This is a genomic window from Nitrospirota bacterium (assembly GCA_040755395.1).
Taxonomy (GTDB): Bacteria; Nitrospirota; Nitrospiria; order Nitrospirales; family Nitrospiraceae; genus DATLZU01.
Window position 1 is genome coordinate 698,826 of the sequence record JBFMAX010000001.1, and the last position, 57,534, is coordinate 756,359.

A 57,534-nucleotide genomic window follows, 5' to 3' on the forward strand; every position below is an offset into this window, starting at 1 on the left:
GAAGAAGAAACGGCGCCCACCGGACTCCGGGGGCCGCCTTTTCTGCTTTGGTTTCCTTGACAGTCCAGGTCTGGCTATATTAGCATGCCGCCCTTGGACGATAGGCGCGTAGCTCAGGGGGAGAGCGCTACCTTGACACGGTAGAGGTCGACGGTTCAAGACCGTCCGCGCCTACCATCCGACGGATGGCATCCGGCCACAAGGTGCGGTCGGGGTGCCTTTCTTGTTTCTGGGGACAGGCAATGGCTTCGCGTTCGATTTGCGTCACTCTGCGGGACGGCACCAAAAAAGAAGTCCCGGCCGGCTGTACCATAGGGGAAGCCCTGGTTCGCGCCGGTGTGCCCCTGGGACCGGATATTCTGGCGGCGAAAGTCAACGGCCAACCGGTCGATTTGGATCGAATTCTCGCCGAGGACGCGACGATCGAGCCTCTTACCTTTGACTCTCCCGAAGGGAGAGAGGTCTATCGTCACAGCAGCACCCATATCATGGCCCAGGCGGTAAAAGAAGTCTTTCCGAGCGCGCAATTGACGATCGGTCCGGCCATCGAAGACGGCTTCTATTATGACTTCGCCTTCGAACGCCCGTTCACGCCGGAGGACTTGGAAAAGATTGAAGCCCGGGCGCTGGAGATCATCAAGGCCGATAAGCCCTTCAAGCGGATGGAAATGCCGAAGCAGCAGGCCATTCGGTTTTTCCGCGAGCGGGGCGAGCAGTACAAAGCCGAAATGATCGAGGGATTCGAGGACCAAGCCGTCTCGTTGTACAGCCAGGGAGAGTTCATCGATCTGTGTCGAGGACCGCACCTGCCGTCAACCGGCCGAGTCGGGGCGCTGAAGGTGCTCTCCAGCGCCGGAGCCTACTGGCGCGGGGACGAACGGAATCCGATGCTGCAGCGCATCTACGGCACGTCCTTTCCCACTCAGGCAGAGCTGGACGCGTATTTGGCTCGACTCGAAGAGATCAAGCGCCGGGACCATCGCAAGCTCGGCAGAGAGCTCGGCCTGATCACCATCCAGGATGAAATTGGGCCGGGCCTCGTGCTCTGGCACCCCAAGGGCGCGCTGATTCGCCTGCTGATCGAGAATTTCTGGCGGGAACAGCACCTGCGGAACGGGTACGAGTTGGTCTACTCGCCGCATGTCGCGCGGTTGGATCTTTGGCGGACGAGCGGACACGTCGACTACTACCGCGACAACATGTTCGCACCGATGAAGGTCGAGGGCAGCGAGTATCAGCTCAAACCGATGAACTGCCCGTTCCATATCATGATCTACAAGTCTCACCTGCGCAGCTACAGGGACCTGCCGATCCGCTACGGAGAATTGGGCACGGTCTATCGGTACGAGCGGACCGGCGTGCTGCATGGACTGCTGCGCGTGCGGGGATTCACGCAGGACGACGCGCACCTGTTCTGCCGCCCGGACCAGATCGAGGTGGAGGTCGGTCGGGTGTTGGACTTCACATTTTTCATGTTGCGGACCTTCGGGTTTTCGGCGTTCGAGGTCTATCTTTCGACCAGACCGGAGAAGGCCGTGGGATCCGAGGAAAAGTGGGCGCAGGCCACCGCCGCGCTGGAAGCGGCGCTCAAAGGGCGGGGAGTGGCTTACCGGATCGATCCGGGGGAAGGAGTGTTTTACGGGCCTAAGATCGATATCAAGATCAAGGACGCTCTCGGCCGATCTTGGCAATGCTCCACGATCCAAGTGGACTTCAACAACCCCGAGCGATTCCAGTTGGTCTATACGGGCGAAGACGGCAAGCCTCACCAGCCGATCATGATTCATCGAGCACTGATGGGCTCCATCGAACGCTTTTTCGGCATTCTGATCGAACATTACGCCGGGGCGTTTCCGGTCTGGCTGGCTCCCGTGCAGGCGATCGTTCTGTCGATTACCGACAAGCACCGCGAGTACGCCGTCGGCGTGCTGAACCAGTTGAGGGCCGCCGGCTATCGGGCGGAGGCGGACTTGCGGAACGAGAAGGTGGGATTCAAGATCCGCGAAGCGGAGAAGGCGAAGATTCCGTACATGCTCGTCGTGGGTGACCGGGAAATGCAGAGCGGCACGGTGTCGGTCCGCGGCCGAACCGGGTCGAACCTCGGAAGCATGAGCGTCGCCGCCGTGCTCGATCTGCTTCGAGGCGAGGCGGCTCAACCCGGGCAGATGATCACAACCTGATTAAGAGAGGTGGCCTATCGTACCTAAGCTTCGCGTCAATAGGGAGATCAGGGTCCGAGAAGTTCGGGTGATCGGGCCGGACGGTGAACAATTGGGCATCATGCCCACGCCGGACGCCTTCAGGCAGGCTCAAGAGATGGGATACGATCTGGTGGAGGTGGCGCCGACTTCACAGCCGCCGGTCTGCCGGATCATGGATTACGGGAAGTACAAGTATGAATTGAGCAAGAAGGAACACCAGAGCCGCCGCCATCAGAAATCCACCCAGGTCAAAGAGATCAAGCTCAGACCGCGAACCGACAAGCACGATTTGGAGATCAAGATTCGTCAGATCAAGGGCTTCCTGGCCGAAGGCAATAAGACCAAAGTCACCCTGACGTTCCGGGGCCGCGAAATGGCGAATCAAGAGATGGGACGGGCCGTGATCAACACGGTGATCGAACGGTTGGCGGATTCGGGAACCATCGAGTACGCGCCGCGCATGGAAGGCCGCAGTCTCATCATGATCGTTGCGCCGAAGAGTTGAGACGGACGCTCGAAAGGGATAAACACCATGGCCACGCAGAAACTGAAGACTCATTCGGGAGCCAGCAAGCGTTTCAGTCGCAGCGGCACCGGCAAAGTGATGAGGAGAAAATCAGGGCGGCGCCATTTGCTGACCGGCAAGGCTCGCGACCGCAAACGACGCTTGAAGAGCGTGACGACGATCGAGAATGCTGCGGCACGCACGGCGAGCCGGCTTCTCCCCTATACCTGACGGAGGGCTTCACGGGATTCACCTGAAATCGACTGAAAGGAGCGTAGGCGATGCCCCGCGCAAAAGGCGGACCAAAGACCAGGCAGCGACGAAAGAAGAGACTGAAGTTAGCGAAAGGCCAATACGGCGCCAAGAGCCGCTTGTTCCGCACGGCGACGGAATCGGTGGACAAGGGGCAGGTGTACGCCTATGTCGGCCGAAGAAAACGAAAGCGGGACTTCCGCAAGCTCTGGATCGCGCGCATTAGCGCCGCAACGCGCCTCCAAGGGTTGACGTACAGCCGCTTCATGAACGCGCTTCGCAAAGCCAATATCTTCCTGGATCGCAAGGTGCTTTCCGACATGGCGATCAAGGATCCGGCGGGCTTTGAGAAGTTGGTCGGGGTGGCCAAACAGCAAGCTGCGGTGGTGGGCGCCTGAACGAGCGGTCCTTCCTCGCTGTCGGTTGTTCGACGGCTCGGAAAGTCCCGCCCGGGATCGCCGACGGCGAGCGAACGTTACTCCTCTCTTCCTGCCAATCGATTCACTTCCAGCTCGAACGCCACCGCGGGGACGCTCACTTGCCAGCGCTCCAGCACTTCGGGATGGAGCTCCCCGACCAGCCCCAGCGCCTGTCCCCCCGATACGATCCGACCGGCCCGGCCCTCCAGGAACGACGGATGGCTCAAAGGTTCCAAGGCGTAGGGCCGGTCGAGATAGAACAGCAGCAAATCCAGGCAGGAGTGGATTTCTGAGAAGTTCGCTCCGGCATGGGCGATGAGGGCCCCAAGCGCCACCAGCGTGCGCGAGCCCGTCTCCTGCTTCTGGTCGGGCACCACGCTTTCACCGACTTCGAACAGCCGATGCGGGTAGAAGGCGCGGCTGGAAGCGGCCTCGACGCGGAGCAGCGAAGGTGTGATCCACTGCCGCAGGCAGGCAAAACTCTGCGACATCACGTTCTCCACCTCGACGACCTTGTCCCATTCGGTGCCGCTCAGGCGCATGTTCGCGCACAGTTCCTGACGGGAGGCCATGATATTCGAGATGATTTCCTGAAATCCCATTCCGATCATGAGGTCCCGCACCCTGTCGGATGCCTGTTCCAGACGGGACAGACCTCCCACGGTAAACCGAGAGGGCATCACCGGCGCAAACACGTCATAGCCCCTGCTGATCGCCACATCTTCGACCACATCCACGGCGTGCATCAGGTCATGGCGATAGGGGGGAAGCCGCACCACGACCCTGTCCCGCGCCCTCGAGATCCTGTAGCCGTAGGCCTCCAGGACCTGGCCGATTTCCTGCGCGCCCAGCGGCTGCCCGAGCGCCGCTTCGATCGCCCTCACTTGAATTGTTCGGGCTTTACCGAAATCTCTGGGTGTCGTGATGGTCTTGCCTAGAGGTGTCTTGTACGGATACGTCACTTCGACCGGCTTGATCACGGCGCCGCGATCGGCCAGATTGACGGCGAGAATGTTCAGCGTCAGCACCACCATCAACAGGTCGGTTCCCGTCACCTCAACGAACAGCTCGCGGTCCCCGACCTGGACTTCGCCGATCTCCCTGCTGTTGATGATGGGTGGGAAGGACAGAACTTGCCCCGTGGCGTCCCGAAGCAGCGGGACCCGATCGTGGCCGGCCAGGATCGCTCCGTATTCCAATCCCTTGGGATGGACGAGCAGGATTTCCCCGAGGGTCATCTTGGATTCCAGCCCCAACGGGGTAAAGCTCACATCCTCCGGCTTCACAAGATCATACATGACGGGAAAGACGATGCGAGGAAGTCGATAGAGGCCGATCGAGACCGTCCGTCGTTTGCGTCCGAAAATATCCGCGAGTTTTTCCTGGGTTTGGATCAACTGGGCCAAGCCTTCGTCGGTGACCTCATAGCCGCTGGCCGTACAGGCCGCGACAAAGGGACGGACTGACTCCAGGCCGGACGAGACGATAAGGCGATGCGTGGGTTGCCGGGTCGGGGAGAAGCATGAATAGGTCGGCGCGCGGCCGAGGAGCTTGATTCTGATCTGGCGGGCAATTCCTTCGCAACACCACAGGTCAGGCCTGTTGCTGTCCTGCAACTCGATCCGTAGCTCGCCCGTCTCGGCGTTCTGGCCCTTCAACTCGCCCTTCACCAAGGGCAGCCAGGCCTCCAGTTGTTCCGTCGTGATGGGTCGGCGGGTTTTGCCCGGCCCGGCGATCAACTGTTCAAGGTCCTGACGGTCGATGGAGATCGTCGGCATATTCTTGTGCGATAGGTCATTTGGCTTTTCTGGTTCGTTTGGTTGGGAACCAGATGAACCAGACCAACCAGACGAACCGTTTCAAAACTTTCCCCGTGTCGTCCTGATGAGCTCCAAATCGGCGGTGAATAGATCGCGGATGTCGTGGATACCCAGCGCGACCATGGCCATGCGGTCGAGGCCCAAGCCCCAGGCGATCACCGGCACCGTGACGCCCAATGGCAGGGTGACTTCCGGCCGAAGCAGGCCGGCGCCGCCCAATTCCATCCACCCCAAACGTGGGTGCCGGACATGCAGCTCGACCGACGGTTCGGTGAAGGGGAAGTACGCCGGCAGGAATTTGCTCTCTTTCGCCTGCGCGACTTCCCGGGCAAAGAGGTCGAGCAGGCCGAGCAAGGTACGGAAATTGATATCCTCACCCAACACGATTCCTTCTACTTGGAAAAAGTCGGTGGCGTGCGTCGCGTCGACCGCATCGTACCGAAAACAGCGGGCGATCGAAAAATATTTGCCCGGGACGGAGGGGTTGGAAGCCAGCGTTCTGGCGGATACGGCGGTTCCTTGGCTCCGGAGAACCAGCCGCAGCGTGCGCTCCATGTCGAATCGATATCCCCACCCGGTCGACCCGGTTTTGCCCCCGGACTCATGGGTCGCCGCCACCCGAGCCCGAAGCCTTCGGTCCTGCGGATCGTCCGAACGGGCATGGGTCGGTTCCTTGACAAAATAGACATCATGGATGTCCCGAGCCGGATGGAACTGCGGCATGAACAGGGCGTCCATGTTCCAAAATTCAGTCTCGACCAGCGGGCCGCGCATCTCCTGGAAACCCATGCTGACGAGTTTGTTCTTGACCAAATCGAGAAACTCCCGGTACGGATGCCGCTTGCCGGCGGCGACCCGGGGGGGCCGCAGACTGATGGTATATTTTCTGAACCGCTTGGTGCGCCAAGCCCCGTCTTTCAGCAACTCGGGCGTCAATTGCGAGACCTCCTCCACCGCGCCCTGCCGCGCGATCAGTCCGGCGGCCTGCTCGCCCGCCGGGGTCAGGCGGTACGATCTGGCCACGCGCTCGTCGATCCGGAACGGCTCGCGGGCGTTGCCGCGCTTCACGGCATGCTGTTGGATGACCCGGCGCAAGGCGTCCGGAAACGCGTCGAGCTCGCGGGAGGCCCCCCGTAATTGCTGCAGTATTGTCCGCAGCGCTTCCGCGGTCGGACTGGGCCGGCCGGTGGCCTCGATGCAGCCGCCCTGGACGATCAACACGGCTCCTTCTTTTTTCAGGCAGCCGATCGCACCGCTGATCTCGCTCGGCTCCAACCCTTCCCGTGATTGAATATCCTGAATCGTCAGCCGCCTGCCGCTCTCGGCGGCGTCGCGGGCAGCCGAAAGGATGTGCTCGATGGGAGCGGAGTGCTCGAAGTAGTGCTCGCCGATTTTCGTGAGCGAGACCACCGGCGTGACCGTTTCCGACTCGACGACGATCAGGTTCTTGGTCAGCAGCCATTCGATGGCCATACTTAATTGCGACGCGTCAAGCCCGGTCGCCTGCGCGATCTGTTCGATCCGCAGGACCGACCCGCTCGGCTGCTGCCCGAACGCCGTGAGGACCCTGATTTCGAGCGGATGCAGGCTGTCGATCAGAGAGGAGATATCCACCAGGCCTCGCTTACCGGTGCACCGACACAGTCTGTGGGTTTCGCGGGAGAGACGCGGAGTGCCCGGCGGCGCGCAACGCGGCGATGACGGCCCCATAGTCGTTGGCGGTGAAGATGGCCGACCCGGACACGAGAATGTCCGCGCCGGCCTGAATGATCTGACCTGCATTGTCCGGTTTCACCCCGCCGTCGACTTCCAGCGCCGCCGGGCTCTTCACGCGATCGATGAGCTGCCGGGCTTGCGCGATCTTCTGCAGCGAGGAAGGGATGAATTGCTGCCCGCCGAAACCGGGGTTCACCGACATGATCAGGATCAGATCGGCGTCGCGAGCGATCTCTTCCAATAGACCGATCGGGGTCGCCGGATTCACGGAGACGCCGGCCTTCACACCGCGTTCCTTGATCGACTGGACGGTGCGATGAAGATGCGGACAGGTCTCGACATGGACGGTCAGGTAATCGGCCCCTGCTTCGGCGAATTCCGCAACGAATGCGTCCGGATTGGTCATCATGAGATGGACGTCGAGCGGGAGTTTCGTCACTTTCCGCAGCGCCTCCACAATAGGGGGGCCGACCGTCAGGTTGGGGACGAAGTGTCCGTCCATCACGTCGATGTGGAGCAGATCGGCGCCGCCTCGCTCGACGCGCGCGATTTCATCGCCCAGCCGGGCGAAGTCTGCCGAAAGAATAGACGGTGCGATACGGATCGGATGACGACTCATGAGGCGACTCTCCGCAGACGGGCGGCAAAGAAGACGTCCATGGAATGCTCGTTGAACATCGTGGAGAAATCTCCCCGGCTGGTCAACAGCGGGAGGCCGGTTGGGGGCACCCATGGCCCCACGCCTTCACGTCGAAACTCGGCGCGGGCTTCGCAGAACTGCTCGACGACCTGTTCGTTTTCTTCCGGTTCGGTCGAACACGTACTATAGACCAACACCCCGCCGGGCCGCAAGAGAGCGCTGACCGCTTCCAGGATTTCGCGTTGCAACCTTTGGTGCCGTTGAAGCGCCGCGGTCTGCTTCCGCCATCTCCCCTCCGGATGGCGCCGCAAGACACCGAGCCCGCTGCACGGGACATCCAGCATGATACGGTCGAATGGCGCGTTGAACGGCAGCCTCCGAGCGTCTCCTCCATGTCCCCGCTTCCCGGCCGTCAAGGTGAGTTCTCTGGCATCGGCCACGAGCGGCCGGACGATCGACACGCCCAGGCGTCGACAATTGTCTTCCATTCTGCGGACCCGCTGCGGACTCCGGTCCACGGCCACGATTTCGCCTTGATCCCGCATCAGGGCGGCCAGATGGGTGGTTTTTCCGCCGGGCGCGGCGCAGGCGTCAAGCACGCGTTCGCCCGGTTGCGGGTCGAGCAACAACGGAATCAATTGGCCGGCCTCGTCCTCGACATAAAACGCTCCGTCGCAGAATCCTGGCAACTCCGTGACTGAGCCACACTTCTCGAGCACGATCCCGACGGGGCTGACGGCGGTCGCGCGGGCGTCGACCCCGGCTTGAGCGAGCCGCTCGATCAGCGCTTCCCGACTCGCGCGCAGGGTATTGGCGCGGATGGTGAGCGGGGGGATATCGCTCACGGCGCGGCACAGCCGTTCGGCTTGGATCGGGCCGAACCGCTCCAGCCAGCGCTGGATCAACCACTCCGGGCAGGAATACTGGACGGCCAGCGCGGCGACCGGCGCGGCCGCCGGGTCGGGCCAGGCGGGCTCCGGAGTACGGAGCAGGGTTCGCAAGACGGCGTTGACGAATCCGCTCCAATCGCGACCGAGCTTCGCGCGGAACGGCTTCACGATCTGCACGGATTCGTGGACCGCCGCGGAATCGGGGATTTTATCCAGATAGAGCAGTTGATAGGCGCCGAGGCGCAGCGCCGTCTTCACGACGACGGGGAGCCGTTCGATCGGACGATCCATGACCTGCGCCAATCGCCAATCGATCGTACCTCGCCGGCGGAGCACGCCGTAGATGAGCTCGGTGGCCAAAGCCCGTTCGCGAGAGCCCGGGCGGACTTGCCGAAGCGCATCGCTCAGGGCTTCATCCGCCGGGGTCTCCCTCCGCTCCGTCTCGATAAGCGCGTGGAGCGCGATCGATCTGGCGCTCGGCTGGGAACGAGAGTGAGGAAGTCGCGACGATCCATAGCCGAGATCGGATTTCGCCTTCATGCGTTCCGTATCGACGGTCCTCTCAGCGTTCAGCTTTCGGACCTGCCCCTAGCACCTGCCCCGGCGAGAGTTGATGGCCGGCGAGGAATTGGGCTGCGGTCATGCGCCGGCTGCTGGCCGGCTGGATTTCCGTGATGGAGAGCAGTCCATCTCCCGTCGCGACCAGGATGGCCTCCTTCGTGAGCCCGATGATCGTACCGGGAAGGGCCTTGTCGGTCTGTCCGTCCTTGGCGGTGGCTTTCCAGATCTTCCATAGATCTTCGCCAGCGAACGTGTAGGCTCCTGGCCAGGGAGCCAGGCCGCGGATACGATTGGCAATTTCGACGGCAGGGCGGGTCCAGTCGATCAACCCATCTTCTTTCTTCAGCAACGGAGCCAGCGTCGCTTGGGCGTGATCCTGCGGACGAGGCGCCAGCGTTCCGGCTTTCAATCGACGCAACGTCTCCACCAAAAGCCTGCCGCCGACTTGGGCCAGCTTGGCGGAGAGCGTGCCGGCCGTATCGTCAGGCTCGATAGGCACCGTCTCCTGCAAGAGGATCGCGCCGGTATCCATGCCTTCATCCATCAACATCGTCGTGATACCGGTCTCTCGCTCGCCGTTGATGATGGCCCACTGGATCGGCCCGGCGCCGCGATACTTCGGGAGCAGCGAGGCATGAACGTTGATGCAGCCCTTCGAGGGGAGGTTCAGAATCGCCGGCGGGAGGATCCTGCCGAAGGCGGCCACGGCGATCAGATCCGGCTGCCAGTTTTTCAACGCATCGAGAAATGCCGGGTCCTTCATCTTGACGGGTTGGAGCACCGGCAGGCCTTCGCGTTGGCACACCAGTTTGACGGGCGACGGCGTGAGCGCGCGGCCCCGGCCCTTGGGTCGATCGGGCTGAGTAACGACGCCGACCACCGTGTCTTCGGATTTCAGCAGCGCCTCCAGCGATGGAACGGCAAACTCCGGCGTGCCCATGAACACGATACGCATGGCGAGCCTTTAACACGGCATCGGAGGGAAATCAACCCGACTTGGCCGCGCAGGCCTTGCCTTGACTTCACCGGGACCGCTTGTTAGTATCCGCCCGCGGGGTGGAGCAGTCTGGTAGCTCGTTGGGCTCATAACCCAAAGGTCGAAGGTTCAAATCCTTCCCCCGCAACCAGCTTTCCCTCCGAATTGTCTCGCCCTGCCGGGACCGCCGGTCGGGCCTTTTTGTCAGTCCTCTCATTTTCTCACCACGCGCTCAGTTCACACCGCAAAAACAGAAAACCAGGAAAACTAGCCCGCATTATTCATGACGGTTCGTCGCGTTCCACCCGTTGCGATGAAAGAGCAACGGGTACCCGGGAGTCGCGTCGCGAGACGGGCAAGCGCAGCCGCGAAGGAGGGAAGCATACTTGAAACGGTATGTTGACCGACTGAAAGGCGAGCACGCCCGCCAACAGGCTTGTCGCAGCAGCGAATCTGCGTTTGCAGCAGAAGCGTTCGTGAATAATGCGGGCTAGACATCGAAGACATGAGACGCCTGCTCTGAGGATCACACGATCCACAAGTTCTCTTGGCAGACGGCGACAGGCGAGTCCGTTGAGTACAGGAGAGAACGAGAAGAGGAGAAAGTTCTGCGGACCGTCTTCGAAACTCGAAAAAATAAAGAAACCCACAAAGGGCTGTTGACTTCGGAGGCCCAGACACGATATCTAGTGCACAGTTGCCAACCGGACACGTCGGATGTGGCACACGTCCGAAACCACTCATTGGCCCCGTTCCCATCATCGCAGAAAGGAGGTGACGACGCTTGTGGTTACAGGGCAGGGTATGTCCGCATCCGGTGCGAGACCGGACAGACCGTTCGGATTTTAAGCGGTCGTCGTGTTCAGGTCAAAGGCGCAGCGGATTCAATCGTGGTTCATTAACTTTTCTTTGGAGAGGTGACAATGGAAGACCTGGTGATCGAGGAAGAAGGCACGTCATCCGCACTCAAAATTACACTGGGCGACTTTCTGATTTTCATCAACTGGATGAACCAGACTGAGAAGGCCTTGGAGCGCGGAGAGGCGCTTCCGCCGATGCCGGAGCTGGATTCGGGAAAAGTGAAAGGCTGGATTCAACTGGTGCAGCGTCTCGAGGACCGGTTCCGGCGGAGCGAAGAGAAAAAACTGGCGCTGGAGGCCAATGTCATCGCGCAAGAAGCGCAGCTCGGGCAGTTGCTCGCGCATCTGCACGCCAACATCGCCTCGTTGTACGAGAACCTCGGGCAAGCGGAAAAAGCCCAAGAAGTCCGGAGGAGAGCGGAGGCGCTGCACTGCAGCTAAGCCCGGGGCCGGCCAGTCCGTGCGTCTCCCGGCAGCGAGATCTGCCCGGTGTGCCTCTATTGCCCGGTCAGGTTTCAGCCGGGAGCGCGCACGCGTTCTTGATGTATTGAGAGCTCCGGGTGGATCGCCGGAGTGGGGCGTTTCTCTCTGTCATCTGATCTTGCAGGTGTAGAGAGAGGGTCGAGAACCTCCTTGCTTTCTTCTCTCCGTCTCCGCGTCACCTCCAAAGCGGGTGCGCTTTCCAGTCGGACATCTCGATCACCCGTTCGCGCAGTCGCGCGGCGGAATCAATTTGCCAATTTGCTTGGTGGCAGAGGAGCTCGCAGTATACTGATTACCGTATCAATGAATTCTGACCGGTAGCCACCGCAGTGGAGGCTTCGGCGACCGTCGCGGGAGACAGAGCATCCGTGAGCGCGCCGGTGCCTCCGAGAGGGCCAGCTATGGTCAGGGTGCTGCTGATCGAAGACAACCCGGTCGACGCCCAGCTTACACAGGATATTCTTGCGGAATGGGCTGCCGATCGATTTGACCTGACGCGTGTCGGGACCCTCGGTGAAGGGCTGGCACGCCTGGCGCGCGACCGATTCGACGCCGTCCTGCTCGATCTCTCCCTTCCGGATGCGCAGGGACTCAACACCGTGACCCAGGTTCTGGCGACCAGCCCCGGCATTCCGATCGTCGTGCTCACCGGCTATGACGATCAGGAACTCGCGCTTCAAGCCGTTCAACAAGGCGCCCAGGATTACCTTGTCAAGGGTCAGGCGCAGGCCGATTTGCTGTCGCGGGCGATCCGTTATGCGATTGAGCGGAAACGAACAGAGGAGCGGCTGACCTACCTCGCGCAATACGATCAGTTGACCGGCCTGGTCAATCGCACGCTCTTCAGGGACCGGCTTCTCCTGGCTCTGGCGCGGAGCAAGCGTAAACAGCAACCGTTGGGGTTGATGTTGTTGGATCTGGATCGGTTCAAAGCCGTGAATGACACGTGTGGCCATGATGCGGGCGACCAGTTGCTCAAAGCCGTCGCAGATCGGTTCAGGGGTTGCGTGCGCGAGGTAGACACGGTCGCCCGGATGGGCGGAGACGAATTCGCCATGATTCTGGAGGGAGTCTCCGGCGAGCAGGATATCGTGACGGTCGCCCAGCGCATTGTGCAGGCCATCAGCGAGCCGTTTTTGATCGACGGGCAGCCTCAGTCCGTCGGTGTCAGCATCGGGATCACCGTCTATCCCCAGGATGACCGGAGCGTTGACGAACTGCTGAAGCACGCGGACGCCGCCATGTACCGCGCGAAGCAGCGGGGCGGCAACACCTTCCAGTTTCACCCGATCGACGAGAGCCGCCCCTTCACCGTCTCCTCTTCCCAAGGCCGGCGACCGCAAGCCTGATTACGCGGGCGCCGAAACCGACCTACCGACCGATCTCGGCCAGGGGTTTATCGGTTACGAAGAGTGCGCCACGCGGGTTGGGTTCCAGCACATTGGAAGCGAGCAGGTGGTCACCCGTCGGGGTCGGCCGACACTCCGGCGTCATCACCAACCCCCAATGCTGATTGTCTCGACAGGTGTTGTTGAGGACGAGGGCCTCGGCATGATGAAACAGGAGAATGCCGCTCAGCATGTTCTCCCGGCAGAGGTTGCGGACGAAGTCGGGACGGGTGCCGGGATCCCGAACCGCCAGGCCGAAATGGTGATTGTCGAAGCACCGGTTGTGCGCCACGCGAGGGCAGGCTCCGGCGAACACAAACACCCCGGATTCGCGGTTCCGGCACACTTCGTTGTCGAGGAAGACCGGCCGGCAGTTGGGACCGTAGATGACCACGCCCGAGAGAATGCCCTCGGTCGCGCGGCATTGGGTGATCGTGCAGGACGAGTCGAGAATGTTCATCGCCGCATTCTGATCGCTGCCGACATAACGGAACGTGATCCCACTGATCCGGCCTGAGGGGACGCGCTGCAGATACAGCGGGCCCCCGCGACGACTGAAAATGTGCACAAGGTCGCGCCCCGCCCCGATCAGCCATATAGGACGGTCGGCGATGAAGAGCTTGTCTTCATAGGTGCCCGGACGGACGAAGACTTGATCCTGTGGTCCGGCCTCCTTGAGGGCCTCGCTGGGCCTCTTATAGGCGCGGGGGCCCTGGGCGTCCACGATGAGGGTTCTTCCGCCGGCGGGATTCGGAGGAGGATCGTGCAGGACAAACCCTTCTGCGCCCGATGAAGGCTGCCCGTGCTCCTGGTGGCTCGGCTGCGTCGGTTCCAAGGCCTGAACCGTGGAGAGAAGCCTCTCGCACGCGCGATTTCGCGTCAACGGAACGAGCGGGCATTATTTCGGCCACCTCTGACGAAGTCAAGCGCGGGCGCATGCCGGCGTGAGTCCCCGACGGCTTCAGGAGACACAGGCGTACAATTCTGTCGAGCGGTGTCGGGAAAGGTCGGATCCTTTTTCCCGTGTCCTTCTTACCCATGGGCCGACGCCTCCTTTCCGCCCCGTTTCCGACCTGTTTTGCGCCGATGACGACAGAGTCCGGTCAAGCCAGATGGGCATGCGGCTTGCGTCCGTGAGGCGGTGCCCGAGCGGTCGGTCAGCCGACGGGCGGGGTGGAAGCCATGATGACATCGGTCCGATGGATGATGCTGACGGTGCTCTTGTTAGCGGGGACGTCGATCGATCACCCGCTGCAGGCCGCCCCGGCACAAACGCAGGATGCATCGCGTCGCCTCTATGATCGCGTGATGGAAGAATTCCGTCGCAAAGACTACGAAGCGGCGCTGGCGGGTTTCCGGCTGTTCTTGGAACTGCATGGGCAATCGGCTCTGGCGGCCAATGCGCATTTTTGGATCGGGGAATGTCAATTCCGGTTGGGTCGATATAAAGACGCGCTCGCGTCTTTTTACAACGTGGTGTCGTACTATCCGCTGAGTGCGAAGCTGGCTTCGGCCACCTGGCGAATCGGCCTGGCCCACGCCAAGCTCGGCGATCACGAGAAGGCGAGGCTGATGTACGAACGCGTGGTGAACGACTTCCCCGACAGCGCCGAAGCGGAGTGGGCGCGCAAGGCGCTCGAGACCGTTGCGGCCAAGGACGACGCCTTGCAGGAATGATCCCGCAAGCGGTGGGTCGCCATCTTCTTCCGCTATTCGGGCGGATCCAATCCCAGCAGATTCGACAAGACGGGCACGGCATATGCTTTCTGTGTTTTGAGCCGGATCAACGCGATGCCGGCGGCCTGCAGCACCTGCTCCACCAACCGATCCCGTTCCCGTCGTTGCGGTGACGACAACGGCTCATCGAGCTCCACGACTTTCACCACGGTCCTTGTCCCCGGGTGGACCAACACGAAATCCAGCCGCTTGAGCACAAGCTTGCCCAACACGGCGGAGCGGGCTTTTCGATCCTCGCCCTTGATCTCGACCAGAGACCACAGGGGCACCTGAGCGAAGACCAAAAACCGATCCTGGACCGCCAGGCGGATCAGGTTGTACAGGAACGCTTCCGCCTCGGTCAGCAGCGGCTGCGCCACAAACGAGACCCCCGACGGAATGGTAAACGCAGCGGTCTGGACACGGCCGGTCCGGCGGACGACCCAGGCGCGCCAGATGAGGCCGAACACAACCACTGCGCCGACACCGATAAGGAGAGCCTCCGCGTGGGCCTTCACGTTGTTATCGCTTTCTGCGTTCTCGGCGGACGCCCGTCATCCAGTCTGGAGCCCCGGGAACGATCGCGCCGAGCAGCACCGGATGGGTCGCGCCGGTGACGGCCGGGAGGTTGGCACACTCACCGGCCATCGTCTGATAGGCCAATAGGGCGAACGCGACCGCTTCGAACGCCTTGCTGTCCCAGCCCAGATCGTGAAACGTCTTCACCGGAATCGGATCGAACGCCGACGCAAGATAGGTCATCAACGTTCGATTGCGCACGCCGCCGCCGCCGGCGACGACTTCGTCCACCGCGCCGCGCAGCCACCGCCGCGCGCCGCCGACGGCTTGCGCGGTCCACATGGCGCAGGTGGCGAGCAAGTCCGCAGGCGAGAGTTGCCGCGCCCGCCGGACGGTCAGGAGCCTGGCCACGACCGGTTCGCCGAACTCTTCCCGACCGGTGGACTTGGGCGGTCGTCGCTGAAGAAACGGGTGGGCCATGAGTTCGTTCAACAGTCGGGGGTCCACGCGGCCCTTGGCCGCAAGCCTCCCGCCATAGTCCATCGTCGATCGTCCCTTCGTCAGCCGCTGAATGAGACCGTCCAGCACCATATTGCCCGGGCCGGTGTCGAACGCGCGGACCGAGTTCAGAGGCCCTCCGCGCGGGAGGTAGGTGACGTTGCTAATGCCGCCGAGATTGACGATCAGGCGGGACCGGCGGGGATGCCGAAGCAGCAGATAGTGGGCGTAGGGCGTCAGCGGGGCGCCTTCGCCGCCGGCGGCGAGATCGCGCGACCGGAAGTCGGCGATGGTCGTGACGCCGGTCCGTTCCGCGATGACGGCCGGGGCCGCGATTTGCAGCGTGGACCGCACCAGGCCGATTCCCGGTTCCCGGACCCCTCTCGGCAGATGGTGAACGGTCTGGCCGTGGGATCCGATCAAGTGAATGTCGCCCGGCCTGAGGCCGGCTTGCAGGATGACGCCCAAGGCGGCCTCCGCGAACAGCTCGCCCAGCAAGGCGTTCAGGTGACAGATCTCCGCGACGGTGCCGGACGTCGAGGCCTCCATGATTCGACGCTGCAGCGACGGCGGATAGGGATGCGGCCGAAAGGCGAGCGGCTTCACGCGAAGGGCGGTCCCCCGGCCCTGGATTCGGACCAGCGCGGCATCCACTCCGTCGCCGGATGTGCCGGACATCAAGCCGATGACGTTCATTGTCGAGCCTCGGCGTCACCCGTCATCGGTCATTCGTCACTCGTAGAGAGAACAAGGGAGGCGCGATCTTCCTGGATCTTGACTTCGGAAGACGGTCGGTGAATGACGAGTGACGGTTCAGCGAGCACCGGGCGGTACGCTAATCGAAGTCGTCGCGCCGGTCAAGCGAAAGGTCGCTCGATCCCCCGTGATCGCGTTGACTTTCATGGACCCCGGTGCTACGGTCCGGCCCATGTTTTTCCGGCCTGTGACGCTCGCGGTGTGGGTGATCGCGACGTTCGTCGCCCGCCTCTCCGGCGCGTCAGCGCTCCCGGTTGCGTCCGCCGAGGAGCCGGTCAATGTGGTCGTCACGATTCCGGTTCTCAAGGATCTGACCGAACACGTCGGCGGCCTCCATGTGCGCGTGGTGTCGTTGTTGTCGGGGTACGAAAGCGAGCACACGTACTCTCCCAAGCCCAGCGATCTCATGGCGGTGCGCAAAGCCCGGCTCCTGTTCGAGGTAGGACTCGGGCTGGAGGTCTGGGTCTCGTCGCTCGTGAAGAACGCCGGCAATCCGAACCTGTTGGTGGTGACGACGTCGCGCGGAATCGGATTGATCCGCGATCATCAGCCGCACGACGGGGCGGCGAGGACCGGACAGGAGGACTCTCCGGCCGGCAATCCCCACGTGTGGCTGGACCCGGAAAACGCCTCGATCATGATGCGCCATGTGACCGAAGCCTTGATCAAGGTCGATCCGGAGCACGCAGCCGAGTATCGACAGAATCAAGCCGCCTACTTGCGCCGGCTCGACGAGGTGCGGGCCGAACTGTCGGAACGCCTCCGGCGCGTTCCCGACCGCCGGGTCATCGTCCACCATCCGGCGTGGCCTTACTTTGCCAGACGGTTCGGCATCCAGGTCGAAGGCACGATCCTGAATCAGCCGGGGACCGAGCCCTCGGCCCATCATCTCCAGATTCTCATCGCACGCATCAAGAAAGAGCGCATCAAGGTCATCGTCTCGGAAGCGCAGTTGAATCAAAAAATTCCCGAGGTTCTGGCCAAGGAAACGGGGGCGCGCGTCGTCGTCCTGACGACCCTCCCCGGCGCCATAGCGGGCACGGAGACCTACCTCGACATGCTTCGTTATAATGTGCTCCAATTGGCCAGTGCGCTGGAGAGGCCGTAGCGTGAACGCCGGAACGTCCCCGCGTCGAACGAGACCGCAATGGGCCCGGGGCGTCAGGATGTTCTGACGCACGGATCGTGTGACGTCGTGGGTATCGACCGCCCCATCATCCGCTTCGACCACGCCACGTTCGGATTCCCCGGGGTGATCGCCCTCAAAGAGATTTCACTGGACATCGCAGAGGGCGAATTCGTCGGGGTGATCGGCCCGAACGGATCAGGAAAGACCACGCTCTGTCGGGCCGTCCTGGGTCTCCTGCGTCCCCTGGAAGGCCATCTGCAAATTTTCGATTGCGCCTGCGAGGAGCTGCGCTGTCACCATCGGGCCCGTATCGGCTATCTCCCGCAGAAGGGGATGATCGACCGGAACTTTCCGGTCACGGTGCTGGAAGCGGTGATGATGGGACGATACGGCGCGTTGGGGCTCTTCAAGCGGCCTTCCCGGCGGGACCGGGACATCGCCCTGGAAGCCCTTGCGCACGTGGGGATGGAACATCATCGCGACACGGCCCTGGGACACCTGTCGGGCGGGCAGCAGCAACGGGTCTTCATCGCGCGGGCCCTGGCCCAGCAACCGCAGGTTCTCTTGCTCGACGAGCCGACCACCGGGCTGGACATCACGACCCAGCACAACGTCGTGGAATTGGTGCAGCAGCTCCATCGGGAACTCGGGTTGACGGTCCTGCTCATCACGCACGATATCAACATGATCCGCTCGCGGGTGGATCGGCTCGTGCTGCTCAAGACCCGTCTGTTCGCCGCCGGCCCGCCTCAGGACGTGCTCAAACCCGAAATCCTCCGCCAGGTGTACGGCAAGGACGTGGTCATCACCGATCGCGATATGGTGATCGTCGAAGACTACCATCATCATTAGCGATCAGCTTTCAGTAGTCAGCGGTCAGTCTTCAAAGAAAGCCGATAGCTGACGGCTGATAGCTGATAGCTGACAGCTCACGGTAACATGATCGAGATGCTCACATATGACTTCATGCAACGCTCGCTGCTGGCGGCGGCATTGGTCGGGGCGTTGTGCTCGGTCATCGGCATGTTTGTCGTGTTGCGCGGGTTGGCCTTCGCCGGGGCGGGAACGGCGCACGCCGCATTCGCCGGCGTGGCGCTGGCCTACCTGATGGGTTGGCCGCCGCTGGCGCTGGCGATCCTTTTCGGGCTGGCGACGGTCTGGATCACCGGCGTCATCGAGGAACAGGGCCGGATGAAGCTGGATGTCTCGATCGGGATTCTGTACACGGCCACGATGGCCCTGGCCATTCTCTTCATCGGCCTGATGAAAGGCTATAACGCGGAGGTGTACGGCTATCTCTTCGGCAGCGTGCTCTCCGTGACGCCGGATGAGCTCCGGATGATTCTGGCGCTGAGCTTGTTGGTGCTGGGGGTGATCGTCCTGTTTTCGAAGGAACTGTACTTTATCGCGTTCGACCAGGAAATGGCGGAGGCTTCGGGGGTGCCGGCCAGGCGGATGTTCTTTTTGTTGTTGACGCTGGTCGCGCTGACGGTGGTCGTGTCGCTCAAGACAGTCGGCGCCGTCCTGGTGTTCGCGATGGTCCTCATTCCGGCATCGACCGCCTATCAGCTCACGCACAGCCTGACGCACATGACGGTGTATTCGGTGGTGATCGGCGTCCTGTGTGCGGTCGGCGGCGTCTTGCTGTCGTCCCTGTGGGATGTGCCGTCCGGACCGGCGATCGTGCTGCTGGCGACGGCGGTCTTCTTTCTGGCTGTGCTCTTTTCCCCGAAGCGGCTCCGGCGCGTCCACGCCGCGCCGTCGTAGCGGATTGTGCCCGCGCCGGCCGGGGAAGAGCATCCGACTTGATCCTCCCCGACCTCTCCGCTACAGTGTCTTCCCGATTTTCACCCGAACGAGGAGACCGTGTATGTGCGCACGACGGGCGGTTCAACGGTGGTGCGGACTATTCTATCTATGCGTCCTTATCGGCGGGATCTCACCTCCCGCGACTGAAGCGCAGGACTCGTGGAAATGGACGGACGGCGGGACGGAACCTGGAAAGGTGATAGTCGGGTTTCGCGCGGGGTTTTCCGTGCTCACTCAAGAGTTGAGGGCCAACACGGACACGGATGTGGGATCGGTCGTCAACGTGCAGGGCCTGTATAGCCTGAATAAGTGGCTGGCGGCCGGCCTGACTCTCGAATGGGAGCGGCGCGCGGTTGATTTGGAGCGGCCCTCGGTCGCGTTCGGGCATCTGGATACCGTGTCGGTCTTGCCGACGGTCGAACTTCGGCCGACGAAATATGGTCCGATCGCTCCCTATCTCTCGATGGGATTCGGCATCAACGTCAACTCGTTTGGGGAGAGCACCAGCAACCGCGTGTCGCCGAGCAACACGTTCGCGTGGCGGCTTGCGTGGGGAGGGGATTACTTCGTGACGTCCAAGGTCGCGCTCAATACCGAAATGGCCTATAAGCGGAACGACGGCCACGTCACCATCGACGGCAGGCGGTCGGACGATTGGAACGCCTCGTCCTTCAACTTCCTGTTCGGGGTCCGCGCATTCTTCTGAACGTCGTGGCCGGGCGGCTCCACAGGGGCTCTTATTCCAGCATCGCCTCCTTGGCCCTGGCCCATACCATCCCGGTCTGCTCCTTGGAGCTGAAGCCCAGTTTTTCGTAAAACGTCTGTTTGTCCCGGGTGCACAGCCAGAAGAGCTCGACCCGCTTGAGGTCGGGATGATTCAGGATCCGTTGCATGATCTCGGTCCCGATATCCTGTCCCTGGTACTCTTTGTCCACAATGACGTCCCAGATCGAGGCGCGGTACACGTAATCGGTCAGCACGCGTCCGAAGCCGACCAGCCGAGGACCGTCCCAGGCCGACACGGCCACGTCGGTATGCGCCAGCATGGCGCGGGCGTCGTCAGCCGTCCGCTCGTTCGCCCAGGGCGCTTGCCGGTAGAGGTTGACGAGCTGGTCTGGGTCGATATCCTTCCGGTCGGAAAAGGTGATCATAGGCTTGAGCGCCGGGGACGGCTTGTATTACATTGTTGCCCGTTTCGCAAGAGCGATCTCAGCACCGGGTGTACGAAGGGGTGATGAGGTATGGGTACGCAGGTTTGTTCTTGTCCCAAGTGCTTTCGGCTCATGTGGATCAAAGAAGAGCAGTTTGAATACCTCGATGAGAGCACCATTCGGGTGAAATGCCCCCACTGCCAGCAGATGGTCCGCTTCACAGTGGTCACGCAAGGGGCGACGGCCACAGGACCGAAGATGGGCCATTGACCGCCGCCACAACTTAGAATTCTGAATGCTAAATTCGGAATTCTGAATTAACGGTACTCCGGAATTCATAATTCCACATTCATAATTCATAATTTTCCGGTTACAGTCCCCGTCCCGCTCCCTCCAGCTCCGGTTTGCTGCCCGGCAGGATCTTGTTCAACGCCGTCCGGTATTCGCCCATCCGCTTCTCGTCGACGGGACTGGCTTGAATCTCCTTGTCCCGCTGCATTTGCTCGAGATGATCCAGCACGGCCAGCAGAGGCTGGATCGAGCCGAGCAGCTTCCCACCCTCAAATGCCTCCAGTGATTCGATAAACAGATCGTTCAGCCGCTTATAGATCGATGCCCCGCTTTGAGCGCGGAACCGATACACCGTTTTCTCAAAGGCCTCGATCGATTCCTCCTTGGGTTTGATGCCGCCGGGGACGACCGACATCGGCACGACCGCGGGCAACTTGGCCGCATAGGCTTTGAGCTGGGAGACGAGGCTGCCGACCGTGTCGAGGACATCGCTGGTTTCCACTGGCACTCCTTGGCAGGCAGCAGTCTGATACGCTCACGGCTACGATCTGTCAAGTTGCCGTTGCCGGCCGGGCATGCCGCGGCGGCCGGGTGACCTTTCGCAGCGCCTGCTGAACGGCCTCCATGTCCGACGGCCACGGAACCGTGAACTCCCGATACAAGCCGGTTCCAGGGTGGCTGAACCCCAGCGTGCGCGCGTGCAACATCACGCGCGGGATGTCCAAGTCATCCAACAACGCCCGGACTTTCCGCCCGCCGTAGGTCTGGTCGCCTAGCACCGGATGACCGATCGAGGCCAGATGCACCCGGATCTGATGCGTACGGCCGGTACGGGGGACGAGGTTGAGGTGCGCGGCGATTTGGCCGAACCGTTCGACCACGTGGTACTCCGTGGCCGACGGCTTGGGCCGCACGGTGCGGGATGAGAATTTCTTCCGCTCTTTTGTGTCCCGCCCGATCGCCAGCTCGATGAGCCCGTGGGGCTTCTTCGGGACGCCCCACACCAACGCCTCATAGCCCCGTACGATCGTGTGACGTTTGAACTGGGCCGCCAGACTTCGGTGCGCCGGGTCGGTCTTGGCGATGACCATGACGCCGGAGGTGTCCTTGTCCAGGCGGTGCACCAGCCCCGGCCGCTCCTTCCCGCCGATCGTGGAAATCGAGCCGCCCTCGGTTCCGAAATGATGGAGCAGCGCGTTGACGAGCGTGCCGCTCCAGTGGCCAGGCGCGGGGTGAACGACCAATCCCGCCGGCTTATTGAGCACCAGGAGGTCGGCGTCTTCATGGAGGATCTCAAGGGGAATGGGCTCCGGGTTCAATTCCAACGGTTCCGGACGAGGAATCTCCAGCGCGATCGTGTCGCCGGGCTTGATTTTGTGGCTGGGTTTGACGATCCGGCCATTGATGCGGATGCGGCCGTCTTCGATCAGTCGCTGAAGGGCGGAGCGGGACAAAGCCGGTTCACGGTTGGCGAGAAAAAGATCAAGGCGCTTGGGGGTTTCTCCCGCCGTAATGAGAAGCTCTGTTGTGGTAAGCGGGGTCGCGGAAGTCATGATCTTTTGTCCGGCCGAATCGATATTCCACCCTGCCATAGGGATGGTTTGAATACAAGCCAATGAGAACCGATGCCGGACACCTGCTACGGTGTCATTCCTTTTACTGGACGGCAAAGAGAAAAGCTGACGACCCGTTGCCGGCTACAAGGCGACCCACCCGCTATGTCGGCGGAGGGATACAAGGAGACGGCTGCGAGGGAAGGACGGAACATGAGCCGGCAGTGGCGGAGCAACGCGGATTTTTGCGGGCGCCGGGAGGCCTACCACTCTCGTTCGAATCCTCACAGCCAGCGTCTGATCAGGCCATCAAGCTCTGGCTGCAACAGGTCCCGGTTCCCCACGAAGGGACATCCAATACTCCTCTCCGGTCTCGTTCCTCCACACACGTGACACATCTCACGTGACACATTTCCCATGCGATCGGCTGAGGTCCAACTGTTCTTAAGGAGTCCCTCCAAATGACTTCCTCGACTGGACTTCCAAAGCCGAACCCGGCCTCACTCCCGGTCCGCCATGACCGGTGGAGAATACCTCATGACCTCGCTCGGACCCGGATCATGATCGGCGATCGTGCGTCGGTCAAGCTATTCGACCTTGACTTCGATCGACTTGGGCTTGGCTTTTTCCGTCTTCGGCAGATGCACGGTGAGTATCCCGTTTTTGTAGCTCGCTGTTACCTTGGTTTCATCCACGGTGTCCGGCACTGAAAAGCTCCGGAGAAAGCTGCCGGACGCCCGTTCAATGCGGTGAATACGCGTTCCTTTCTCTTCCTTCACCGGCTCCCGTCGCCCGGAAATCGCCAAGACCCCGCCTTCGACGGACAGCTTCACGTCCTCTTTTTCCATGCCGGGAAGCTCAGCGATGATCTGGAATTCCGTGTCGGTCTCCAAGACATCCACGGCGGGAGCCCAGTCGGCCCGAGCCATGGCTTCCTGGCTCCCGACCCGGGTCCCGGCACTCCCGGCCACCAGACGGTTGAGGCGGTCGGCCATATCTTCCAACTCGCGGAAGGTATCTCGGACAAGCAAGCCGCGCATCAGGTCCATAGAGTAGCCTCCTTCGTTTAGGGGTGGTTGGGGCCCTATTCAGGACGTGCCGCTGACTGAGGAAGGGATAACGCCTAGTAGCTAATAACCGGCAGGGGCTTCGTCAAGGGGGAGAGGCAAACCTGTACGATTGGCGGCGGGACGCCCCGCTCTTTCAGTGGTCACCATGCCGAGGACGGTCCAGCCAGACCGACAGGGTCGCGACCCTCAGTCTTTTCGACGCGGCACATAGTCCGCGAGCCCTCGGCGGATAATCCCGTCGGAGAGCCAGCCGTAGCAGCCTCGCAACGCGCGCTGGCCGATGGCCGACGATCGGTGATCCGTATTCCAGAGGAGCTCGCGGAGATGGTGTTCGACACGGAGCTTGGCCTGGCGATAGAATTCATCCGCCAATTCCCAGGACTCCGTCTGTCCATACTTGTGCTCCTGGTTTCTGGCGTAGAGCGCCGTTGCGGCGATCGCGAACAGGTCCTCCCCCACCGCCTCGATGCGATTCTGCCGGCCTTGATCGTCGCGGAGCCGTTCCCGATAGCGAAGCATCGCCGAGAAAATCCTCCGCGCAAGGCGCCTGCTCGCACGTTCCACATAGAGCAGTTTCGGACGGACACGAGGATGTCGCCACTCCGAGCGGGCGGGCAATGCGGCGGGCTTCCAGAGCCGCAGGTACCAGGGAACATAGAATCGCAGCAGCTTGGCGAGCTCCGCGAGGCGCCGGGCTCTCGAGCCAGACCCCTCGACGTACTGCCTGGCCCGCTCCAGATGGATGGCCAACCCTTCCCGGGCCACAAAAGGCCGCAGAATATCGGTCGCACCTTCGCCGATCCGGGACATCTCGATGTCACGGACGAGCTGTTCGATGGGGAACGCCGGCTCCCCGCGAACTCGTTTGGATGCGGCCGTTTCATACCCCATCCCGCCGAAAAGAATCTGGGCGTCCTTGAGGAAGCGGATGGTCTCTTCCGAGGTGAACATTTTCGCGATGGCGGCCTCGATGCGCACGTCATAGGATTTCTGATCCGCCAGATGCCAGGCGAGGAGGGAAAGGGCTTCCATGGCGTAGAGTTGGACGGCCATGCGGCCGATCCGCATCCGCTGGGTTTCCCGTTCACTCAGAGGTTTTCCGAAGGTCAGGCGGGAGTTCGCCCGATCGAGGGTCGGCTGCCAGACTTGCTTCGCCATCCCCAGACAGAGTGCCGGAATGCTGATCGCCCGGCCGATATTGAGGATCGACAGCGCGTAGCGGAGTCCCCGGCCGATCTCGCCGATGACGTTCTCGACCGGAATCGCGACGTCGGTGAAGGTCATGTGGGCGTTTTCGATGCCGCGGCAGCCTTCAAATTGGCAGCGCTGCCGGATAACGACCCCCGGCGTGGTCATATCCAGGATAAAGGCCGTGTGAACCAGTTCCTCCGCGCCCTTCCCCTCCGGAACCGGCAGCCAACTGGACTGGCCGTCGCGGGTGATGCGTCTCGCGGGGACGCGGGCGACGAGCGTGACGTACCGGGCGATGGGCCCGTTCGTACACCAGAGCTTCTCCCCGTTGACGAGAAAGTGGTTGCCCGCCGCATTGAGCACCGCTTCGGTCTTGATATTGGCCGCATCCGAGCCGGTGATCGGTTCGGTCAAGGCGAAGGCGGAGATGGCCTCTCGGGCCACGCGGGGCAGGTAGGTGCGTTTCTGATCCTCGTTCCCGAACAGCAGAATCGGCATGGCGATGCCGATGGATTGCGGCACGGCGACGGTGAGCGCAAGAATGTTGCTCCAACTGGCCATCAGGGTGAGCACCCGCCCATAGTTCTTGTACGAGAATCCGAGGCCGCCGTACTGCGTGGGGATCTTCATCCCAAAGGCGCCCAGGGCGAAGAGCCCCCTGAGCACCGATTCCGGAATCTTGGCGGTACGCTCGATTTCATCGGGGTCGACCTGGCTGGTGAGAAAGGCTTCCATGGTCCGACAATACGCCTCTCCGGCCTCCCGCTCTTCGGCAGGCTCCTCCGGGGGGAGGAGGAGATCGAACTGCGGTCTCCCCTCGAACAGGCCCGCCATGAAGCTCGATCCTGCAAGACGTTCGCGGGCTTCTTCGATGCGCTCGAGCCCCTGAAACAGTTTCGTCATGGCCTCACCTCACGAATGATGAGATGCCGTCGCCATGCTTTCAGTGTACTGCTCAACGATGGCGAAGACCAGACTCAACGAGGTTTCTCAACCCAGTGAGCAAGAGATCAGGCAGGTTGAACGAGCGCTGGAGCACGAGGCGGGGGCTTCCCGGCGATGATGCGGCGACGCGAGAAGGCCTACGAAGAAAGACCTGAGCGGCGGGCTCGCTCCGCGATCTTTTTGCGCAAGCGGGCCTTTTCGAGGCTGATCTGGGCTTCCTTGAGTTCCGAGGGGAGACCGCCCATCTGGAGACGCTGCTCGGCCTTTTCGACCGCGACCTGCGCCCGCTCGACGTCGATGTCCTCGGCTTTTTCCGCAACCTCGGCGAGGATGGTGACCTTCCGGGGGGTGACCTCGGCGAAGCCCCACAGCACGGACATGTAGTTGGTCGTCTCGCCGGTTCGGTATCGCAGCTCGCCGATCTTCAACGTCGAGAGCAAATGACAGTGCCCCGGCAGGACACCGAATTCCCCCTCACTGCCGGGGGCAATGACTTCGTCCACCTCCTGGCTGACCAGGAGTTTCTCCGGCGTGACGACTTCCAAGAGCAGTTTGCCAGCCATACTTCTCGTGAGGGGTTAGGGGGTAGGCGTTAGGCGAGAGGGCCCGTCGTGTCTAGTTCTACTCACCCCTTACGCCTCACGCCTTACGTTCTCTTATAGCCCAGCTTCTCCGCCTTCGCGATGACTTCCTCGATCGTGCCCACCATGTAGAACGCCTGTTCGGGCAGATCGTCGTATTTGCCCTCGAGAATCTCTTTGAAGCTCCGAACCGTGTCCTTGAGCTTGACGTATTTGCCCGGCGTGCCCGTGAACGCCTCGGCCACATGGAACGGCTGCGAGAGGAAGCGCTGAATCTTGCGCGCCCGCGCCACGACCAACTTATCGTCTTCGGAGAGTTCGTCCATTCCGAGAATGGCAATGATGTCCTGCAGATCCTTGTACCGCTGCAGGACGGATTGGACACCCCGCGCCACCTGGTAATGTTCTTCCCCCACCACTTGCGGGTCGAGGATCCGGGAAGTCGAATCCAGCGGGTCCACGGCCGGATAGATGCCCAACTCCGCGAGTTGCCGGGACAGCACCGTCGTCGCATCCAGGTGCGCGAACGCCGTGGCCGGTGCCGGATCGGTGAGGTCGTCGGCCGGCACATAAATCGCCTGCACCGATGTAATGGATCCCTTCTTGGTCGACGTGATCCGTTCCTGGAGGGCTCCCATCTCGGTGGCCAGATTCGGCTGATAGCCCACGGCCGACGGCATCCGGCCCAGGAGGGCCGACACTTCCGATCCGGCCTGAGTGAACCGAAAGATATTGTCGATGAAGAGCAAGACGTCCTGATGCTCTTCGTCCCGGAAATACTCCGCCACGGTCAGTCCGGTGAGGCCGACCCTGAGGCGCGCGCCGGGAGGCTCGTTCATCTGGCCGTACACAAGGGCCGCCTTCGACTTCGTGTAGTCGCCGGGGTCGATGACTTTGGACTCTTGCATTTCATGCCACAGATCGTTGCCCTCGCGCGTCCGTTCGCCGACGCCCGCGAAGACCGAGAACCCTCCGTGGTGGAGCGCGATGTTGTTGATGAGCTCCATAATGATGACCGTCTTGCCGACGCCGGCGCCGCCGAACAGGCCGACTTTGCCCCCTTTGCTGTACGGTTCCAGCAGGTCCACCACCTTGATGCCGGTCTCTAGCACTTCGGTCTTGGTTTCCTGTTCAACCAGCGGCGGCGCCGGCCGGTGAATCGGGTAGAATTTCTTCGCCTTGATCGGCCCTCTCTCATCCACCGGCTCGCCCAGCACGTTGATCAGACGCCCCAACGTTTCGCGGCCGACGGGAACCGAGATCGGCGCGCCGGTGTCTTTGACCGGCATGCCCCGGACCAGCCCGTCCGTAGTCGACATGGCGACGGCCCGCACGCGGTTCTCGCCCAGATGTTGGGCGACCTCCAACGTGATGCGAATGGCGGGTCTGCCCGCGTTCTTGTCCTCGTCGACCTCGATCCGCAGCGCGTTGTAGATGTTGGGCAATTGTCCCGGCGGAAACTCCGCGTCGACGACCGGCCCGATGACCTGAACCACTTTCCCTGTCGCAGTGCTCATAAGACTCCTCTTGTCCCCAATGATGAATTATGAATGTGGAATGAGAAATGTTCACAGCTCCGGCCGTTCAACATTGCTCCAACATTCCTCATTCCACATTACTCATTTCAAGGCTTCCGCTCCGCCGACGATGTCCATCAATTCCTTCGTGATCGCGGCCTGCCGCGTCTTGTTATAGTACAGCGTAATTTTCTTGATCAACTCGCCCGCATTGCGGGTCGCGCCGTCCATGGCCGCCATCCGCGCCCCTTGTTCCGCGGCGGACGACTCCAGCAGAATGCGATAGGCTTGAATGTGAAAATGCTTCGGGAGCAGCGCGGCCAAGAGCTCGTCTTCGTCGGGCTCATACAGGTACGCGCCCCCTGAAACCTCGGCGGGCTCGCCAGCCCCGTCCGCTTGGCCAAATTCTACGACGGCGTCGACCGGAAAGAGTTTTTCCACCACGACGCGTTGCTGGATGGCGGATTTGAATTCATTGTAGATCACGTAGAGTTCGTCGAATGCGTCCTTCTTGAAATGGTCGATCAGGTCTTGGGCGATGTCGATCCCGTGTTCATAGGTCAGGCGATCGAAGATTCCCGTCCACTCCTGGCGAACCGGCCACCCGCGGCGCCGGAAGAAATCGCGAGCCTTCCGACCGACGACGCTCAGGGTGACCCTGGCGCCTCGCGCCTCGATCTCCCGAATGAATTCCACGGCCCTTCTCACGATGTTCGCGTTGAATGCGCCGCACAACCCCCGATCGCTCGTGACGATCAGCACCTCGATGCGCGTACCGTTGCGTTTCTGAAGCAACGGATGGGAAGCCCGATTCACGCGTCGGCTCAAGTTGCCCAGCACCCCTCGCATCTTATGCGCGTAGGGGCGAGCGGCTAGGATGCGATCTTGCGCTCGCTTGAGCTTCGCCGCGGCCACCATCTTCATGGCCTTGGTGATCTTTTGCGTGTTTTTGACCGCCGCGATCTTACGGCGAAGAGATTGTAAGCTCGGCATCGTTGAAGAAAGTACGATGTGGCGAAGTACGGAGGCGCCGATATTTCAGCTTCATCACTTCAACCGATCACTCAATCACCAGATCCTACTTGCCTCCGTATCCCATCTTCTGTTTGAACGCGGTGATGATCTGCTTGAGCTGCGCACCGAACGCGTCGTCGATCTTGCTCTTGGCCACGATATCCTTCTTCACTTCCGGATGGTGCTGCGCGACGTAATGCAACAGGTCCTCTTCGAATTGTCGAATCTTGTTCACCGGAACGTCGTCCAGGAAGCCGTTCACCCCCGCGAAGATCGAAATGACCTGGTCGGCGACCGACATGGGCCGATACTGTCCCTGCTTCAGCAGCTCCACCATGCGCGCGCCGCGCGCCAGCTGCGCTTGCGTGGCCTTGTCGAGCTCGCTCCCGAACTGCGCGAAGGCCGCCATCTCCCGGTATTGCGCAAGGTCCAAACGCAGGGTGCCGGCCACCTGCTTCATGGTCTTGATCTGCGCCGAGCCTCCGACGCGGGAGACCGACAGACCGACATTGATCGCAGGCCGGATGCCGGAATAGAACAGGTCGCCGGCGAGGTAAATCTGGCCGTCGGTAATCGAAATGACGTTCGTGGGGATATACGCCGACACGTCGCCGGCCTGGGTTTCGATAATCGGCAGCGCCGTCAGACTTCCGCCGCCCAGCTTATCGCTCAGTTTGGCGGCGCGTTCCAACAGGCGGGAGTGAAGATAAAACACGTCGCCGGGATACGCTTCGCGACCGGGAGGACGACGGAGAAGCAACGACAGTTGGCGGTACGCGACGGCGTGCTTTGAAAGGTCGTCGTAAATGATGAGCGCGTGCTTGCCGTTATCCCTGAAATACTCCCCCATCGCGACGCCTGCGTAAGGAGCCAAGAATTGGAGCGAGGCCGATTCGCTGGCGGTCGCCGAGACCACCATGCTGTATTCCATCGCGTGATGCTCTTCCAGGGTTTTGACGACCCGCGCCACTGTCGAGCGTTTCTGCCCGACGGCGACGTAGATACAGAAGACGCCCTGCCCTTTTTGATTGATGATGGTATCGACGGCGATGGCGGTCTTGCCGGTCTGCCGGTCGCCGATGATGAGCTCGCGTTGCCCGCGGCCGATCGGGATCATGGCGTCGATGGCCTTGAGGCCGGTCTGCAACGGTTCGCGGACCGACTGGCGCGTGACGACTCCGGGAGCGACCACTTCGATGCGTCGGGTCGCAGTCGCCTTGATGGGCCCTTTCCCGTCCAAGGGCTGGCCGATGGCGTTGACCACCCGGCCGATCAGCGCCTCGCCGACGGGGACTTCGGCGATGCGGCCCGTGCGTTTGACAAGGTCGCCTTCTTTGATTCCGGTATCGTCGCCCATCAACACGACGCCGACGTTGTCTTCTTCGAGGTTCAAGGCGATGCCGTACAATCCGCCCGGGAACTCCAACATCTCACCGGCCATGGCGCCGTCAAGGCCGTAGACTTTGGCGATGCCGTCGCCCACCTGGATGACGGAACCCGTCTCATTCACATCGACGTGCTTGTCGAAGCCCTTAATCTTTTCTTTGAGGATCGTGGTGATCTCTTCGGCCTTGATCTGCATGGCTACTCCTTCGTCAAAAGACTCTGCATCGCAGTCAGCCGTCCGCGGAGAGTACCGTCGATGACCGTACTGCCGATCCGAATATGAAGACCGGCGAGTTGGGCGGGGTTTGACGCAAACGTGATGTCCACATCACGTTTGAGGATGTCGCGCAAGCGCGTGCGGAGACGGTCCTGCTCTGCGGCGTCCATGGGCGAAGCGGACCACACGGAAACCTGCTGCTTCCCCTTCCGCTCATCGGCTAGGCGGGCAAACGCTTCCGCGATATCCGGTAGAAGCCCGACGCGGTTCTGTTTGACCAGTTGGGCGAGAAATTGTTCGCCGGTCGGCGGAGACCCAAATCGACGACCGAGTTCCGACAAAACGGACACTTTGTCGTCGCGCCCGAAAGCCGGGGTGGCCATCGCGTGACGGAGAGGCTGAGAAGTGCTCACCGCCTGCCCGAGTCCGGCAAGCGCGGCTCGTGTCAGTTCGACGTCGGCTTCGTCGAGAAGTTCAAACAGCGCCTTGGCGTAACGGCGCGCGACCGCAGTCTTAATCACCGTCCGATCCCGTTGAAGGTAACCTATGGATGCGCAAGGGAATTGTTCGTGCGGGTGGGCACGAAAAAACGCAGCAGACTAGCACTCGCCGGGTTGATGTGTCAAGGCGGGAACGCGCGGTGAATGTAATCAGCGGCCTTGCTCCGGCTGAATGATGCCGCCGCCGATGACACGATCTTCTCGGTAAAACACGGCGGACTGTCCCGGGCTCAATGCGCGCTGCGGAGCATGAAACCGAATGCGCAACCTGCCTTCGCCGCACGGCTCAATGGTGGCCCGTGTCGGCGGTGTCGCATACCTGACCTTCACTTCGGCGTTCGTCTCCTCGTTCAGCAAAGAGGAATCGAACAGATTGAGATCGGCCACCAAGCAATCCGACTGGAGCAAACTGTCCTCCGATCCAAGAATGACGGCGCCGGTGGCTGCTTCGACCCGCTGGACATAGAGGCGCTGCCCGGCGGCAATCCCTAACCCGCGACGCTGGCCCGGCGTGTAAAAGGCGATGCCGTCGTGCTGTCCAAGGACCCGTCCGTCAAGATCGAGGAAGGGACCCGGGCGTCGGGCTTGCGGCGCTTCTTTTTCGATAAAGGCCCGGTAGTCTCCTTGGCTGACAAAACAGATTTCCTGGCTTTCCTTCATCTCGTCTGCCGGGAGCCCCAAAGACTCCGCCGCCGCCCAGACCTCCGACTTGTGCATCGCCCCGAGCGGGAAGAGCAACCTGGGCAACCAGGATGGCTGGATCCGATAAAGGAAATAGCTCTGATCCTTGCGGGCGTCCGCCGCTTGCTGGAGGTAGAGGCGTCCCCTCTCACGGACGAGGCGGGCGTAATGGCCGGTAGCAATACAGTCGGCCCGTCGTTCCTCGGCGAGTCGATGGAGCGATCGCAATTTCACCCGCTCGTTGCATCGAACACAGGGGTTGGGGGTCGTTCCGGAGAGGTACCCCGACAGGAAGTCATCGATCACGCCGGCGCGGAAGGCGGCCCGGGTATCGATCACTTCGTGAGGGATGCCGAGTTTCTTGGCAACATACCTGGCGATGCCTACCTTGCAGCATCCGCGTTCCTGCCATCGCCTGGAAACGGCGACCGTTTCATCCTCCGGTTCCCAGACCTGCAGGGTGATGCCGACGACGTCGAACCCCTGCTCGACGAGCAACGAAGCCGCGACGGAGCTGTCCACTCCGCCGCTCATGCCGAGAAGCACCCGCGGGCGCGCCATAGTCACACGTGAAGATGATGTCGGATTTAGAGGTCCTGGGTGCGGACTTTGCCCCGGTGGGCCGCGATGTCGTGGACGTTCTTGTCGTGGACTACCGGCACCGGGGACTGGTCTTCAACCCACTTATGGGCACCCATATCACACATTCCATGAAAATGCGAGCCCTCTTCCATCGAGACCACCGGAGTGCGCACATCTCCGATGAGTATCCCCGGCTTAAGGATCTGGATTTTTTCGACCGCCGTGACGGTCCCGTTGATTTTTCCGCTGGTCACCAGGACTCCGGCCGAGACGATGCCTTTGATCACGGCGTGCTCACCGACAATCAACGTCCCGGTCGTATGGATTTCCCCTTCCAAGCGGCCGTCGATGCGCACGGTGCCGTCGAAATTGACGACCCCCTTAAAGTCCACCCCTTTCCCCAAGAACGTGAAATTCTCGTCATCTTCAGGAGCGTGGTGCTTTCTATCGCCAAGTGCCCACATGCAATCCTCCTCGGCTACAAATCCCATCCGGCATCGCGACGCCAGACCGTCAAAGTGGAGACAATCCTCCCGTTGGGCTTCAGGCCTTGTTCCGACTGCTCAGAGAATACATCGTTGTGAGCCATCCGGACATCGCATCGGGACACGAGAAGGCGGCTATCCGGTCACCCGCTTCATATGGCCCTGGCAGAGGACCCTATGGAATGAAGCGAGGTCTCGCGCGGGATTTCCCGAATCGCCGGTTGAGTCATTTCGAGAGTTCCGTTGAAGAGCACTCCTTCTTCCATCGACAGCAGAGGTGTTTTGACGCTGCCATTGATGACGGCCGGCGCCCGCAACTTCACCTTTTCCTTGGCTGCGATGTCGCCGGTGATCTTGCCCTTGCAGACAACGGTACCGGCGCTCACCTTCGCGGTAATGACGGCTTCCTCTCCGACAAGTAGGATCCCTTCGGTATGGATCTCACCCTCCAGATATCCATCGATACGAACCGTGCCGTTATAGGAAATCGTCCCCTTGAACTCGACGCCCTTCCCGACAAAGGCGATAATATCCTCCCCGCTCTCAGCGCGTGAGCCGGTGGCGGTGTTTCCGTTCTCCTCAGAAGGTTCGGACCCTTCTTCGGTCGCGGGCCGCTTCGGCTCAGACTTTTCTTGTCTCCACATGAGGTAGCCTCCTCCCTGTTGTCACTGTCGCTGCGGGATCGCAGGCCAGTGAATGTTATATGTCGTATCGGCCGATCGAGCAAAGCAATTCTTGCTTTTCGCACGCGGCGAAACTTCAAAACGGTGCCAGAAGGTCCTCGGTGCATGCCTGGACGCGGACGCCGAAAAGTTGATTACAGCACAAGGTGTCAGTTCAACAAAGTTTCCACGAGCCCGTCCAGCTCAGCAGCCGAAAAGAAGTGAATGATGATCTTGCCTCGGCGACGGCCTTGCACAATATTTACCCGAGTTCCGAGCCGTTTTTGCAGCCGCTGCTCGATGTCAGAGGTCGGCGGCTGAATCCGTGACCGTCGCGACCGCCGCCTGCTTTGAGCTTCAGACGCAAGAATCTCTTCGACTTCTCTGACAGACAGATGGTCGCCAACGATTTGGCGAGCGAGCCGAACCTGGGTGTCGGGATTCTCAAGTCCCAAAAGCACCTTGGCGTGCCCGGTTGAAAGCTGGCCCGATTCAATCAGGCTCTGGACCTCGGGCGGCAGATTCAACAGCCTCAGGACATTGGCGACAGAGGAACGTTCTCTTCCGACCCGCTGTGCAACCATGTCTTGTGTGAACCCGAACTCATTGAGCATCCGGTGATAGGCCCTGGCCGTCTCCATCGGGTTCAAATCGTTTCTCTGGAGATTTTCCACGAGGGCTAACACCATGGCTTCTTGATCGCTGCAGTTTCTGACTACCGCGGCGATCTTCTTGAGGCCGGCCAATTTGGCTGCGCGCAGGCGACGTTCCCCCGCGATCAGTTCATACACCCCATCGCCCTTGCGTCTCACTATGATCGGCTGAAGCAGGCCATTTTCTCTAATAGATTCAGCGAGTTGAGAAATTTCATCGTCGTGAAAGTTTTGTCGCGGTTGGTAACGGTTGGGGACGATTGAGTCAATGCCGAGTTCCTGGGCTTCTCCTCGGTCTACGGTCAGAGTCGCACTATCGACGGTGGGAAGCAGCGCATCCAGCCCTCTACCCAATGCCCTTTTCTCCATGGCCGAGAAACTCCTTTGCTAGAGAGAGATAAGCCTGTGCCCCTGCCGAGGCGACGTTGTACAACATGACCGGTCGACCGTAACTGGGGGCCTCTGCGAGCGTGACGTTTCGAGGAATGACGGCTTGATACACCTTCTCCCTGAAATGACCTCTCACCTCCTCGGCGACTTGTCGAGACAAGGTATTCCTGGAGTCATACATGGTGAGGAGAATACCCTCAAGGTCCAAACCAGGGTTGAGGGATTGTCTGACCCGCTCCACAGTGGCCATCAATCGACCCAACCCTTCCATGGCGTAGTATTCGCACTGAACGGGGACCAGTAGCGAGGAAGCCGCGACCAGGGCATTAATAGTCAGCAAGCCAAGGGCCGGGGGACAGTCCAGGAACACCAATTCATACAGAGATTGAATCTCGATCAGGGCCCTCCTCAAAGCCTGTTCACGGTTTTGTATGGAAACAAGCTCAACCTCTGCCCCAGCCAAATCGGCATGCGCCGGTAAGATGGAAAGACCTTGAACCATAGTTTTCTCAATCACTTCAACTGATCGTTGGTGTTCAATCAGACAGTGGTAAAGACTCTTGGGGAGTTTTCGAGGATCAAGCCCGATCCCGCTGGTAGCGTTAGCCTGAGGATCGACGTCCACCAGCAAAACTGAATGGCCGGATATCGCACAGGCGGCGGCAAGATTGATAGAAGTAGTGGTCTTGCCTACACCCCCCTTTTGGTTCGCTATGGCAATAACTTTGCTCAATGGACGAGTACCGAAACCGGTTTATTGTTCCACGTGGAACAAGGAACACTGAGGCGCCAAGATACGCAAGGACCTCTCACCCATACCATATGGAAGAGAGTACGAAATTTCCTGATCGAGCATCAGGCGAGCTTGTTTGACAGAGCGATCGTCCAATGCCTGTGCCTTGCTTTGATACAAGATCAGTCGCCCTCCTGAGCTGAGCAACTTGGCAATCAGCGGAAAGTGCGGTTCCGGTCTTAATGCGCGGATTGTAATGTGGGTGAAAGCGTGATCCAGATGGACACTAAAATTCTCTAATGTATCTGAATTGACAAAGGCTTTTTCGAGACGAAGTACACCGGTCACATGCCGAAGAAAGGCTGCCTTTTTGTGATGAGGCTCTAGGAGCATCAGTTCAATGTCAGGTCTAAAAATTTTGAGCGCCGCACCGGGGAATCCAGCCCCGCTACCGATGTCCAACAGAGAAACTTTCTCGTCTGAGCGAATCGCCTCCGACCCGGCAAGCGAATCGAGAATATGCTTCACAACGATTTCACGAGGATCGGTGATCCCCGTTAGGTTCACCTTCTGGTTCCAAATCAGGATCTCTGTCAGATATTGCAGAAATTGGGAAAGGTGCCGCTCGGAAAGAACGAAACCCAATTCCTGAGCACTGGAAGAGAGTAGACTACGAAGTGACTCCGGTTGTTCCACGTGGAACATGTACGCGAAATCTTGTATTGAGGTCAAGGAGTTTCTGTTGAGTCCGGCAATAGCGGTGAACGACTTTCATCCACGTAGGGATGCGCCTTGGCTCTATGAACAATGTTTATATCGTTCCAAGGCAATCAGCAAAAGGGAAATGGCAGCGGGAGTGATCCCGGAAATACGGGAGGCCTGACCGACCGTAGAAGGGCGCACGCGTTTGAATTTTTCCAAGACTTCCCGCGAAAACCCTTTCACGCTTTCATAATTGAATGACTCTGGAATGCTGCGCTCTTCGAATTTTCTAAATTTCTCCACCTGCTGGATTTGTCGCTTAATATAACCGTCATATTTGACCTCCAATTCCACCGCCTCGGCGGTCTCATCACCCAGAGCATCTTCCTCCCCGAAAATCTCCAGGAGATCGGAATACGATATCCCCTGTCGTCGCAAGATCTGAGCCAAGGTGTGGTTTGAAGACACGTCACCGAGATGGTACTTCGTCAGTCGCTCCTGCACCTCGCTCGTCAGCTTCACACGAGTTTCCTTCAGCCGTGAGACCTCCCGATGAATCGCTTCACGCTTGGCTTGGAGCTTAGAGTAGACACCCTCGGGAATCAGCCCAATCCGATGGCCGATATCCATCAACCGCAGATCCGCATTGTCGTGGCGGAGCAGCAGTCGGAATTCAGCTCGTGAGGTAAACATGCGATAAGGTTCGCGAGCATCTTTGGTGATCAGATCGTCGATCAACACCCCGATATAGGCCTGCGATCGGTCCAAGATCACCGGCGGCTCGCCCCGCAGTTTGAGCACAGCGTTGATGCCGGCCATGAGGCCCTGTGCAGCCGCCTCCTCGTAACCGGATGTCCCATTGATCTGGCCCGCATGGTACAGACCGGCAACGAGCTTGGTTTCAAGCGTCGGATAGAGTTGGCGCGGGGGGAAATAGTCATACTCGACGGCGTAACCGGGCTTGAGCATGTTCGCATGCGCGAGCCCGGGAATCGTGCGCAGCAGGGCAGCCTGAACATCGACGGGCAGGCTGGTTGAGATGCCGTTGGGGTAATATTCGCTGGTGTCCAGACCTTCGGGCTCAATGAACACCTGATGGCGCCCCTTGTCGGCGAACCGCACGACCTTGTCCTCGATCGACGGACAGTACCGCGGTCCGACCGACTCGATCACGCCGCTGTAAAGCGGCGAGCGATCCAAGTTGTCTCGGATAATCTTGTGCGTCTCCTCGTTCGTGTACGTGAGATGGCAGGGCACCTGCGGCATCGTCACCCGCTCGGTCCGATAGGAAAACGGCGGAGGTGGATCGTCGCCAGGCTGGACAGCCATTGCAGAAAAATCGATCGTGTCGCGATCCAGCCGAGGCGGCGTGCCGGTTTTCAGCCGGCCGACCTCGAATCCCAGGTCCCGCATGCAGTCCGAGAGATGTTCCGCCGAGGCTTCGCCGGCGCGGCCGGCCGGGAAATGGTTGAGGCCGATATGGATAAGACCCTTAAGGAATGTACCTGAAGTCAGGATGACCGCTCCGGCCGCGATCCGCTCGCCATCTCCCGTCAGGACGCCGGATATCGCGCCGCCGTTGATCAGGAGACGATCGACGGTGCCCCGAGCGATTTCTAGGCCCTCCTGCCCACGGAGCGTCTCCTGCATGGCTCGCCGATAGAGCTTCTTGTCGCATTGCGCCCGCAGGGCCCGGACGGCCGGCCCCTTGCTGGTGTTGAGCCGGCGGAACTGGATACCGGCTCGGTCGGTGTTGCGAGCCATCTCTCCCCCCAGCGCGTCGATCTCCTTGACCAGATGGCCCTTGGCAATACCCCCGATCGCGGGATTGCAGGACATCTGTGCAATGCGGTCCACATCCATGGTCAGCAGCAGCGTCCGTGCGCCCATTCTGGCCGCGGCCAGCGCGGCTTCGCAGCCGGCATGGCCCCCGCCCACCACGACGACATCATAGGTTCTCATAGTGACGACCCGTCATTTTCCTATACAAAATTCGGAGAAGATGCGCTCGAGGATCTCGTCGGTCGTCACGGCTCCGGTTATCTCGCCCAGCGCATCGGTCGCCGCCCGCAGATCCAACGCGACAAACTCCCCCGCGAGCTTGTTATTCACGGAATCAACAGCGTGGAGCAGCGCGTCCCGAGTTCGCGCCAGGGCCGACTGATGGCGCAAGTTGGCGATGACCGCGCCCTCGCTGGCCTCGAGATCGGGGCGGACCAGCAGCGCCCGGAGCCGCTCTCGCAATTCGTCCAGGCCAGCGCCGGTTTTTGCCGACACACTCACTAGGGGAGCGGTGGGCGTGCCGCCTTCCAAACCGGGTAAGGCGGCCGGATCGATGTGGCGGGGCAAATCGTTCTTATTCACCACAACGATTGACGGCTTCCCCTTGGCCTCCTGCAACAGCGCATGATCCTCAGGGCCGAGTCGCTGGGACCCGTCTATGACGGCCAGAATCACATCCGCCTGCTCGGTCGCGAGACGGGTTCGCCGAATGCCCTCCTGCTCGACCGGATCCAGCGTGTCCCGGAGACCTGCCGTATCGAGTAGACGAACCGGCACTCCTTTGATGTTGAGGATTTCTTCCAGCACGTCGCGGGTAGTCCCGGGGATAGAGGTCACGATCGCCCGATCCGTCCGAAGCAGCGCATTCATCAAACTCGATTTCCCGACATTGGGACGGCCGACAATGGCCACCTTCGCGCCCTCGCGCAGGATCCGGCCTTCACGTCCCGTCTCCAGCAAACCGGAGATCCGGTCTATGATCCGCCGCAGCGCCGTAAGGAGTTCGTCCTGGTGGACGAACACGATATCTTCTTCCGCAAAGTCGATGGCGGCTTCGACGTGGGCCAGCAGCCGGATCAGCGACTCCCGAATCGCCTCGATCTCGGACGAAAGGCTCCCACGCAACTGGTCCTGCGCCAACTTCAGACCGGCGGCGGTCTTCGCCCTGATCGTATCTAACACCGCTTCGGCCTGCGCAAGGTCCAACCGTCCGTTCAGGAAGGCCCGCTTGGTGAATTCGCCCGGCTCCGCCAACCTGGCTCCTGCCGCCAGGAGGGCCTCGCACAGGGCCTGCAACACCAGAAGCCCGCCGTGACAGTGGAATTCCACGACATCTTCGGCCGTAAAAGACCGCGGCCGACGCATGACGACGACCAGCGCTTCATCAATGAGAGACGGGCGTGCGCCCCCGCTACCGGCGGCCGAGGGTCGGCCATCGGGGCCGGCCGAGCTTCGTTGTAGCGACTCAAGATCGGCATGATACAGGGTGTGGCTTCTGACCGAATGAAGGGATCGGCCCGATTTCAAACGAACCAACCGGGACGCGATGGCGATGGCCTGGGCACCGCTGACACGGACAATGCCGATGCCTCCCTCACCGACCGGCGTGGCAATCGCGCAAATGGTGTCTTCGAGCGCGCCGCCCATAGACGGGTCTTTCTCGACTTCAGCTAGTTTTCAGCATCGGCCTGCGGGATGGCTTGTCCTTTCTTCCGCTTTCCGCGCGCCGGCGATTCGGGCTCTCCCGCTTCCTTCTCTGAAGGAGCGTCTCCGACGGCGACGACGGGCCGTCTCAAGAAATATCGCTCAGTGATGAGCTGCTGGGCGATGGTCAGCACATTGTTCGTCAGCCAATAGAGCACCAGACCGGCTGGAAACGTGATGAAAAGAAACGTCATGAAGACCGGCAGCAACAACATGATCTTGGCCTGGGTCGGGTCCATCGTCGTCGGCGTGATCTTTTGCTGGATGACCATGGTGACGCCCATGATCAGCGGGAGGACGTAATAAGGGTCCTGGGCCGAGAGGTCGGTGATCCAGAGGATAAAAGGCGCCTGGCGGAGATCGATCGTCATGTAGAGGATGTTGAAGAGCGCGACGAACACCGGCATCTGGAGCAGCATCGGCAGGCATCCCCCGACGGGGTTGACCTTGTGATCGCGATACAGTTTGATCAACTCTTTGTTCAGCCGATCGCGGTCATCCTTGTATTTCGCCTGCAGGGCCGCCACCTTGGGCTGGATCACCTGCATCTGCTTCATCGATTTATAACTCTTGAATTGGAGCGGGACGAACAGCAGCTTGATCCCGACCGTCAGCAGAATGATCGTCACGCCGTAATTGTGCGTGTAGTCGTACAAGAAACGGAGCACATAGAAGAGCGGCTTGGCCACCGCCTTGACGAAACTCCAGCTTCCGTAAATGAACCAGCCGAAGTCGATCGTGTCCTCTAACCCGACATTCAACGCCTTGAGCGTATCGTATTCCTTGGGCCCGGCGTAGAGTTGCGCCGCGATGCCCGAGCCGGCAGTCGGCTGGGCGGTCCGAATACCGGCCGAGACGAGCTTGTCTCCTTCTTTTTTGATCACCGCGGCCGTGGCTTGGGCGGGTATCAGGACGCTCAGAAAATATTTGTCTTGCAGCGCCACCCACCGGACCGCGCCCTTGCGCTCTTCCTCGGCATCCGGAAGATTCTTTTGGACCTTGTCATCGACCAGCGACGCCGGACCGATGAGCCCGATGAATCCCTCTCCCCATTCGACGATGCCGAAGTTCGTGCCGAGGCCGATGTCGAGCGGGCCGGCCAGGCCTTCGGTCCTGACCGCTACATCGACCAGATAGCTCTGGTAGCGGAAGGTCAGTTGTTTCTCGACCGCGACGCCGGACCGTGCGTCGCGATACCGGAATGTGACATGTCCGACGGGATGGGCTGGGGCGAGGGTCGCCACGTCCTGCTCGACTTGGTAGAGCGATTCGTTGAGCGCCTTGCTGAGGGTTTCGTCCGGAGTCACAAGATTCAGGGGTCGTTGAAATGCGCCGTCTTCATGGACCAGTTGCACCGGTCGGTGTCCGGCTCCCGGGCCCATTGTATAGCGCTTTAACTCCCAACTCTTCAGCACTCCGCCACGGTTGGTGAGAACCGCGCGGAACAGGTCGGTTTCCACCACCACCGTCTGTTCCTCGGACGGAGGACCTGAACCCTGATCCCGGTTAAGCGCAAGGCGCTGGTCGGCGGCTGACGCATCAGCAGGAACCGATCGTTCGACCCCGACCCTGTCCGAGGCAGGGGAAGACGGAACACCCGACGAGGCGTTCTTGTCCGATTCTCGGCTTTGCTCGGTCCGGGGAGAAGGGAGAAGCCCAAACTCTTTGAGGAGGTAGTCGTAGCCGATAATGACGGCGAGAGAGATGATCAAGAAGAGAATGACTCGTTTTTCCATTGACCGACAGGATTCCCGGTCCTAACTCGGAAATCGGGCCCGAATCTGACTCAAACACCGCAATCCGGTTAGCCCGAGAATGAAGGGTTCATGATCCGTGATCGTGCCCCATCCCGCAAGGTCTCTCGCTCGGGTCAGTCATTTCACCGGATCGCATCCCCCTGGATGAAACGGGTGACATTTGGCCAGCCGAAGGCAGGTCAACCCGAGCCCTCGCCAGACTCCGTATCGCGAAATGGCATCGGTCGCATATTCCGAACAAGTCGGCTCGAATCGGCAGGCAGGCCTCAAGAACGGCGACACCCACCGGCGGTATGTCCGAATCACTGTGAGGCAGAGCTGTCGCATCTTTCAACAGCGTCCGGCTGCAGGAGGCCTTGGCGCCGCAACATGGAAAGCCATGACGACCGCAAGGTTCGAAACGGCACCGTCAAGGCATCGCGCTTAGGAAACACCAGGCACTCGTGGCCCTCGACGACCTCGTTGTGAACGCATCGGATCAATTCCCGGAACAGACGCTTAGCCCGGTTTCGCTGGACAGCCCCGCCCAGCCGCTTTCCCGCCACCACACCGAAACGGCTGGACGCGTCCTGCGAAGGCGACACCAACACATTGAAAAACGCCGTGGAAATTCGACGGCCGGTTCGCTTCACGCGCTCGATATCGCCGCTCCTGCGCATGAAGAGAGCCCGGGCTCCGCGCGCTCGTGTCATCTCTGAAAACCGATCAGAAGACAACCGGAGAAGCAGCGAGTAACCTGAGAGGAACCGCGAGGCAAGAACGCGACGGATCGTATCCCAGTCCGAAAAGCGGCCCTGACGGCCTGAAGCGGAACCCTATGACGCCCACAGAGGAGAGTTCGTCGAACGGATCGGCACTTGTGGCAGCGTCCCTCTCCTCGCTGACTTGCGCTGTCGCGATTTCCCTTCGTAACCGGGGAGTGGCGATGAGCCTCCGAGAACGCTCACACCGTCAGCCGTGCACGTCCCTTCGCTCGACGGCGCGCCAACACCTTGCGGCCGTTCTTGGTGCTCATACGCTTGCGGAAGCCGTGTTCCCTTTTCCTTTTCAAATTCGATGGTTGCCGAAACGTAAACGACATGCTCGACTCCTTCACACCTTGATCGCCACAACACAGTGGCGGCATTATATGGGCGGTATCTACGAGAGTCAATCTCCGGTTGGCTCAGGGAGAATTGGGAAACGCAGGGGAAAGTGATCCGGCTCCGAGGGTTGAACCGCTTCTACGCAAGTCAGGGATAGGGAGATTACTGGGGCGATTTTGCCGGCTTCGAGCAAACCTGCCACAAGATGAGGCGGGCCATGTGTGCTATCTCTGCAAGAAAACCCTTGCAACTCGTTCTGTCATCGGCGCTTTTACCGATTCCCGCACCGAGGCACTCAGCTTGCTTTGAACAGTTCGCTTCTCATTCATCATCACATGATGAGACTCAGTCCTCAAGCCTAGATCACCACTCTATGTCCAGGTATCTGTCCAGAAAGGAGGTGAATCCCATATGAAGCACTCCGCGACATTGATGATCGCGCTGGCGACGGCTCTGATCTTTGCGTCTTTGAGCGTCGTCCAAGCCGATGAGCCAACTGCGACTCCTGCGCCGGCCGCCCCGACGACAGAGGCTCCGGCGGTGGCGCCCGCTCCGGCCGAAGCCGAGAAGAAAGCCGAGAGCGAACCGGAGAAGAAGGAGAAGAAGGCGAAGAAGCACGCCAAGAAGGCCAAGAAGAGAGCACAAAAGAAGAGCTGAAAGATAAAGAACTTGAGGGGGAAACGGAACGGCTACGACAGCCTGAGGGGAGGCAACATCGATGAAGTTCGCGTTGACAATGATATCGGCCGCCGCAGGGCTCCTCCTCATGACCGCCTGCGCGAAACCTCCCAGCGAGCAACTGGAAGCCGCCGAGAAGGCGGTCAAGGAAGCCCAAGAGAGCGGCGCGGCAACCTATGCGGCCGAGGACTTTGCCAAACTGGAAGGGATGCTGGCCAACGCCAAGAAGGAAGTGGCGGATCAGGAGGCCAAGTTTGTGCTCATTCGGGATTACGGTAAAGCCGAGCAACTCGCGGCCAGCGCCAAGGCCGAAGCGGCGAAGGTCAAGAGCGAAGCCGAAAAGAAGAAAGAGGAAGCCAAACAGGCGGCGATCCAGATGCAGCAAGTCGCGCAAGAATCCGTGAAGGCGACGCAGGACTTGGTCGCCAAGGCGCCGGCGGGCAAGGATAGGGCGGCGCTGGAATCGATTAAAGCCGACGCGCAAGGGCTGAGCGCGTCGCTCGATGAAGTCCAAAAAGCGCTGGATGCCGGGGATTACCTCGGGGCCCAGGCGAAGGCCAAGGCGATCCAGGACCAAAGCCAGAAACTCTCGACGGAAATCCAGAACGCGTTGGCGAAGGTCGGCGGGGCGAAGGGGAAAAAGATTCGACCTGCCAAGAAATAGGCTACAATTGGGCTGTGACATGATGTCTGCTTCATGTGTTCAGCATCTCCGAGCCTCTCTTGCAGCCTTCCTGTTGGCGTGGGCTGTGTCCGGCTGTGTCCAGACGGTTCCCGGCGACCTGGTCGAAGCGGTCGACGCCTTGGACCGTGAATTGGCGGCGACACGGGCGGCGGAGTTTGCGCCGGAAGAATACACCCGGTTCGCCCGGCATTGGGTCGCGTTCAAGGCAAAACTGGCGACGGAAGAGGATGCAATCCGTTGGCCGTGGGAACCGAATCGTCTGGAAGCGGAGCTCCGGACCATCCAGGAGGAAGGCGCCTGGGCGGTGAAGGAGGCGGAGCGGAACCGTGAAGCGTTGCGAATCAAAGCCGAAACCAGGGTCGGCCGACTCGAACAACGGCTCCGGGACTTCCAAGTCCGGGTGAACGAGATTGAGGGGCGAGCGGTTTTGGGAGCGCGTTCCATGGAAGCGGAACTCTTGATCAGGCAGGCCCGCTCGTTCCTGGAGAACGAACAGTATGACCGGTCGCTGGAAGCAGCGATGCAGGCGTCCAAGTCCTTGGCCGCTCAGGCGGCGGTGTTAAACGTCGCGTTGGGGCGATACGCCGATGAAGAGCGGGTCGGCATCTGGCGCCGAATGGTCAGGCAGACGATCGAGTGGTCCCGGACCCATCGCGCCCCGGCTATTGTGGTGAGCAAGGCGGATCGGACCTTGATCTTGTACAAAAACGGTCGCAAGGTGCTGTCGTACCCGGTGCGATTGGGCTACAACGGCATACTCGAAAAACGCTATCAGGGAGACGGCGCGACGCCCGAAGGACATTATCGAATCGTCAAAAAACGCGGAGAAGGCCAGACGCAGTTCTATCGCGCCCTCCAGCTCGATTATCCGAACGCGGAAGACCGTCGCCGGTTCCGATCGGCCCGCCGATCCGGCGATCTCCCGGCCGGAAAGGGGATCGGCGGTCTCATCGAGATTCACGGCATCGACAACCCGTTCATGAATCAGACGCTAGGGTGTATCATGCTGGAGAATCCGCACATGGAAGCGTTGTACAATCGGGTCGAGACCGGCACGCCGGTGACCATCGTGGGGGCGCTGAATGTCGAGAACTCCGTCTCTCTGGTTCTCGCTGATTTGGAAGCGTCACAGGATTCTGAAGAAGAAACCTGAACCTGCGTCCATCCTCGGTGACGGTGCCCCATGCTAGACCTGCAACGGACATCCCTGCTTTTCCTCTCTGCCCTTATCGCGGTTGTGTTCTTGGCGCTTCCGAAAAGCAGCGGCTTGACCGAATCCGGCGCGTCGGCGATTCAGGAAAAAGAGCAAGTCGATGAACACACCCTTCAGGTCCTCCGATCTCGCCGCGTCGCGCTCGCCCGACAATTGGCGCAGTACGGACCATCCGGGTACTACCTTGTCGTGGACACGGCGCGGAATCGGCTCTTCGTGAAACGGAAGGACGAAGTGGTGCTCGCAGCGACGGCTTCCACCGGCAGCGGCACCATCCTCGACAAGCCGGGCCAGGCCAATGCTCAATGGGTGTTCGACACGCCCAGGGGAGAGTTTACGATTCAGTCGAAGCTCACCAACCCGGTTTGGGTGAAACCGGACTGGGCCTACTTGGAGGAAGGCCGGGAAGTCCCCTCCGATCCCGCCGAACGAGTGGAAGCCGGGGTCCTCGGTGAATATGCGTTGGGTTTCGGCAAGGGCTATTTCATTCACGGCACCCTCTATACACGCTTACTGGGCAAGAACGTCACGCATGGCTGTATCAGATTGAGCGACGACGATCTCAAAGCGGTCTATCGGCTCGCCAAGATCGGCACTCCGATCATGATCTTCTGACTCCGTTGAGCGCCCCTCTTCCTGCGCACACCTCGACAACGCCCTTCGCCGGTTCCCTCGCCCGACTTGCCCGGCTGTGCCTGGCCGCGTGCCTTGCGGCGTCACCGGGTATAGCCGGCGCGGCCGAAGACCCTGATGCGCTGCGTGAAGCCAACCGAGTGCTGGAAGAGGAAATCAAGTTGGCGGCCAAACCCCAAATCTATCTGCTCCTGGACTTGCCCGCCAACGCGATGTCGATCAAGGGACGAGGAATCGAACTTCATCGGTTCCCGATCGTGGCCTGGCGCGCATCGACCCAGCGGCCGCTGGGAACAGTCTTTCGTCTGCAGGCGAGGCCGCCGGTCGCGCGGCCCAAAGCCGCCCTCGCTGAAAATCCTGAACAGGTCCCGATCGAGCTCAAGGACATGCCCGTCGCGTTCGAACTGCAGTTTGATCCGCCGCTTACCCTGTGGATCGCGCCTCCGCCAACCGAAGGGCCGTGGGGTTGGGTCAAGAGTCGGAGCAAGGAATGGTGGAGCCGGGTTCGATCCTGGGTTGCGTCGGACGCGTCCGCCAATGCGCCGCACCTCCGGCTCACGCTCTCGACGGACGACGCCCGCTCTCTGGCTTGGTCGGTGACGGAGGGTCTGCCTCTGCTGATCATCCGCTCACGTCTGAACTAGGCCGACGGCACAATCCCGCTTTTCCGCCGTTTGCGTTTTCCGACCACGCACCCTAAGATAACCAACACCGGACGCGGAAGGACGCGTCGCCGTTTGCGCGCGGAGGCAAGCTTGCGGACATCGTCACGCCTGTCGGCGCGACAGCCACTTCAGACCGTGATCGGATCGGCGTTGGAAGAGCTCGCCGACGGACAGGTCGTTGAGCGGCTGTGGGCCAAAGATCATACGCTCTGGAAACCGGACCCGGCGGAGATCGACGACCGGCTTGGCTGGCTGACCGTGGCGGAACAGATGCGCGAGCACATCGGCGCGCTCCGCACCTTCGCCCGATCGGCCAAGGACTCGGGCTATCGGGACGTGGTCCTGCTGGGCATGGGAGGGAGCAGCCTCGGTCCGGAGGTCCTCCGTGGCACGTTCGGGTCGGCGCGCGGATTCCCGCGCCTGTGGGTGCTCGACTCGACGGTCCCGCAAGCGATCCTCGAGGTGACGCGGGCGATCCAGCCAGCCCGTACCCTGTTCATCGTAGCCAGCAAGTCCGGCGGCACGATCGAAGTGATGTCGCTCTTCGCCCACTTCTGGGAGTTGGTCTCCCGGACGAAGGGGAACCGCGGAGGCGCGCAGTTCATCGCGATCACCGATCCCGGCACGAGCCTGGAAAAATTGGCGAGCGAGCGTGGATTCTGGCAGACCTTCGCCAATCCGCCGGACATCGGAGGGCGGTACTCCGTCCTGTCCTACTTCGGCTTGGTGCCTGCGGCGCTCATGGGACTGGATCTCGCCGGGTTGGTGGATCGGGAGATCGCGATGGCCGAGGCCTGCCGATGCCATGCCCCCCTGGACCGAAATCCGGGCGCCTACCTTGGCGCGATCATGGGAGCGCTGGGCCGGCAGGGTCTGGACAAGGTCACGATCGTCGCTTCTCCCAGGATCAGCACCTTCGGGTTGTGGGCCGAACAACTGCTCGCCGAAAGCACCGGCAAGGAAGGCAAGGGCCTGGTGCCGGTGGCGGAGGAACCGTTGAGCCGCCCGTCGGTGTATGGAATGGATCGAATCTTCGTCTATCTTCGGCTCAAGGGCGACAAGAATGGACGCCTCGATGGTCACGCGACGGCCCTCGAACGGGTCGGACACCCGGTCGTTCGACTCGAACTCCGCGACCGCTACGATCTCGCCGCGGAGTTCTTTCGGTGGGAGTTTGCCACAGCGGTCGCCGGCTATTTCCTCGGCATCCATCCCTTCGATCAGCCGAACGTGCAGGAGAGCAAGGACAACACGCACCGCGTGCTCAAGGAAGTGGAAGCCGCGGGCCGGCTGCCACGGCAGCGTGAAACGACCGTCAAGGCAGCGGCGGACACGATCGTCCGCCAGGCGGTTCCGGGACGGTACGTGGCCATCCTCACGTATGCCCCGCCTTCGGCCCAAGTCGGGGCGGCGATTCGGTCGCTCCGCAAGGCCATTCTCACGACGTCGCCGGTGGCCACCACCGCAGGCTATGGTCCGCGTTATCTCCATTCCACCGGTCAACTGCATAAAGGCGGGCCGAACACCGGTCTGTTTCTGCAATTGGTCGATGAGATGAAGCCGGATCTGGCGATACCGGATAAACCTTACACGTTCGGTACGCTGGCGCGGGCGCAGGCGATCGGCGACCTGCAATCGTTGCACGCCCACGGGCGGACCGCCGTCAGCGTGCAACTTGGACGGCGGCCGCTCGCCACGATCAAGGTCTTGGCTCGAGCCTTCGCAGCACCTTCGTCGACCGGTCGCCGCCCGACCGCACAGGGCCGGAAGTCACGAGGCGCGAAGACATCACACCGATAACATGAGCGTCGCGCCTGAAATTCGGATCATGAGCGATGCGGAAGAGGTGGCGCAAGAGGCCGCCGAACTCTTCGTGTGGCTGGGCGAACAGGCGATCAAAAGAAGCGGGCGGTTCCTGGTGGCCCTTTCCGGCGGCTCGACCCCGAAGGCGCTGTACACAAAGCTGGCCGGTCCGGAGTTCTCAGCCCGATTGGAGTGGAGTCGTGTGAGGTTTGTTTTCGGAGATGAGCGCTGCGTCCCGCCGGACCATCCGGAGAGTAATTACGGCATGGCCGACGCGATCCTGTTCCAGCCGTTGAAAATTCAGCCCGGCCAAGTGTTACGGATGAAGGGCGAAGACAGCGACCCAGACCGGGCGGCTCGGCTCTATGAGGCGCTCTTGAGGCAAGAATGCGGAACGGTCGACGGCGCGTGGCCTATGTTCGATGCGGTGCTGCTCGGACTGGGCGAAGACGGCCATGTCGCCTCGCTGTTTCCCGGTACGGACGCCGTGAACGAACAGACACGATGGGTGGTCGCGACGAAGTCGCCCCGCGGAGTCGCGTCCCGGTTGACTCTGACCCTGGGCGTCATCAATCACGCCGGCGTCGTGATCTTCCTCGTGACCGGCCCCCATAAGGCTTCCGTGGTCCGGACGGTGCTGGAAGGGCGGGAGCCGCAGACCGCCCCTCTGCCGGCCGCGCTGGTGCGTCCCGAACGAGGACGCCTCATCTGGTTTCTCGACCAGGCGGCCGCATCGGAACTCACTGTCACCAGACAAGGCATAACGTCTCGCGAGGAATAAATGATACTGGCGGGCGACATCGGGGGCACGAAGACCAACCTGGCGTTGTTTGACTGGAAGACCGAGCGGGTGGAACCGGTCCGCGAGGAAACCTTTCACAGCGGCGACTACAAGGCGCTCGAGGAGATCCTGGCGGAGTTTCTGACGCCGCCGGCCAAGCCCGCGATCTCGGAAGACGAAGAGAACTCCCAAGACGCGGAGGCGTCGTCCGAGACGCGGCCGCAGGAGCCAAAGACCCCGGAATCCCTCATCATCGACGCCGCCTGCTTCGGCGTGGCGGGACCCGTCATCGACAACCGTTGCCAGACGACCAACCTCCCATGGATCGTCGATGGGGCGGCGCTGGGGAAGCAATTCGGCATTCCACAGGTCCGTCTCCTCAACGACCTGGAGGCCACCGCCCACGGGGTCCTGTGGTTAAGACCGGATGAAGTGGACGTGCTCAACAAGGGAACCCCGCCCAAAACCAAACAGGCCCTGGCGCTGATTGCGGCGGGAACGGGGTTGGGCGAAGCGATCCTGTTCTGGGACGGCGGCCAATACCGGCCGATGCCGTCGGAAGGCGGACATGCGGACTTCGCGCCCAACAGCGACAGCGAGATCGACCTCTTGCGGCATCTGCGCGGCAGCTATCTCCACGTGAGTTACGAACGCGTCCTCTCCGGCGCAGGGCTGTACGCGATCTATGAGTTTCTCCGCGACACAAAGAGGAACGAGCCGACCTGGCTGGCGGAGAAGATCAAAGTCGGCGATCCCGCCGCGGTCATCGCCGAGGCGGGATTGAAGGGTCAGGCGGAGATCGCCAAACAGGCGCTGGATCTCTTCGCCTCGATTTACGGCGCGGAGGCCGGCAACCTGGCGCTGAAAGCGCTGGCGCTCGACGGCGTCTATGTCGGCGGCGGCATCGCCCCCAAACTGATCGCCAAGCTGAAAGACGGCACGTTCATGAAGGCCTTTACCAATAAGGGCCGGTACAAGCGGCTGATGAGCGGGATCCCGGTCAAGGTGGTGATGAACGAGAAAACCGCCTTGCTCGGCGCGGCGGCGTGTGCGGCGAAGCTTGTTCACGGTGGTCCGTCATGACGAATGTTCGCGATCTCGACGCGCTCAAGCGCGCAGCCGCGCTCAAGGCCCTCGAATACGTCCGCGACGGCATGGTCGTCGGATTGGGAACCGGCTCGACCGCCAAGCATGCGGTGCTCGGTCTGGCAGAGCGGGTGAAGGCGGGCCTGAAGATCCGAGGCGTGCCGACATCGCACGAGACCGCCGAACTGGCCAGGCGTCATGGCATCGACCTGATCGAAACGGATGACGCATGGTCGATCGATGTCGCGATCGACGGCGCCGATCAGGTCGATCCGCACCTGAACCTGATCAAAGGCGGCGGCGGGGCGCTGCTCAAAGAGAAGATCGTGGCGGCCGCCGCGCGTCGACTGATCATCGTGGTGGACTATACCAAAATGGTTCCTGCCCTCGGCAATTCGTTTCCTCTCCCGATCGAGGTGGTCCCCTTCGGCTGGGGCAGTACCGCACGCCAACTCGAAACATTGGGCGGAAAGGCGGTGCTCCGCCGGCGGAACGGGCGGATCTTCACGACCGAAGCCGGGCATTACATTCTGGATCTGCAACTCGGCCGGATCGACCGACCGGCGGAACTCGAGACACAACTCAATCTGATCCCCGGCGTGGTCGAAACCGGCCTGTTCGTCGGACGCACCAGTCTGTTGATCGTCGGCACTCCGGATGGCGTCGAGATCCATCACCCGCCGGAGCCGTGAACGGTGCCGATGCGGAGTCATGGCTGGACCCGCTCGAGCTTGCCGGACGACCCGGAAGCGCCCCTGTCGCGCGATGTGACGCGGCGTGGCGTCCTTCAGCTTACTTCGCGCTGCACGGGGCGACTGATCGTCTTGGCCGGCGGCGTGTGGCTCGCCTGGCTGTGTGGTAACCCTCGCGCAGGCGCCGGCGGCGGGCGGGAGCCGACACGGCCGCCGCGTGAAGCGCCCGAAGAGTCTTCGACAGGGAGGAGATCCGTGGATCCATATCGGTTGCCGAGACACGTCATCCCGAGCCGGTATGAGCTGCGGCTCGAGCCGGACCTCGCCTCGTTCACGTTCACCGGGCAGGAAACCGTCGAGTTGACCGTCCACCAGGTGACCTCGGAACTGGTGCTCAATGCCGCCGACCTCGCGGTGACGTCCGCGCGCATCGAGAACGATCGCGGGGCGTCGTACGAGGGAACGGTCGAATTGGAGGAAGCGGTGGAGCGATGTCGCATCCGATTTCCCGCCGCCCTCCAACCCGGCGGCTGGCGACTGACGCTCACCTTCAGCGGCGTGCTGAACGAGAAGCTGCGGGGCTTCTACCGCAGCACCTACAAGGACCAGGCCGGCGCCACGCACCGGCTTGCCGCGACGCAATTCGAAGCAACCGACGCGCGACGCGCGTTTCCTTGCTGGGACGAGCCGGACTTCAAAGCGGTCTTTGCCGCGACGCTGGCGATCGACCCGGCGCTGACAGCCGTCTCCAACACCCGGATCCTGTCGGAGCGGCGGGAAGGCGGCAAGAAAGTGGTGCGGTTCGCGGATACGATCCGCATGTCCACCTACCTCGTCGCCTTCGTGGTCGGAGAGCTGGAAGCAACGGACCCGGTCACCGTCGGCCAGACGCCGTTGCGGGTCTGGGCCGTCCCCGGCAAACGACACCTCGCCAGGTTTGGGCAGGAGATCGGAGCCTTCTCCCTGCGGTTCTTCGAGGAGTACTACGGTATTTCCTACCCCGGCGACAAGCTGGATCTGATCGCGATTCCGGACTTCGCCTCCGGCGCGATGGAAAACCTCGGCGCGATCACGTTCCGGGAAACCGCGCTGCTGGTGGATCAGCGCGCCGCCACCCACGCCGAACTCGAACGGGTGGCCGACGTCGTCGCGCACGAGAACGCCCACATGTGGTTCGGCGACCTCGTGACCATGTCCTGGTGGAACGGCCTGTGGCTGAACGAAGCCTTTGCGACCTTCATGGAGATGTTGGCCGTGGACGCGTGGAAACCGGAGTGGCAACGCTGGGTGACCTTCGGCGCCTCCCGCGCGGCCGCATTGTCGGTGGACGGCTTGCACAGTACCAGACCGATCGAATACCCGGTCCGCGCGCCGAAGGACGCCGATGCCATGTTCGATGTCTTGACCTATGAAAAGGGCGCGGCGGTCCTGCGGATGCTGGAGCAGCATCTCGGCCCGGCCGTGTTTCGCGACGGCGTCCGGGATTATCTCCGTACCCATGCCTACGCTAATGCCGACACCGGCGATCTCTGGGCGTCGCTGGGAAAAGCGGCCAAGCAGCCGGTCCCCGAACTGATGGATGCCTGGATCTTCAAACCCGGTTATCCGCTCCTCACCGCCGAGATCAAGGGCGATTCCGAACTGGTGCTGACTCAACAGCGCTTCACCTATCTCAGTTCACCCCCTGATCCTTTTCCGTCGTCTCCTGGCAGTCGTCAATCGTCCTCCCCCCTCGCCCCTGACCCCTCGCCGACCACCTGGCAGGTGCCCATCCAACTGCGGATCGTCGCCGGCGGCAAGACGGAGACGAGGCGATTGCTCCTCAACGACAAGGAAACCACCCTGGCTCTGCCGCCGGGCTTCGAGTCGGTGTTGCTCAACGAGGGGGGCCACGGCTTTTACCGCGTTCGCTATGCGCCGGAGCTGTTGGAGCGCCTGATCCCGCTCCTGCCGGACCGGCTGGCGGCGACCGAACGGTTCAACCTGGTCAACGACGTGTGGGCTGCCGCCGTCGCGGGCTTGATGCCGCTCGACGCCTACCTCGACCTGACCGGCCGGTTCACAGCCGAACGGGACAAGAATGTCTGGGCGCTCCTGCTCGACTCGTTCCAGCAACTCAACCGGATTATCGACTCACACGATCGCCCCCTGCTCGAGGCCTTGGTCCGCGATCGAGTGGCGCCGGCGGTCAAGGATCTCGGTTGGGCACCGCAGCGAACGGAGGACGAGCTGACCCGCCAACTGCGCGGCGAACTGATCCGCGCCCTGGGCACTATCGGGAACGACGCGGCCGTGCAAACGCGCGCGGCCGAGCTGTACCAGGCCTATCTGCAAGATGCGGACGCGGTGGACCCGAACATCGTGTCGGCGCTCGTGGCGATCCTCGCCCACACCGGCGACGAGTCACGGTATCAAGAGTTCTCCGAACGGTTTGCCAAGGCTGCAACGCCGCAGGAAGAGCGGCGCTATCTTTTCGCCCTGGCTGCGTTCCGGCGGCACGAGCTGTTGGAACGGACGCTGGCACGGACCCTCAACGGCGAGATCCGAACGCAGGACGGTCCGTTCCTCGTCGGCGCGATCCTGGGAAGCGTCTACGGCCGCGAGCTGGCGTGGAACTTCGTGAAGATCAACTGGGACACGATGGATCGGCTGTTCCCCAAGAACGGCCTGCGCCGCATGTGCGGCGGCATCGTCGGCCTCGCCACGCCCGAACTCGAGCGGGACGTGCGCGAGTTTTTCACGTCGCGCAAGATCGACCTCGGCGGCAAAACGCTGGACCAGTATCTGGAGCAACTACGCGTGGTGGTGAGGTTCCGCGAGCGCAGCGGCACGGAACTCCGCGGCTATCTCCAACGATTCAGCGCCGTCGCGCTTCGATAATCGTGAAACGTTGCTCGTTACTCGCAGGGAGCTCCACTACGTTTCACGTTGAACGAACCGCCTGCTAGGCGCGGCGTTCGTGAAGACCTCCGACTTCTGGGCTACCGCTCCCCGGGTGGTCTCGAAAGCCAACAAAGACTCCCGGTACCTTTTCTTCGGCTTTTCTTCGTCTGGCGGATCATCTTCCGGTTTGAGAACGGCGCGGCGTATGATGTGGACTTGATTGATTACCATTAGGAGAACTGCCATGCGTATGAAGAACCCTCCCCATCCTGGACTGTCGGTGCGGCATGACTGCCTTGAGCCGCTGGGACTGTCCGTGGCAGAAGGTGCGAAGGTGCTGGGGATCACGCGACAGGCGATGCATAACCTGGTGACCGGCAAGGCGGGGATTTCGGCAGAAATGGCAATCCGGCTGGACAAGGCGTTCGGCGGCGGTGCGGAGACGTGGCTGCGGATGCGGGCGGCCTACGACCTGGCGCAGATGGAAAAGAAGGCTGGAAAGATCAAGGTCAAGCGTGTGGCAGAAGCACCCAGACCTGTGCATGCATGAGGCGGGGCCGACGACCGGGACGAGGATCTCATGGCCGACACAAATTAAGGGGTCAACACAAATTAAGGGGTCAAAATTAAGGGGTCAGACCCCTTTGTTTCCTCCCAGGCGCTCGACCTTTTCGACTGCCTGTGCCGTTGAACACGTGGTCGCTGTCATTCGCGCGGCCTGCTTACCTTGATTGCTCGCGGCCGTGTAATCGAAAGAAAAGTCGACCTGATACCGACGTTTCGTCCTGTAGGTTATACAGTCTCCTTGAATAGGACCTTTTTCATCAGCCGCCACTTGCCTGGTGAGCGCTCGCGCCAGAGCTTTACTTCAATTCGCGAGCCGCCCAAAGAACTCAATCGCTCTCACAATTGCACTCTGATGCCAACTGCTGCTCGACAACGGACGTTTTCCGTGTTCAGTCGCGCCCGGATTCGGCCTTGCTACGAGCCCATCTAATGTAACCAGCAATATCCTCCTTCAGCTTCTCCTCACCGAGCCGCTCTATGACATCTTCCAGCCACTCTTGCTGGCGTGACAATGAAGGCAGCTGTCTCCACTGGGGCCTCATGTGTTTCTTTAGGGTATGTTCCGTGGCATCAAAGGTTCCGAGCCCTATACCCAGGTCGCCCGCCTTGTCTACAACCCGTTTCCCAAAGTACTCAACCCAGTCACCATCATCTCCCGCAGGCACAACAAGCCATGATTCGTGGGCAAACTCATTGTATGTTGCGGCCTGGAGCACCGACTCGACGTTCCAGCTGCCCTCACGTTTTAGTTCGTACACGGCCACGCGCAATTCCCACTGACCAACCATGGGAAAAGGTGTTATCCGAACCTCGGCTAGGTCTGGAGTTTCCCACTTTCCAGCTTTCGTCTTGTGTGTATTCAACACAAGGCTCTTGCTATTGTCGCTCTCGGCTGCTGTCCGGAGGTATTGAGCAAACGGCCGATAGTACTCCTTCTCCAAGGGAAGGGTAGATGTGTCAGTAGCACCAGGGCGTCGGCGTATAGCTTCTGGTTCACGCCCCGTGGCGCTTAATCGCAAGCCACCGGCTCGGCCCCGGTTTTTCACCGCATCTTTCTTGTCTACGAGCTTCTCAATGACTTGCGTATAGCGCTCATCAGACAGACCAAGCGCTTCGATTATCTCACGCCTTCCGAGACTCCCGCCCGCGCTTTCCAGCAACCTCATTATCCGTTCAGCATCTGATATTCTGGCCATTGGTTTACCTCAACGAGCCAATAGGTCGCCCAAGTTAAAGAAGCCCGAAAAAGGACTCCCGGTACCCTTCCCCCGCATAATTAGTGATAACCCCTTGTCAGGCACCGGCACATGGCAGCCGAAATCGTACCAATCGTTCCGCTTAAGACAAAACATTTTCACCAAAACCGCGTGGTCAGGATACGCGCAGGCAGGTTTGAACTGAGCAGCGTCCGTGTGGAGTTGTCAAACCCAACTCGACGAAAACCACAATTTCAGAGGGACAAGTCTCACTCGCGCTAGGACGCGAGCACCTTGGCCAGAATGCCCGTCCGGGTCGTGGCGCCGGTCTTCCGCATGATGCGTTTGATGTGCTCTTTGACCGTTTGCTCGGTGATGTGGAGAGCGTTGGCGATCTCTTTATTGGTGAAGCCTTTGACAAGCTCCTTCACGACGGCTAGCTCGCGGTCCGTCAACTGGTACCGCTCCTTGGCTCGATCGATCCCTCGCTGGTCTTGTCGCCCCAGCGGCTCGATCGTCACCACGATCCTCGCCCGCTGCAGGCCGCCGGCGTCGGGCAATCCGAATCCCTTCAGGAGGATGGTGCGGTCGGATGACGCGGCGATCCGCGTGACTTGAAACTGCTCCCAGTCTTTGGCCTCGGTCCTTACCTTTAGCGTGTCGATGACCTCCCGGCACACCTCGGTGAGCGCCTCGGGCAAGACGCCGTGGGCGGCAGACGGCGATCCTTTCCCCTGCCCGGTCGCATTGATTTGCCGGGTCAGCTCGTGGGCCGCCTGGTTCATATACAGAAGCTGCATCGCCGCCGACAGCACGACAATTCCCGGCCCGGTCCGAAGATCCGCGAGGTTGAACGCCGATTCGTCGCTCGTCCCCTGAGTCTCCATCGTTTCCTCACTTTTCACAACTAGCCGTTCTAGCCTCATGAGTCAGAAATCCACGACAAGACCCACAGGCGCTGAAGACCTGTTTGCATCCCTCACCCTTCCCTCTCCCACAATGGGGCGAGGGAACTATTCGCATGCGGAGAAGCCCGCAATGCGGCTCATGGTTCCGTGTTTCGCTCGGCACTCGGCTTCGAGCGCGGCGAGCAGCTCCTCGGCATCGTAACGTTTCCCATACAATCGAGCTTGCCGCAGCACCGTGTTGAAGTCTCCCGGCGTCAACGTGTTCAATCGAGCCAGCCGCTCTTGCACGGACGTGGACACCACCACTCCGTCACCTGGTTCCCGCGTCGCAACCACGGCGAGCACGAAGAGCGTGAATGCCTGTTCCGCCGTCAGGTAGTCGAACCAAATCTTGAGGTCGAACCGCCGCAGGACGGCCGGGTCGAGGTCTTCCATCAAGTTGGTGGCGCAGAAGCAGACCCCTTCGAACGCTTCCATCTGCTTCAAGAGTTCATTGACCTGGGTCACTTCCCAGGAGCGATGCGCGCCGCGCCGATCACGGAGGAAACTGTCGGCCTCATCGAGCAGGATCACGGCGCCTTCGTCGATGGCCTCCCGGAACAGTCGGGCCAGATTCTGCTCGGTCCCGCCGAGCCAGCAACTCAGCAAGTCCGACGCGCGGCGCTCGAGAAGCGGACGGTCAAGCCGGTCGGCCACGTAATGGGCGAACGCGGTTTTCCCGCTGCCGGGCGGACCGTAGAGACACAGCCGCCCGGCCGGGCGTGTCTTGAGTCCCTCCACCACAGCCTGCAGATCATGGCTGGCATTGAGGTGCTCGATGCTGTACCTGAGGAGCGGCTCAGACCCGGCGCGTTCGAGCGGCGCACAGCCGAGCACTTCGAGACTCTGTCGGATCGCCCGCTCGACCAGTGTTTCCACCATGGCCGGATCGTCGCCGCCGGCCAAGCTCGCGACTTTGGACGCCTGGGCGATCAGCGCCGGGGTGAGGTTCGGATGGCCGGCCATCCGGTCGATCCACTCGGGCCGAACCGGCAGATGTTGGAGGTTGCCCGCCAACACCGCGCGGCGCACGGATCGCGGCGGGGTCCGCACCTCCAGCGCATAAGCGAACCGCCGCCGAAACGCCGGATCGATCTGCCCCACTTCGTTGCAGATCCAGAAGGCCGGGCGCGGATTGGTCTCCAAGGCGGCATTGGTCCACGCCTTCTGGAGCCCGGATCTCCGGTTCCAGCCGAACAGTGGGAACTCCCGGTCGGAAAAGACATCCTCCACTTCATCGAAGAGGACGAGGCTTCGGTCGTTGCGCGCCAACAATTTCTGCGTGAAGAGATACGACCGGAACCGGAACTGTTCGAGTTCTCTGTGTTCGCACTCGTACCCGACCAGAAAGAGCGTGGCGCCCAGGGACGCCGCCAGCGCCTTGACGAGTTCCGTTTTGCCCGTACCGCTCTCGCCGTACACCAGGATATTGATCCCCGTGGTCGGATGCTCGAGGACATGGCCCAGCAAGCGGCGCAGCACCTGGATGTGGTCGCGGAGATGAGGAAATTCATCCAGCCGATGGCGCGGTGCCGGCGTCACCTCGCAATAGCGACGAAACGGCGCCGCTCCGCCCTCCGGATCTTCCAGCAGGCCGGTATCCAATCCGTCCAACAGATCCAGCATCTCCGCGACGTCGGGTTCCGTCCGATCCACGCGCAGAAGACCAGCCGAGCACAGTGCGCTGTCCCTGCGCAGCATCCGGTCAATTTCCTTGCGCTCCCGTCCGAGCACAATCGCCAGCACCTCGTCCAACGACCACACGCTCTGCTCCCGCGTCGCTTCCATAAAGTCGCTGAGCACCGGACAGGCTCGCGCCAAAACCGTGAAGGCAAGCAGTTCCTGCTCGGCTTCAGACAGTCCGACCACTTCAGCGAGCTGATGAAGCTGCCGCGCCAGAGGCGTCTCCCGCGACATCGAATGCCGTTCCACCCT

General features: G+C 61.2%; 56 protein-coding genes and 2 tRNA genes (1 of these 58 cut by a window edge). 25 read left to right on the forward strand and 33 right to left on the reverse strand.

The window, feature by feature from the left end:
- The first annotated feature begins 102 nt into the window (after positions 1–102).
- The 5 genes from AB1555_03540 to rplT all read left to right on the forward strand — a co-directional run bounded on the left by AB1555_03540 (position 103) and on the right by rplT (position 3,356).
- Positions 103–177 (forward strand) — tRNA-Val (locus tag AB1555_03540).
- Positions 178–242: 65 nt separating this feature from the next.
- On the forward strand, positions 243–2,180 hold the full coding sequence (gene thrS / locus AB1555_03545; GenBank protein MEW6245767.1) for a threonine--tRNA ligase: 1,938 nt from the start codon (positions 243–245) through the stop codon (positions 2,178–2,180).
- Between the two features lie 16 nt (positions 2,181–2,196).
- Positions 2,197–2,706 (forward strand): translation initiation factor IF-3, encoded by a 510-nt coding sequence (gene infC, locus AB1555_03550; GenBank protein MEW6245768.1) that lies wholly within the window; start codon positions 2,197–2,199, stop codon positions 2,704–2,706.
- A 27-nt stretch (positions 2,707–2,733) separates the two neighbouring features.
- A complete protein-coding gene (gene rpmI, locus AB1555_03555; protein MEW6245769.1) occupies positions 2,734–2,937 on the forward strand; it encodes a 50S ribosomal protein L35 in 204 nt (67 codons plus the stop codon).
- A 50-nt stretch (positions 2,938–2,987) separates the two neighbouring features.
- A complete protein-coding gene (rplT, locus tag AB1555_03560) occupies positions 2,988–3,356 on the forward strand; it encodes a 50S ribosomal protein L20 (protein MEW6245770.1) in 369 nt (122 codons plus the stop codon).
- A gap of 77 nt (positions 3,357–3,433) precedes the next feature.
- Here the strand turns inward: rplT and pheT are convergent, their stop codons facing one another.
- The 5 genes from pheT to fmt form a co-directional block, all read right to left on the reverse strand.
- Entirely contained in the window at positions 3,434–5,155 is a 1,722-nt protein-coding gene (gene pheT / locus AB1555_03565; protein MEW6245771.1) for a phenylalanine--tRNA ligase subunit beta, read from the reverse strand.
- A gap of 81 nt (positions 5,156–5,236) precedes the next feature.
- A complete protein-coding gene (locus tag AB1555_03570) occupies positions 5,237–6,811 on the reverse strand; it encodes a phenylalanine--tRNA ligase subunit alpha (GenBank protein ID MEW6245772.1) in 1,575 nt (524 codons plus the stop codon).
- Positions 6,812–6,821: 10 nt separating this feature from the next.
- Positions 6,822–7,532, reverse strand: coding sequence for a ribulose-phosphate 3-epimerase (gene rpe, locus AB1555_03575; protein MEW6245773.1), 711 nt, complete (start codon positions 7,530–7,532; stop codon positions 6,822–6,824).
- The gene (rsmB, locus tag AB1555_03580) at positions 7,529–8,983 is read right to left on the reverse strand and encodes a 16S rRNA (cytosine(967)-C(5))-methyltransferase RsmB (GenBank protein MEW6245774.1); all 1,455 of its coding nucleotides are present in this window, start codon (positions 8,981–8,983) and stop codon (positions 7,529–7,531) included. Before rsmB ends, rpe begins: the two co-directional genes overlap by 4 nt.
- Before the next feature lie 22 nt (positions 8,984–9,005).
- A complete protein-coding gene (gene fmt, locus AB1555_03585; protein ID MEW6245775.1) occupies positions 9,006–9,959 on the reverse strand; it encodes a methionyl-tRNA formyltransferase in 954 nt (317 codons plus the stop codon).
- A 95-nt stretch (positions 9,960–10,054) separates the two neighbouring features.
- Between fmt and AB1555_03590 the strand changes: the two genes are divergently transcribed.
- The 3 genes from AB1555_03590 to AB1555_03600 all read left to right on the forward strand — a co-directional run bounded on the left by AB1555_03590 (position 10,055) and on the right by AB1555_03600 (position 12,672).
- Positions 10,055–10,131, forward strand: a tRNA-Met gene (locus tag AB1555_03590).
- A 772-nt stretch (positions 10,132–10,903) separates the two neighbouring features.
- Entirely contained in the window at positions 10,904–11,281 is a 378-nt protein-coding gene (locus tag AB1555_03595; protein MEW6245776.1) for a hypothetical protein, read from the forward strand.
- A 443-nt stretch (positions 11,282–11,724) separates the two neighbouring features.
- On the forward strand, positions 11,725–12,672 hold the full coding sequence (locus AB1555_03600; GenBank protein ID MEW6245777.1) for a GGDEF domain-containing response regulator: 948 nt from the start codon (positions 11,725–11,727) through the stop codon (positions 12,670–12,672).
- Positions 12,673–12,694: 22 nt separating this feature from the next.
- Here AB1555_03600 and AB1555_03605 read toward each other — a convergent pair whose 3' ends face one another.
- Positions 12,695–13,546, reverse strand: coding sequence for a right-handed parallel beta-helix repeat-containing protein (locus AB1555_03605; GenBank protein MEW6245778.1), 852 nt, complete (start codon positions 13,544–13,546; stop codon positions 12,695–12,697).
- A 347-nt stretch (positions 13,547–13,893) separates the two neighbouring features.
- Here AB1555_03605 and ybgF point away from each other — a divergent pair, with 347 nt between their 5' ends.
- Entirely contained in the window at positions 13,894–14,388 is a 495-nt protein-coding gene (gene ybgF / locus AB1555_03610) for a tol-pal system protein YbgF (GenBank protein ID MEW6245779.1), read from the forward strand.
- 32 nt (positions 14,389–14,420) lie between these two features.
- Here ybgF and AB1555_03615 read toward each other — a convergent pair whose 3' ends face one another.
- Both AB1555_03615 and AB1555_03620 read right to left on the reverse strand, forming a co-directional pair.
- Positions 14,421–14,945 (reverse strand): DUF2726 domain-containing protein, encoded by a 525-nt coding sequence (locus AB1555_03615; protein MEW6245780.1) that lies wholly within the window; start codon positions 14,943–14,945, stop codon positions 14,421–14,423.
- Between the two features lie 4 nt (positions 14,946–14,949).
- The gene (locus AB1555_03620; protein ID MEW6245781.1) at positions 14,950–16,140 is read right to left on the reverse strand and encodes an anhydro-N-acetylmuramic acid kinase; all 1,191 of its coding nucleotides are present in this window, start codon (positions 16,138–16,140) and stop codon (positions 14,950–14,952) included.
- Positions 16,141–16,249: 109 nt separating this feature from the next.
- Between AB1555_03620 and AB1555_03625 the strand changes: the two genes are divergently transcribed.
- The 4 genes from AB1555_03625 to AB1555_03640 all read left to right on the forward strand — a co-directional run bounded on the left by AB1555_03625 (position 16,250) and on the right by AB1555_03640 (position 19,844).
- Positions 16,250–17,308, forward strand: a complete 1,059-nt coding sequence (locus AB1555_03625) for a metal ABC transporter substrate-binding protein (protein MEW6245782.1) — start codon at positions 16,250–16,252, stop codon at positions 17,306–17,308.
- Between the two features lie 87 nt (positions 17,309–17,395).
- Positions 17,396–18,181 (forward strand): metal ABC transporter ATP-binding protein, encoded by a 786-nt coding sequence (locus AB1555_03630; GenBank protein MEW6245783.1) that lies wholly within the window; start codon positions 17,396–17,398, stop codon positions 18,179–18,181.
- Between the two features lie 96 nt (positions 18,182–18,277).
- Positions 18,278–19,096 carry a metal ABC transporter permease gene (locus AB1555_03635; GenBank protein ID MEW6245784.1) on the forward strand — a complete coding sequence of 273 codons (819 nt, stop codon included), beginning with the start codon at positions 18,278–18,280 and terminating at the stop codon, positions 19,094–19,096.
- A 238-nt stretch (positions 19,097–19,334) separates the two neighbouring features.
- Positions 19,335–19,844: an outer membrane beta-barrel protein gene (locus tag AB1555_03640; protein MEW6245785.1), complete on the forward strand. Its 510-nt coding sequence runs from the start codon at positions 19,335–19,337 to the stop codon at positions 19,842–19,844.
- Positions 19,845–19,875: 31 nt separating this feature from the next.
- Here the strand turns inward: AB1555_03640 and AB1555_03645 are convergent, their stop codons facing one another.
- A complete protein-coding gene (locus AB1555_03645) occupies positions 19,876–20,289 on the reverse strand; it encodes a GNAT family N-acetyltransferase (GenBank protein ID MEW6245786.1) in 414 nt (137 codons plus the stop codon).
- Between the two features lie 132 nt (positions 20,290–20,421).
- On the opposite strand from AB1555_03645, the gene AB1555_03650 reads away from it, so the two are divergent.
- The gene (locus AB1555_03650; protein MEW6245787.1) at positions 20,422–20,559 is read left to right on the forward strand and encodes a hypothetical protein; all 138 of its coding nucleotides are present in this window, start codon (positions 20,422–20,424) and stop codon (positions 20,557–20,559) included.
- Positions 20,560–20,659: 100 nt separating this feature from the next.
- Here AB1555_03650 and AB1555_03655 read toward each other — a convergent pair whose 3' ends face one another.
- The 21 genes from AB1555_03655 to rpmH form a co-directional block, all read right to left on the reverse strand.
- On the reverse strand, positions 20,660–21,082 hold the full coding sequence (locus tag AB1555_03655; protein ID MEW6245788.1) for a hypothetical protein: 423 nt from the start codon (positions 21,080–21,082) through the stop codon (positions 20,660–20,662).
- Positions 21,083–21,131: 49 nt separating this feature from the next.
- A complete protein-coding gene (locus tag AB1555_03660) occupies positions 21,132–22,133 on the reverse strand; it encodes an RluA family pseudouridine synthase (protein MEW6245789.1) in 1,002 nt (333 codons plus the stop codon).
- Between the two features lie 587 nt (positions 22,134–22,720).
- The gene (locus AB1555_03665) at positions 22,721–23,182 is read right to left on the reverse strand and encodes an Hsp20/alpha crystallin family protein (protein MEW6245790.1); all 462 of its coding nucleotides are present in this window, start codon (positions 23,180–23,182) and stop codon (positions 22,721–22,723) included.
- A gap of 207 nt (positions 23,183–23,389) precedes the next feature.
- Complete coding sequence (locus AB1555_03670; protein ID MEW6245791.1) at positions 23,390–25,297, reverse strand: acyl-CoA dehydrogenase family protein; 1,908 nt, start codon at positions 25,295–25,297, stop codon at positions 23,390–23,392.
- A 179-nt stretch (positions 25,298–25,476) separates the two neighbouring features.
- Positions 25,477–25,902 carry a F0F1 ATP synthase subunit epsilon gene (locus tag AB1555_03675; GenBank protein MEW6245792.1) on the reverse strand — a complete coding sequence of 142 codons (426 nt, stop codon included), beginning with the start codon at positions 25,900–25,902 and terminating at the stop codon, positions 25,477–25,479.
- A gap of 83 nt (positions 25,903–25,985) precedes the next feature.
- Positions 25,986–27,437 carry a F0F1 ATP synthase subunit beta gene (gene atpD / locus AB1555_03680; GenBank protein MEW6245793.1) on the reverse strand — a complete coding sequence of 484 codons (1,452 nt, stop codon included), beginning with the start codon at positions 27,435–27,437 and terminating at the stop codon, positions 25,986–25,988.
- Between the two features lie 102 nt (positions 27,438–27,539).
- Complete coding sequence (atpG, locus tag AB1555_03685) at positions 27,540–28,430, reverse strand: ATP synthase F1 subunit gamma (protein MEW6245794.1); 891 nt, start codon at positions 28,428–28,430, stop codon at positions 27,540–27,542.
- 85 nt (positions 28,431–28,515) lie between these two features.
- Positions 28,516–30,033, reverse strand: a complete 1,518-nt coding sequence (atpA, locus tag AB1555_03690) for a F0F1 ATP synthase subunit alpha (protein MEW6245795.1) — start codon at positions 30,031–30,033, stop codon at positions 28,516–28,518.
- 2 nt (positions 30,034–30,035) lie between these two features.
- Complete coding sequence (gene atpH / locus AB1555_03695; protein ID MEW6245796.1) at positions 30,036–30,575, reverse strand: ATP synthase F1 subunit delta; 540 nt, start codon at positions 30,573–30,575, stop codon at positions 30,036–30,038.
- Between the two features lie 129 nt (positions 30,576–30,704).
- Positions 30,705–31,796, reverse strand: a complete 1,092-nt coding sequence (gene mnmA / locus AB1555_03700) for a tRNA 2-thiouridine(34) synthase MnmA (protein MEW6245797.1) — start codon at positions 31,794–31,796, stop codon at positions 30,705–30,707.
- A 26-nt stretch (positions 31,797–31,822) separates the two neighbouring features.
- The gene (locus tag AB1555_03705) at positions 31,823–32,281 is read right to left on the reverse strand and encodes a polymer-forming cytoskeletal protein (GenBank protein MEW6245798.1); all 459 of its coding nucleotides are present in this window, start codon (positions 32,279–32,281) and stop codon (positions 31,823–31,825) included.
- Positions 32,282–32,454: 173 nt separating this feature from the next.
- On the reverse strand, positions 32,455–32,946 hold the full coding sequence (locus AB1555_03710) for a polymer-forming cytoskeletal protein (GenBank protein MEW6245799.1): 492 nt from the start codon (positions 32,944–32,946) through the stop codon (positions 32,455–32,457).
- 188 nt (positions 32,947–33,134) lie between these two features.
- Positions 33,135–33,986 (reverse strand): ParB/RepB/Spo0J family partition protein, encoded by an 852-nt coding sequence (locus AB1555_03715; GenBank protein MEW6245800.1) that lies wholly within the window; start codon positions 33,984–33,986, stop codon positions 33,135–33,137.
- A complete protein-coding gene (locus AB1555_03720) occupies positions 33,964–34,740 on the reverse strand; it encodes a ParA family protein (protein MEW6245801.1) in 777 nt (258 codons plus the stop codon). The genes AB1555_03715 and AB1555_03720 overlap by 23 nt, the downstream gene beginning before the upstream one ends.
- A 21-nt stretch (positions 34,741–34,761) precedes the next feature.
- Positions 34,762–35,445 carry a 16S rRNA (guanine(527)-N(7))-methyltransferase RsmG gene (rsmG, locus tag AB1555_03725; protein MEW6245802.1) on the reverse strand — a complete coding sequence of 228 codons (684 nt, stop codon included), beginning with the start codon at positions 35,443–35,445 and terminating at the stop codon, positions 34,762–34,764.
- Between the two features lie 93 nt (positions 35,446–35,538).
- Positions 35,539–37,404, reverse strand: a complete 1,866-nt coding sequence (gene mnmG / locus AB1555_03730; protein ID MEW6245803.1) for a tRNA uridine-5-carboxymethylaminomethyl(34) synthesis enzyme MnmG — start codon at positions 37,402–37,404, stop codon at positions 35,539–35,541.
- A 12-nt stretch (positions 37,405–37,416) separates the two neighbouring features.
- Positions 37,417–38,871 carry a tRNA uridine-5-carboxymethylaminomethyl(34) synthesis GTPase MnmE gene (gene mnmE, locus AB1555_03735; protein MEW6245804.1) on the reverse strand — a complete coding sequence of 485 codons (1,455 nt, stop codon included), beginning with the start codon at positions 38,869–38,871 and terminating at the stop codon, positions 37,417–37,419.
- A 23-nt stretch (positions 38,872–38,894) separates the two neighbouring features.
- On the reverse strand, positions 38,895–40,664 hold the full coding sequence (yidC, locus tag AB1555_03740; GenBank protein ID MEW6245805.1) for a membrane protein insertase YidC: 1,770 nt from the start codon (positions 40,662–40,664) through the stop codon (positions 38,895–38,897).
- A 138-nt stretch (positions 40,665–40,802) separates the two neighbouring features.
- Positions 40,803–41,012 (reverse strand): membrane protein insertion efficiency factor YidD, encoded by a 210-nt coding sequence (gene yidD, locus AB1555_03745; protein MEW6245806.1) that lies wholly within the window; start codon positions 41,010–41,012, stop codon positions 40,803–40,805.
- Complete coding sequence (rnpA, locus tag AB1555_03750; GenBank protein ID MEW6245807.1) at positions 40,988–41,344, reverse strand: ribonuclease P protein component; 357 nt, start codon at positions 41,342–41,344, stop codon at positions 40,988–40,990. Before rnpA ends, yidD begins: the two co-directional genes overlap by 25 nt.
- 284 nt (positions 41,345–41,628) lie before the next feature.
- The gene (gene rpmH, locus AB1555_03755) at positions 41,629–41,766 is read right to left on the reverse strand and encodes a 50S ribosomal protein L34 (protein ID MEW6245808.1); all 138 of its coding nucleotides are present in this window, start codon (positions 41,764–41,766) and stop codon (positions 41,629–41,631) included.
- A 415-nt stretch (positions 41,767–42,181) separates the two neighbouring features.
- Between rpmH and AB1555_03760 the strand changes: the two genes are divergently transcribed.
- From AB1555_03760 to AB1555_03810, 11 genes are all read left to right on the forward strand, one after another.
- Positions 42,182–42,427, forward strand: coding sequence for a hypothetical protein (locus tag AB1555_03760; GenBank protein MEW6245809.1), 246 nt, complete (start codon positions 42,182–42,184; stop codon positions 42,425–42,427).
- A 61-nt stretch (positions 42,428–42,488) separates the two neighbouring features.
- The gene (locus tag AB1555_03765; protein MEW6245810.1) at positions 42,489–43,112 is read left to right on the forward strand and encodes a hypothetical protein; all 624 of its coding nucleotides are present in this window, start codon (positions 42,489–42,491) and stop codon (positions 43,110–43,112) included.
- Between the two features lie 85 nt (positions 43,113–43,197).
- Positions 43,198–44,286 carry a L,D-transpeptidase family protein gene (locus tag AB1555_03770; protein MEW6245811.1) on the forward strand — a complete coding sequence of 363 codons (1,089 nt, stop codon included), beginning with the start codon at positions 43,198–43,200 and terminating at the stop codon, positions 44,284–44,286.
- Positions 44,287–44,376: 90 nt separating this feature from the next.
- On the forward strand, positions 44,377–44,961 hold the full coding sequence (locus tag AB1555_03775) for a L,D-transpeptidase (GenBank protein MEW6245812.1): 585 nt from the start codon (positions 44,377–44,379) through the stop codon (positions 44,959–44,961).
- Between the two features lie 5 nt (positions 44,962–44,966).
- Positions 44,967–45,623, forward strand: a complete 657-nt coding sequence (locus tag AB1555_03780) for a hypothetical protein (GenBank protein ID MEW6245813.1) — start codon at positions 44,967–44,969, stop codon at positions 45,621–45,623.
- Positions 45,624–45,734: 111 nt separating this feature from the next.
- Positions 45,735–47,444, forward strand: a complete 1,710-nt coding sequence (locus AB1555_03785) for a glucose-6-phosphate isomerase (GenBank protein ID MEW6245814.1) — start codon at positions 45,735–45,737, stop codon at positions 47,442–47,444.
- Position 47,445: 1 nt separating this feature from the next.
- The gene (pgl, locus tag AB1555_03790; protein MEW6245815.1) at positions 47,446–48,228 is read left to right on the forward strand and encodes a 6-phosphogluconolactonase; all 783 of its coding nucleotides are present in this window, start codon (positions 47,446–47,448) and stop codon (positions 48,226–48,228) included.
- Positions 48,229–49,311 carry a glucokinase gene (glk, locus tag AB1555_03795; GenBank protein MEW6245816.1) on the forward strand — a complete coding sequence of 361 codons (1,083 nt, stop codon included), beginning with the start codon at positions 48,229–48,231 and terminating at the stop codon, positions 49,309–49,311.
- Positions 49,308–50,006 carry a ribose-5-phosphate isomerase RpiA gene (rpiA, locus tag AB1555_03800; GenBank protein ID MEW6245817.1) on the forward strand — a complete coding sequence of 233 codons (699 nt, stop codon included), beginning with the start codon at positions 49,308–49,310 and terminating at the stop codon, positions 50,004–50,006. Before glk ends, rpiA begins: the two co-directional genes overlap by 4 nt.
- A 255-nt stretch (positions 50,007–50,261) precedes the next feature.
- Positions 50,262–52,886: a M1 family metallopeptidase gene (locus AB1555_03805; protein ID MEW6245818.1), complete on the forward strand. Its 2,625-nt coding sequence runs from the start codon at positions 50,262–50,264 to the stop codon at positions 52,884–52,886.
- Positions 52,887–53,133: 247 nt separating this feature from the next.
- A complete protein-coding gene (locus tag AB1555_03810; GenBank protein MEW6245819.1) occupies positions 53,134–53,439 on the forward strand; it encodes a HigA family addiction module antitoxin in 306 nt (101 codons plus the stop codon).
- Positions 53,440–53,845: 406 nt separating this feature from the next.
- On the opposite strand, the gene AB1555_03815 is transcribed toward AB1555_03810, so the two are convergent.
- From AB1555_03815 to AB1555_03825, 3 genes are all read right to left on the reverse strand, one after another.
- Positions 53,846–54,652: a hypothetical protein gene (locus tag AB1555_03815; GenBank protein MEW6245820.1), complete on the reverse strand. Its 807-nt coding sequence runs from the start codon at positions 54,650–54,652 to the stop codon at positions 53,846–53,848.
- A 278-nt stretch (positions 54,653–54,930) separates the two neighbouring features.
- Positions 54,931–55,539, reverse strand: coding sequence for a LuxR C-terminal-related transcriptional regulator (locus AB1555_03820; GenBank protein MEW6245821.1), 609 nt, complete (start codon positions 55,537–55,539; stop codon positions 54,931–54,933).
- 126 nt (positions 55,540–55,665) lie between these two features.
- A protein-coding gene (locus AB1555_03825) for an AAA family ATPase (GenBank protein ID MEW6245822.1) crosses the window boundary here: on the reverse strand, positions 55,666–57,534 show its 3' portion. Its footprint extends 270 nt past the window's final position; 1,869 of the gene's 2,139 nt are visible here — the last part of the coding sequence; the start codon falls outside the window, past its right edge; the stop codon is at positions 55,666–55,668.

Bases quoted from the DNA above. Each gene is read 5' to 3' on its own strand.
- thrS (MEW6245767.1), top strand. From the start codon at position 243: ATGGCTTCGCGTTCGATTTGCGTCACTCTGCGGGACGGCACCAAAAAA.
- rpmI (MEW6245769.1), top strand. From the start codon at position 2,734: ATGGCCACGCAGAAACTGAAGACTCATTCGGGAGCCAGCAAGCGTTTC.
- rplT (MEW6245770.1), top strand. From the start codon at position 2,988: ATGCCCCGCGCAAAAGGCGGACCAAAGACCAGGCAGCGACGAAAGAAG.
- pheT (MEW6245771.1), bottom strand. From the start codon at position 5,155: ATGCCGACGATCTCCATCGACCGTCAGGACCTTGAACAGTTGATCGCC.
- rpe (MEW6245773.1), bottom strand. From the start codon at position 7,532: ATGAGTCGTCATCCGATCCGTATCGCACCGTCTATTCTTTCGGCAGAC.
- rsmB (MEW6245774.1), bottom strand. From the start codon at position 8,983: ATGAAGGCGAAATCCGATCTCGGCTATGGATCGTCGCGACTTCCTCAC.
- fmt (MEW6245775.1), bottom strand. From the start codon at position 9,959: ATGCGTATCGTGTTCATGGGCACGCCGGAGTTTGCCGTTCCATCGCTG.
- AB1555_03595 (MEW6245776.1), top strand. From the start codon at position 10,904: ATGGAAGACCTGGTGATCGAGGAAGAAGGCACGTCATCCGCACTCAAA.
- AB1555_03600 (MEW6245777.1), top strand. From the start codon at position 11,725: ATGGTCAGGGTGCTGCTGATCGAAGACAACCCGGTCGACGCCCAGCTT.
- ybgF (MEW6245779.1), top strand. From the start codon at position 13,894: ATGATGACATCGGTCCGATGGATGATGCTGACGGTGCTCTTGTTAGCG.
- AB1555_03620 (MEW6245781.1), bottom strand. From the start codon at position 16,140: ATGAACGTCATCGGCTTGATGTCCGGCACATCCGGCGACGGAGTGGAT.
- AB1555_03635 (MEW6245784.1), top strand. From the start codon at position 18,278: ATGCTCACATATGACTTCATGCAACGCTCGCTGCTGGCGGCGGCATTG.
- AB1555_03645 (MEW6245786.1), bottom strand. From the start codon at position 20,289: ATGATCACCTTTTCCGACCGGAAGGATATCGACCCAGACCAGCTCGTC.
- AB1555_03650 (MEW6245787.1), top strand. From the start codon at position 20,422: ATGTGGATCAAAGAAGAGCAGTTTGAATACCTCGATGAGAGCACCATT.
- AB1555_03660 (MEW6245789.1), bottom strand. From the start codon at position 22,133: ATGACTTCCGCGACCCCGCTTACCACAACAGAGCTTCTCATTACGGCG.
- AB1555_03665 (MEW6245790.1), bottom strand. From the start codon at position 23,182: ATGGACCTGATGCGCGGCTTGCTTGTCCGAGATACCTTCCGCGAGTTG.
- AB1555_03670 (MEW6245791.1), bottom strand. From the start codon at position 25,297: ATGACGAAACTGTTTCAGGGGCTCGAGCGCATCGAAGAAGCCCGCGAA.
- AB1555_03675 (MEW6245792.1), bottom strand. From the start codon at position 25,902: ATGGCTGGCAAACTGCTCTTGGAAGTCGTCACGCCGGAGAAACTCCTG.
- atpD (MEW6245793.1), bottom strand. From the start codon at position 27,437: ATGAGCACTGCGACAGGGAAAGTGGTTCAGGTCATCGGGCCGGTCGTC.
- atpG (MEW6245794.1), bottom strand. From the start codon at position 28,430: ATGCCGAGCTTACAATCTCTTCGCCGTAAGATCGCGGCGGTCAAAAAC.
- atpA (MEW6245795.1), bottom strand. From the start codon at position 30,033: ATGCAGATCAAGGCCGAAGAGATCACCACGATCCTCAAAGAAAAGATT.
- mnmA (MEW6245797.1), bottom strand. From the start codon at position 31,796: ATGGCGCGCCCGCGGGTGCTTCTCGGCATGAGCGGCGGAGTGGACAGC.
- AB1555_03705 (MEW6245798.1), bottom strand. From the start codon at position 32,281: ATGTGGGCACTTGGCGATAGAAAGCACCACGCTCCTGAAGATGACGAG.
- AB1555_03710 (MEW6245799.1), bottom strand. From the start codon at position 32,946: ATGTGGAGACAAGAAAAGTCTGAGCCGAAGCGGCCCGCGACCGAAGAA.
- AB1555_03715 (MEW6245800.1), bottom strand. From the start codon at position 33,986: ATGGAGAAAAGGGCATTGGGTAGAGGGCTGGATGCGCTGCTTCCCACC.
- rsmG (MEW6245802.1), bottom strand. From the start codon at position 35,445: ATGTTCCACGTGGAACAACCGGAGTCACTTCGTAGTCTACTCTCTTCC.
- mnmG (MEW6245803.1), bottom strand. From the start codon at position 37,404: ATGAGAACCTATGATGTCGTCGTGGTGGGCGGGGGCCATGCCGGCTGC.
- mnmE (MEW6245804.1), bottom strand. From the start codon at position 38,871: ATGGGCGGCGCGCTCGAAGACACCATTTGCGCGATTGCCACGCCGGTC.
- yidC (MEW6245805.1), bottom strand. From the start codon at position 40,664: ATGGAAAAACGAGTCATTCTCTTCTTGATCATCTCTCTCGCCGTCATT.
- yidD (MEW6245806.1), bottom strand. From the start codon at position 41,012: ATGCGACAGCTCTGCCTCACAGTGATTCGGACATACCGCCGGTGGGTG.
- rnpA (MEW6245807.1), bottom strand. From the start codon at position 41,344: ATGCGCAGGAGCGGCGATATCGAGCGCGTGAAGCGAACCGGCCGTCGA.
- rpmH (MEW6245808.1), bottom strand. From the start codon at position 41,766: ATGTCGTTTACGTTTCGGCAACCATCGAATTTGAAAAGGAAAAGGGAA.
- AB1555_03760 (MEW6245809.1), top strand. From the start codon at position 42,182: ATGAAGCACTCCGCGACATTGATGATCGCGCTGGCGACGGCTCTGATC.
- AB1555_03765 (MEW6245810.1), top strand. From the start codon at position 42,489: ATGAAGTTCGCGTTGACAATGATATCGGCCGCCGCAGGGCTCCTCCTC.
- pgl (MEW6245815.1), top strand. From the start codon at position 47,446: ATGAGCGTCGCGCCTGAAATTCGGATCATGAGCGATGCGGAAGAGGTG.
- glk (MEW6245816.1), top strand. From the start codon at position 48,229: ATGATACTGGCGGGCGACATCGGGGGCACGAAGACCAACCTGGCGTTG.
- rpiA (MEW6245817.1), top strand. From the start codon at position 49,308: ATGACGAATGTTCGCGATCTCGACGCGCTCAAGCGCGCAGCCGCGCTC.
- AB1555_03810 (MEW6245819.1), top strand. From the start codon at position 53,134: ATGCGTATGAAGAACCCTCCCCATCCTGGACTGTCGGTGCGGCATGAC.
- AB1555_03815 (MEW6245820.1), bottom strand. From the start codon at position 54,652: ATGGCCAGAATATCAGATGCTGAACGGATAATGAGGTTGCTGGAAAGC.
- AB1555_03820 (MEW6245821.1), bottom strand. From the start codon at position 55,539: ATGGAGACTCAGGGGACGAGCGACGAATCGGCGTTCAACCTCGCGGAT.